We start from the raw sequence: 54,686 nt of genomic DNA on the forward strand, positions 1-54,686 counted from the left end.
AGTTGAGAGTGGGGTATATTTTATTTGCCATTATCATAAAGCAAACTAATCATTATGCATATTTTGTTACATTTTATGTTATCATATAACTTTTAAAATTTGTTAGTTTGTGGGTTTTGTATGACTTTAAAATTATTAAAATCATTTTTAAAATATATCACTATTTTTATCATCGCACTTATCGCCATTTTACTGTGCTTTTACTTATACCTTATTAGTGGGTCTACCAAACAAGGCGACATTACTTGGCATTCTTGCTATCGCCCTGCCTACTGGTCGTGGTTTAGCTTACCGCCGTCCGTGCGACTGCAATGTGCGACCGTCAATGTGCCTGTGGATTATACCAAGCCTTATGGCAAAACCTTTGCCATACCGCTTACCCGTTTGCCTACTAAGGGCAGTCCCATTGGCGAGTTGTTGCTCCTAAACGGCGGGCCGGGCGGTCATAGCCTTGATATGAGCATGACGTTGTTTGATGACTATGGGCAAACGGTTAAGGACAATTTTAACGTATTGGGCTATGCTCCCCGTGGGGTTGCCCCGTCTGCCCCTGCCATAGACTGCGGTGGCGTGGACGAGACGGACGAGCAGGGCAACACGAGTGCCAAAGCCTATATGGACGCTTGCATACAGCACACAGGGGCGGACATTTTGCCCTTTATCAGCTCAAAAGAAGTCGTCAAAGACCTAGACAGCATTCGCACTCAGCTTGGCGTGGACGTGTGGAGCATGGTGGGCTACTCATACGGCACAAAACTTGTCGCCAAATATGCCGAGCATTACCCCACGCACTTGCGAGCAGGCGTGGCGGACGGGGTGGTGGATACGAGCGAGAGCCTATTTACCATTTTAAAAAATCAGTACAAAGGCTCCCAAATCGCCTTTGATGCCTTTATCAAAAGCTGCCAAGACACTTGTATTTTTGACAACTCCCAAGACCCAAACACCGCATTTATCAACAAATTAGCCGACATCTCTGCCAAAAACTTAACCGACAAAAATGGCGACACCATAGACAGCCAAAGTATCCTAGCCATTATTAATGAGAACATCAACGACAGTGCCTATTGGGCGGACATGATGACAATGCTTGGCGAGCTTGACAGGGGCGAGACGGGCGAGTTTAACACTCAGCTACGATTGTCCGAATTTGGCGAAAAAGGGTTTAGTAAAGATGCCTTATCCCTTGTGAACTGTGCCGACTCCGCCCCCAAACTTAGCCGAGACGACTACATCAAACAAGCCAAAATCATCGATAGTGAGGTTCGTTATGATGATATTAAAGAGCGTTCTGATGATGATTATCTGGACGCTTGCTACTATTGGCAATGGCAAGCGACCGATGATTTAAATGAAAACCTTATCACAAACGACACGCCAAACCTGCTCTTTGTCGCCCAAAAATACGACCTTGCCACACCGCTTGCCAATGCGGTTAATATGGCAAAACGCTTTGACGATACGCTCATCTACACCCCTTATCACGGTCATACCGTGAGTTTATCGGGCATGAATGCGTGCGTAGACGGCTATGTGGTGCAGTACTTGCTTGACCCAAAAATACAGTTTGATAAAAAAGTGATACTGTGTGAGTGATAAATTTTTAAAAAATTATCTTGAAAAATTTGCCCCTAAACACCATTTTTACAAACAATCTGGTTTTGCCAGTATCCCTAACAAGTTAATGGAGAAATTTTATGCCAATCCGTCCTTTACACGATCGTATTGTCGTTCGCCGTACCGAAGAAGAGCAAAAAACCGCAGGCGGTATCCTGCTTCCAGGTTCTGCCCAAGAAAAACCCCAACAAGGCGAAGTGATTGCCGTGGGTAACGGTCAGCTTGTGGACAACGTTAGCCTATTTTCAAGTGGCGTACGTCCCCTAGATGTTAAAGTGGGCGACAAAGTGCTATTTGGTCAATATGCAGGTCAAACCGTCAAAGTGGACGGCGAAGAGCTTTTGATTATGAAAGAATCTGATGTTTTGGGCGTGCTTGAATAATTAGGTTTTCTGTTCGCCCTGAGTTTATCGAAGGGTGAAAGAAAACCTTTTCATGGTTCGACTTAGCTCACCACAAACAGTTTTCTTAATCCTTTCAAATTAATTCACAGCCGTAAGATGCGTAGTACGCACCGTTTTAGATTGATATTTTAAATGTGGTGCGTGGTACGCACCTTACCACCAAATAAGAGAGAATAAACATGGCAAAAGATGTAAAATTTGGCGTATCCGCCCGCGAAAAAATGATTGACGGTGTCAATATCCTAGCAGACGCAGTCAAAGTTACCCTAGGGCCAAAAGGTCGCAACGTGGTGATTGACAAGTCTTTTGGAGCTCCAACCATTACCAAAGACGGTGTGAGCGTGGCAAAAGAGATTGAGCTTGAAGACAAATTTGAAAACATGGGTGCTCAATTGGTTCGTGAAGTGGCTTCAAAAACCAATGACGTGGCAGGGGACGGCACAACGACTGCCACCGTACTTGCCCAAGCCATTCTAGTAGAGGGCATGAAAACTGTCGCTGCTGGCATGAATCCTATGGATTTAAAACGTGGCATTGACAAGGCAACCCGTGTTGCGGTTGAGCAAATCCACGCTCTATCCACCCCTGCCGATGACTTTAAAGCGATTGCTCAGGTGGGTTCAATTTCAGCCAACTCCGATACCAAGATTGGCGAGCTAATCAGTGAGGCCATGAAAACAGTCGGCAAGCAAGGCGTGATTACCGTAGAAGAGGGTTCAGGCTTTGAAGACACCCTAGAAGTGGTTGAGGGTATGCAGTTTGATCGTGGCTATATCAGCCCCTACTTTGCCAATAAACAAGACAGCTTGACTTGTGAATTTGACAATCCTTACATCCTGCTAGTGGACAAAAAGATTGCCAATATCCGTGAGATTGTGCCACTACTAGAACAAGTCATGCAAACCAGCCGTCCGCTACTTATCATCGCCGAAGACGTAGAAAATGAAGCGTTGGCGACACTTGTGGTAAACAACTTGCGTGGCGGTCTAAAAACCTGTGCCGTTAAAGCCCCTGGCTTTGGCGACAGACGTAAAGCCATGCTCCAAGACATTGCCATTTTGACAGGTGGTGTGGTGATTTCAGAAGAAGTGGGTCTGTCTCTTGAAACTGCCACACTTGAACACCTAGGCACAGCTAAGAAAACCACCGTTGGCAAAGAAAACACCGTGATTGTGGACGGAGCAGGCGACAAGGCTCAAATTGACAGCCGTGTTGAATCTATCAAACGTCAAATCGAAGAATCCACGTCTGATTACGACAAAGAAAAACTGCAAGAACGTGTTGCCAAACTCTCTGGCGGTGTGGCGGTCATCAAAGTCGGTGCTGCTACCGAAACCGAAATGAAAGAGAAAAAAGACCGTGTTGATGATGCTCTACACGCCACCCGTGCGGCGGTAGAAGAAGGTATCGTACCAGGGGGCGGTGTTGCCCTAGTACGTGCGTTGTCTGCATTGGCTGAGCTCAAAGGCGACAATGACGACCAAAACGCAGGTATCAATATTCTACGCCGTGCTATGGAAGCCCCACTTCGCCAAATCGTAACCAACGCTGGCGATGAAGCGTCTGTGATTGTCAATGAAGTCAAAAACGGCTCTGGCAACTACGGCTACAACGCTGCCACAGGTCAGTATGGCGATATGCTAGAAATGGGTATTCTTGACCCTGCCAAGGTAACTCGCTCTGCCCTAGAACACGCCGCCAGCGTGGCAGGTCTTATGCTCACTACCGAAGTGATGATTACCGACAAACCTGCCCCAGAAGCCCCTAATATGGGTGCTGGCATGGGCGGTATGGGTGGCATGGGCGGTATGATGTAATCGCCTAGCTGTCAGCTATTGACTACCCAATAAAAAATCCTGTCGTTATGGCAGGATTTTTTTGGTCAAATCTTTGGTAAATGTCAAAAATTCACACTTATCCACAGGGTGTTTTATTCTTAATGGTGCGTGAAACATTTTACGATAAATGTCCAATCTATCAGAATCTAAACAAATTCATACTTACAAGTTATTGATTTTAAATGGATTATTTTTTATAAAATTATGTATAAATTTCAATCAATTAACCGTCATCGCCCATCATTACAGCATTTTCACATAAAATTACAAAGTTATCCACAGGCTTATCCACAGCTTTTGGGGATAAATTTTTGGCAAATTTTAGCCATAAAAAATGACAAGTAAAAACAATCATTTGCCAATTTTTTGATGATATAGCCAAATAAATTTGAAATAAGACAAGGAAAACAAGCGAAGTTGTACAAGTAGTACTACGAGCGAGTTTGACGCAGTATTATTTCAAAGTTGGCAGACCATATTTGCTTTATCCTGTCTGTGAGACCTTGACTTTTTGTCTATTTTTCCCTGTCTGATTTCAAGCCATGTCGCCTGCCACGCCTGACATGTTGCACGCATGAATGCCAAACATCGCCCCGTCAGCAAGCCTATCGCCCATAAGAGCGTGCCACGCCACCACGTCATGCACACTCATATCCGCCCCAACAAGCATACCCGCCAGTACGTCCCCCATGCCTGCGGTTGCCATAAAGGCATTACCAAATGGGCAAACTTGCACCCTTGTACCATCAAAGCTTAGCGTATTTGCCCCTTTGATGACCCATTGCCCACCATACCGCTCATGCAAACGATACAGCGCACCCAGCTTGTCATTATCCACGTCCGCCACACTCACACCAAGCAGACGTGCCGACTCTGCCGAATGGGGCGTACAGATGACATGATCGGGCAGTTTGCATGGATTTTTTGCCAAAAAGTACAACGCATCAGCGTCCAGCACCACCCTATCAAAGGCGTGATGGGCTACCCCATCCATGACTTTATCAAAAATCATCTCTGCCCACGCATCACGCCCAAGCCCCATGCCAAACGCCACACGGTCAAACCCTACCAAGCCCCCTGCACTCATCTCGTCAATGTCCGCCACCATGACATTGGGCGAGCGTGTCAGCATGGCATTGTGGTGCGTGGTGTGGCAAACCGCCGTAACTCGCCCTGCCCCCATGCTCATCGCCATTTGGCTTGCCATGATGACCGCCCCGCCCATACACCGATGACCGCCCACGACCGCCACCGTGTCAAAGTCGCCTTTGTGGGCGGTACTTTGGCGTGTGGGTATTTTGGGTTTATCCGACAAATACGCCACCGCCAACAGCTCATCATCAGGCGGTATCAAGGGCAGATTGATGACTTTTCCAACAAAATCCTTTGCCACCCCGACAAACAACCCCATTTTTAGCCCCATGACACACAAGGTCATATCCACGTCCGCACACACAGGCATGGGAATACCCCTATCAGGGTGCAGACCGCTTGGCACGTCAAGAGCGATTTTGGTGCCTGTTTGAGCGTTAAAGGCGTGAATGATGTCTTGATATGCTTTGTCAAGCTCTCTGTCTGGTCCATTGCCAAACAACGCGTCCAGATGTATCACTTTTTCAAATTTGCGAATGACACCGCCCACATCATCACACATTGGCATGCCTGTACATGGCGACCTAGCACGGACAGCGTCCGCACTTTTTGGCGGATTTGGGGCGATGATTTGTACGTTAAAATGCTTATTATCCAGTCTCTCTGCCAGATATTTTGCCGTCAGATAGCCATCCCCACCATTGTTGCCCACGCCACACCATGCGATGATGTCAGCTTGGGCGATGTTGTTTTTATCGATAAAATCAATGATATGTAAACACAGTGCAAGACTTGCCTGTTTCATCAGACCAAACGAGCTGTTACCATCTTTAAACCAGCGATTCTCCCAGTCTTTGACGGCTTTGGCGGTATAAATAGGCGTGGTCATCGGCTCTTCCTATATTTTTAGTGATGCCAATCGGCGAAAATCCTGCTCTGACATCATGCGATGATGAATGGTTACTCGGTGCGTTATCTCAAACGGCACAACAACACGAAACGTCATCGTCACCCTTCGTCCCATCACCACCACATCCGACAGATACGCCTGCCATACCTGCCTATCCACCCCATCATACATGCCCAGATACCACACATCATCAGGGGCATGGGTGGACAGCTCATGTATCGGGATGGCACGCATTTTATCCATCCACAGGCACACCGCCCACACCACGCCCACCATGGCAGACTGCCACCACGGCATACCCATCACCGCCATCAGTAACAGCGTGATGATAAGCACACCAGCCTTGATGGGTAGGTCATGAGCGACTTGAGCGACAGCAGTATCAATAAACATCAAAGCAATTGGGTGTGTCTAAGTGCTTTTATCTTATCAATGAGTGAGCCTATCTCGGCATCATTAGGACTTGCCTGCCCCAAAAAAAACAGCAATAAATCAGGGTCTTCGTGTTCTAGTAGTCGCTCAAAGGCAAGCTGTTCTTGTTCACTGGCGGTCAGATAATGATTTTTGACATAGGGGTCAATATAAAAATCAAGCTCCTTTAAGCCACGGCGAGCTTGATAGATGATACGGCGTTGGTGCAGGGTTGGTTCTAAATCTGATGTGGTCATGAGTTGCCTTTTGGTGTCTTTTAGGTTGAAAACATCACAAATCAGCAAGATTTGCAAATCTGGTTATTTTTGCATAAAATAGGTAAATTTTCAATGAAAAACACACATGAACACCACGCCTGCCACCACCCTCATCGCCCCTAAAATCGTCTTTTTTGACATCGATGACACGCTCTACATCAAATACGAAAATCACATTTTAGACAGCACCAAAACCGCTCTGCACGCCCTAAAAGAGCGTGGTATCATAGTCGCCATAGCCACAGGGCGTGGTCTGTGTGTGTTTCCACCTTGTATTAATGAGCTTATCGACGAGATTGGCATTGACATTTTTGTGACGATTAACGGGCAGTATAACGAGTATCAGGGTAAATGCCTGACCCATTTTCCCTTAACGCACGCTCAGCTGACCCACACCACCGCCCATCTACAAAGCGAACGTATCGCCCATGGCTACATGACCCGTGATGAGATTGTCACAATCAGTCCCGATGAATACATGGCACAAGCCTTAACATCACTACACATCCCCTATCGTGTGGCAGAGTCGTTTGACATGAGTACACCCGTCTATCAAATGCTGGCATTTTATGAAAATAACCACACCACTCAGCTCTCATCCGCCCTAAGAGACGACCTAAAAACCGTACGCTGGCACATTTTTGGCGTGGACATCCTAGATGTCTACGGCTCAAAGGCTCGGGGCATTCGCTCGGTGCTGGACGCACTGGGTCTGTCCATGGCGGACGCTGTTGCTTTTGGTGATGGGCTAAATGACATCGAAATGCTCTCATCGATCGGCTTTGGCGTGGCGATGGGTAACGCCCACCCCGACCTAAAAGCCGTGGCGGACTATGTCTGCCCACGCCATGATGACGATGGGATATTTAAGGGACTTGTGGCTTTGGGATTGATTTAGGGTATACAGCCAACAAAATCGAATTTACCACAAAAACCGTTCATCCTAAGCTTGTTGAAGGTTGGCTTCCATCATGGGTAGGCATAACTCACCACGAACAAAAACCGTAGTCATTTTTCGTTTTGTAGAATGTATCTATCCTTGATGGGTTTTTATTATTGGTGGGATTTTTAAGCCTGGCAACCGTGTGGTGGTTTTATAAATTTTTTAAAACATCATTTTATTTAGGGCGTGTTAGACATTGATAACATTCTTATAAAATATGGTAAAATTTGACAATTTAAGTTAATTTTTGCACAAAAAATAGCTATCCGACCACTTAATCAGGCAAATTTTAAGATTTTTACTTAATCTTAAAAATTAAGTGGTCGGATTGTTTTTCTATGTCAAAATCCTTGTTGATACAGCCAACAAAATTGAATTTTACTACGGAAACCGTAGTACTCTTTCATTCTGTGGCGTGTACTTCAATATCAATGGCAGACTTTTCCTTGAAAGACATGCGATTTTTCTCATTTTTATTGCAAACATCAAAGGTAGGCACGCCCTAAAAATTTCTAGAGCAAATTAAGTTAATTCACCACCACCGCACTCACCCCGATTTTATCAGCAATGGGTTTTAACCCGCCCACGTTATCCGTGGTAAAAATCGGCAAACCACCCATGACATAATCCGCCTTTGGCTTATCCATAATCACAATCGCCTTTTGAATGCCGTCAAGGCTTACGATGATACGAGACTGCGAACCGTGTTTTATCATTAGGTCATGGTTAGGTAGTAGCCGACTAAGTTCTTTTTTAAAATCATCAATACTGGCAGGCTTTTTGGCAAAATAGGGGTTAGCTAAGGCGATGACAAACAGTCCGATAAAGAGCGTGATAAGTCCAATAAAAAGCTGTGTTGCGTTCATTTTAGCCTACCTTAAATACACCACATTATCAGGTAACTCATTACCACTTGTATCATCGCAAGGGAAATATTGATTCAAAAGTCGCCCAATCTCATCAACAAGCCACCCCAAGCCGTCCGCCATGTCGCCTTTTTTAAAATAATCTAGCGTATTTTGGCAAAGATTTTGCCAGTCATCGCAGGCATACGTATCAATGCCACGGTCGGCAATGATTTCAAGGTCATGCTCGCACAGATTGACATAAATCAGCACGCCTGTATTGTGAGCGGTGTCCCACACGCCATATTCGCCAAAAAGCTGTAAGGCACGCCCACGGCAGTCGTTGTCGTAGGCGATACCGACTGGCAGATGATTTTCAATGATAAGGCGTATCTCGCCCCGATGTCCTTTTTCGGCTCGGGCGATACGCTCGGCAAGGGCGATTTTAAGTTCGGCAGTTAGCCAGCGATTGTGCAAAAATGGCACAAAAACAATCTGGCGAAACAGGCGTGCTAGGCTTTTTTGGGGAATGTGTCTCATATTTTATCCTTGTTTTTCAATCAATTACCAAGAGCCACCTGCTCCGCCACCGCCAAATCCGCCACCGCCACCGCCAAAGCCACCTGAGCCAAACCCACCGCCCCCAAAGCCCCCGCCAGAGCCACCAAATCCGCCCCCACCGACATAAGTACCACCGCCACGGCGTCCGCCATTTAAAAACACGCCAAGAATGAGCAATATCCAAAGCAAAATGCCTGCTCCAATGGCGGTCAGTAGCCCCACGCCAAACAAAGTCGCCAGTAGCACAAAACCGCCTGTGGATACGCTCGCCCCCAAAAACCGCCCCAAAGCACCGCTTAACACCGTACCAAAAAACATGGCAAAAATAAAAAACGGCACCACGCTAATCTCTTCATCGGTACTGACCTGCCGTGCATCCGCTCGGGCAAGGGTCTCGGGGTCGGCTCGTAGCCGCTCGTCAATGCGTGCAATCCCTGCCGATATACCTTGGGCGTATGCCCCTGTCTTAAAACTGGGTGTGATGTCTTCACGGATAATGCGGTTCAAACTGGCATCGGGCAACACCCCTTCCACGCCATAACCTGTAACGATGTGCAACTTGCGGTCGTTAATCGCCACCGCCATTAAAATGCCTTCGTCAGTGTCTTTTTGCCCAAGTTGCCAACGATTCGCCACATTAATGGCATAATCAAAAATATCCATGCCGTCCGTGGTTGGCACAATCACCACCGCCATTTGAGCCAGACCGTCATCATAAATCCGTCTTAGCTGAGTCTCCAAATGAGCCTTTTCGCTGGCGGTCAAGATGTGGGCTTCATCAACAACGGGGTTATTTAAAATCAGCTTGTCATGAGAGACGGCAGGGGCGGTGGATTGGCGTGGTGTGGCTTGGTTTTGGCTGTCTGCTTGGGCTTGATTTTGGGATTGTTGATTTTGGGCTTGATTTTTGGCTTTATTTAATTCATTTAAAACAATCAAATTCTCCACCGCTTGCCCTTCGCTTTGGGCGCTGGCGGTTGCTGTGGCGGTGTTTTCAGAGCTAGGGGTGGTAGCGGTTGCCGTGTTATTGGCAAAAGCAGGTACACCGACCCCAAGCACCACACTCATGCCAAGCGTGGCAAATAATGAACGATAACGGGTTGTGATTGGGGTCATGGGTTGCCTTTTTATGATAATTTTAATGAATTTTTAACAATAGGGAATAAGGGCGAATGTAACTCGCCCTTACAAAACACGCAAGGTTATTGAGCAGTAGCCGTTGCCGAGCCTGTATTGGCATTATTGCTATTATTACCAAAATTCACGGTCGGTGCGGTGCTAATGGCTTGTTCATTTTCTACGCTAAAATTGGCTTTGGTCTGCATGCCAAACACCTTGGCGGTTAGGTTGGTTGGGAACTGGCGAACCGTTGTATTATAGCCTTGCACGCTTTGGATATAGTTATTACGAGCCACCGTAATGCGGTTTTCGGTGCCTTCTAGCTGGGCTTGCAAGTCTTGGAACATACCGTCTGCTTTAAGCTGTGGGTAGTTTTCGGTTACCATCATAAGCCTAGATAGGGCAGATGTCATGCCTGCCTGAGCGTCCGTATAGGCTTTCATGGCGTTAGGGTCGTTTAGGGTCTCAGGGGTCAGCTGAACGCTACCGACACGAGAGCGGGCTTGGGCGACTTCGGTCAAGACTTCTTTTTCGTGTTCGGCATAACGCTCCACCACCGCCACAAGGTTTGGTACAAGGTCGGCACGGCGTTGGTATTGGTTCACCACTTCCGACCATTTGGCGTTGGTGTCTTCGTCTAGGGCTTGTAAGTTGTTATAGCCACAACCTGATAGGGTCAAAGTGCTGGTAAGCAAGGCTGATGTGATGAGTTTTTTCATAAATTGCCTTTTGAATATAAAATAAAAGTCATGCTTATAATAAAGATTTGTCCGTCAAATGCAAGTAAAAAAATGTAGCTTGTCTTTGAATAATTGGCATTTACAAGATGAATAATTGGCATTGACAAGGTTTTTGCCATTGTCTTATATTAAATTTATCTTAAAAATATAAATAAAAAAACTTAATAAAACCAAAAAAATTGTAAAAAACATTAAAAAATTGTAGATTTTTTTAAAAAAGTATGCTACAAAGAAAACCGTTCGTAGCGAGCTTGGGAAGCCTAACGGTTTTCCTACCCGCAGGCAGGCTCAGGGCGAACGGAAAACCTAGTTTGGCATACTTTTTAGACTACTACCTTTTATTTAACGTATCTAGCTTAAAATACTCATTGATTGATGGCTTTGGATTTTTAGATATGGACAAATTGCTTGCGGTTTGTTTTGTCAAATCAATCGGCTAAGCTGAGCGTTAATTTTACTTTTTATTTGTCATGATTGCAAACGCATAGGGAGCGATGACTATGAATGAGATTATTAATTGGCTAAACGGGATTATTTGGAGTCCTGCCTTGATTTATCTATGTCTTGGGGCAGGACTATTTTATTCCATCATGACCCGTTTTGTGCAGTTACGTCTGTTTGGCGAGATGGTACGCCTTGTATTTAGTAAAACCAAAAGTGATGACGGGATTTCGTCCTTTCAGGCATTTGTGGTGGCACTTGCCAACCGTGTGGGCGTGGGTAACATTGCAGGGGTGGCGGCTGCCATCGGCTTTGGTGGCCCTTCGGCGGTGTTTTGGATGTGGGTGGTGGCATTTTTGGGAGCGTCCACCGCTTACGCTGAGAGTACATTATCGCAAATCTACAAGGAGCGAGACCCTATCACAGGTCAATACCGTGGTGGCCCTGCCTATTATTTTGAAAAAGGCTTGGGACAAAAATGGTACGCCATTCTCTTTGCGGTGGCGATGATTATCTCGTGTGGCGTGTTCCTACCAGGGGTGCAGGCTAACGGCGTTGCCAGTGCGGTAACTCGCATCACAGGCGAAGGCAACTTGGTCAATTTCTTAGGGCTAGAAGTCGGCACGCTACGCATCGCTGTCATGGCGGTTGTTGTGGTTGCGGTGGGCGTGATTATCCTAGGCGGTATCAAGCGTATTGCAAGCTTTGCTGAAATTGTCGTGCCATTTATGGCGGTCAGCTACATCATGCTTGCTCTACTTATCATGGTCATGAATCTTGACAAAATCCCTGCGGTCTTTGGGCTTATCATGGGCGACATATTCAACCCAATGGCAGGCTTTGGAGCGGCGATTGGCTGGGGTGTTAAGCGTGGCGTGTACTCAAACGAAGCAGGTCAAGGTACAGGTCCGCACCACTCAGGGGCTGCCGAAGTTGACCACCCATCTCAGCAAGGTCTTGTGCAGGCGTTTTCTGTTTATGTGGACACACTCGTGGTATGTACGGCAACGGCATTTATGATTTTGACCATGGGAACCTACAACGTTCAAAATGAAAAAACCAAAGAATTTATCTTGCTAAATGTGGACAAATCGGTAGAAATCGGCACACCTGCTTTTACTCAGATGGCACTTGAGACGACTTTTGGGGCGTTTGGTAATTACTTTATTGCTGTTGCCATCTTCTTCTTTGCCTTTACCACCATTTTGGCGTACTACCACATTGCTGAGATTAATGTGGTGTATCTGTCAAGATTTTTGGGCAAACAAGCCCAAAAAACAGGGCTAATGATTGCCAAAATTATCATTCTTATCATGGTAGGTTATGGAGCGTTGAACAGTGCTGGGGCTATCTGGGCATGGGGCGATGTGGGCGTGGGTATGACCGCATGGCTTAACATCATCGGCATCTTGATTATGTTCTTTATGGGGTCTCGGGTTACCATGCGAATGCTTGCCGACTATGAAGCACAGCGTAAGGCGGGTAGCAAGATTGTCTTTGACCCTACCAAATTTGGCATCAAAAACGCCACATTTTGGGAAGAGCGTCTGCGTCAAAATGACAAGCAAAACGGTCAATAATCACACAACAACACAAAAAAGGGCGAGATAATGCCCTTTTTTATTGCCATTATGTAGGGCGTGCCTGCCTTTTGTATTTGCAATAAAAAATACCCGTTTAAAAAAGTGGGGCGTCGCACGTTTTTCAAGGAAAACATTATATTCCCCATAAACACTCTAAATTTTAAGTTGCATTATAAAAGGCAGGCACGCCCTAATCATAATTGCGGTTAAAATATATTAAAATCACTGCATATAACGATTTTACAGAATTTTTCAATTTTAAAATCCTGGAAAATATCAGGGCGTGTAAGTATACATGTTTTATTTCGCAGTACGTCTATTTAATGCCAACACATCACCATTAAAAGGCAAAACCACAACGCAACGTTTTATGGTAAAATATGCTTTTTTGAAAAATTGCCATGCTCCTAAACCTAAACCGCCACAGTTTTGCTGATTATAAAAAAGAGTTCATCGCTCTCGCCACACTCGCCCTGCCCATGCTCTTATCCCAAATCGCCCAAGTTGGGACGGGTTTTGTGGATACGGTCATGGCAGGCAGTGTCAGCAAAGAAGACTTGTCTGCGATCGGATTGGGAAACAGTTTGTTTATTACCATCTACATCACTTTGCTTGGGGTGATGACCGTCCTAAATCCCTTGATTGCCCAGCAGTATGGTGCGGTCAATAAGGGCAATGCTAAGGCAGGCGACATTGGCGAGCTGGGACGGCAAGGGCTGTGGTATGGACTGCTCATGGGCGTGATTGGCATGGTGCTGATTTGGGCGGCGATACTGCCCTTTGAGCATTATTTTGGTCATCTAAGCACCAACACGCTTGCCGTTACCAAAGAGTATCTGTGGTTCATTGGACTTGCCATGCCTGCCGCCATGATACATCGCACCTTGCACGCTTATGCGTCCAGTCTTAACAAACCCAAAGTTATCATGATTGTCAGTTGGCTGTGCTTTTTTGCCAACATTCCCCTAAACTACGTCTTTGTCTATGGCAAATTTGGCATGCCCGCCCTAGGCGGTGCAGGTTGTGGACTGGCAACCGCCATCGTCTTTTGGCTCAACGCCATCGTGCTTGGCATATACATCGCCAAAGACAGATATTTTCATGAATTTGGCTTGATGGACAAATTTAGCCTGCCTGACATCAAGCTCTTTGGCGACATCACCAAACTTGGCATACCCGTCGGGCTGTCATTTTTTATTGAAGTGAGCCTATTTAGCTGTATCATGTTTTTGGTCGCAAGGCTGGACGGCAACACCGAAAACTACGTCGCCGCCCAACAAATCGCCATCAACATCACCTCACTCATCTTTATGATACCCCAAAGCCTAGGGGTTGCCAGCACCGTACGGGTCGGCATGGCGATGGGTCGGCGTGAACCTGAGTCTGCCCGTTATAGCAGTGGCGTGGCGTTATCAGGTGCGGTCGCCATCTCATTTTTGACCGCTGCCTTTTTGGTCATCGGGCGAGAACAGCTGGCAACACTCTACACCAAGGACACGGCAGTCATTGCCATCGCCTCCGCCATCATTTTCTATGCCGCCGCCTTTCAGCTGGTCGATGCGGTGCAATGCGTGGCAAGCTATGCCTTGCGTGGCTATAAAGTAACCACCGTGCCGATGATAATCCACATCATTGCATTTTGGGGTTGTGGGCTATTGCCTGGTATTGTGTTAGCGTTTTATATGGGCATGGGCATTTATGGTTTTTGGACGGCATTGGTCATCTCACTGGCAGTGGCGGCGGTGTTTTTGGGTTGGTATTTGGAGCGGTATAGCAAACGCATGGTAAGCATGATACATTGACAAATTTTTAAAAATCAGGCGTAAGGCATGCTCAGTATTGGTATTTGCAATTCAAGAATGATTGATTAAAAAAGCAGGCACGCCTTAAGTAAATGACTTTCTTTTATGCCTTGCCAATCCTAGCATTTGCCCTTAAAATATAGCTTTAAAAATAAAAAAGAGCAACAACGTGGACAACTCATCCCCCTACTTTGCCCCCCATTTAGACCCGACATCAGTCGGTATCGTAACGCCCCAAACCTTGCATTTTGATGAGCCATTAACCCTAGAATGCGAGCGGGTGTTGCCGTCATTTGACCTAGTCATCGAGACCTATGGCGAGCTAAATGCCGACAAAACCAACGCCATTTTAATCTGCCATGCCCTATCAGGCTCACACCATGCCGCAGGCTATCATAGCGAGCATGATACTAAGGCTGGCTGGTGGGATAATCTAATTGGCAATGGCAAAGCGATAGACACGAGCCGATTTTTTGTGGTGTGCCTAAACAACATCGGCTCCTGCCACGGTTCCACAGGCCCTACCACCATCAATCCTGCCACAGGCGAAATTTGGGGGGCGGATTTTCCACTCATCACGATAAAAGACTGGGTAAAAACCCAAGTCATGCTATCAGACCGCCTAGGGATTGCCAAATGGCACGCCATTGTCGGTGGGAGTATGGGCGGTATGCAGGCGTTGCAATGGTCGGTGGACTACCCCGACCGCTTAGAACGTGCCGTCATCATCGCAAGCACACCCAAGCTCTCCGCCCAAAACATCGCCTTTAACGAAGTCGCTCGCCAGTCTATCCTATCCGACCCCGATTTTCATGACGGCTGGTATCTCAAACACGGCACTTATCCCAGACGTGGGCTGATACTCGCTCGTATGGTTGGGCATATCACCTACATCACCGAAGAGGCGATGAAAGCCAAATTTGGGCGGGACTTAAAATCAGGCAAATTCATGTACCGCTATGATGTGGAATTTCAAGTAGAAAGCTATTTGCGTTATCAAGGCGAGCGATTTAGCAAAAATTTTGATGCCAATACTTACCTACTCATGACCAAAGCACTGGATTATTTTGACCCGACACGAGATTATACGAAAGATGAGCTGGGCGAAAAAGAAGCTCTCAAACAAACGCTTGCTCGCACCAAGTGCCAATTTCTCATCGTCTCGTTTACCACCGATTGGCGGTTCACGCCTGAGCGGTCGGTTGAGATTGTGGACGCTTTAATTGCAAACGACAAGCGAGTGAGCTTTGTCAATGTGGACGCACCGCACGGGCATGATTCGTTTTTGTTTAACATTCCCCGTTATACGACTGCCGTTCGGGGCTTTTTGAACGCTCCTGTCATCAAACGACAAACAGGCGACATCACGCCCCAAGAGATTTCACAATTGGCAAGACAATAAAATAAGGAAACTCATGAACAACATCGACCACCAACTTGCCGAAAAATGGATAAAACCCAACTCAAAAGTCCTAGATTTGGGCTGCGGGGACGGCACACTATTGGCTCATCTGCAAGAACGTCTGGGCGTGTTTGGCTATGGCATTGAGATTGACCCTAACAAAATCAATGAAGGCATTACCAAAGGGCTAAACATCGTAGAGCAAGACCTAAATGACGGCTTGGCTCGCTTTTCCGACAACAGTTTTGATACCGTGGTGATGGCTCGTGCCTTGCAAGCGGTCAAAAATCCTGAAACCTTGCTAAACGATATGCTAAGAGTAGCTAAATTTGGCATTGTAACTTTTCCAAACTTCGCCTATTGGCAAAACCGCATTTATCTTGGCATTAAAGGCATTATGCCGATGAGTGAGACCTTGCCCCACCAATGGTACAACACCCCCAACATTCATCTTTGCACCTTTAAGGATTTTGAACGACTGTGCCACGACAACAACATTCGCATTTTAGATACGGTCGCCCTATGGGACAACCCCAATCCCAAAATCCCTGCCTTTGTTCGTGATAAAATAGTCAAAAAAGCCCCCAACCTGTTGGCGGACGTGGCGGTGTTTCGGATTGCCAAAGGTTAATTAGGGCATGCCTACCATGGATAACATTTTTTATAAAATAAGATGAAAATTTGACAATCTTAATCAATTTTTGCATGAAAAACGGCTAAATCTTGTTTTTCATTGCAAATACCAAAGGCAGGCAGGCCCTACATTTTAAACCAGCAAACACCATCAAATAACTGATAACTGATAACTGATAAATGGTGTTACAAAATTTGACATGTTTAACCAATGAAAAATTGAGTTTATCACTCATTAATGGTATGATAAAGAATTAATTTGACATTTGTCATACATCTTAAATATAATCTCAACCACAGGTCGTCATCATGAAACGTTTAAAACTTAGCATTCTATCCACCCTACTTTTGGCAGGTGTTGCCAACGCTGAACTTATCTCAAATGTACCGCTTGATGTCTCTCGTTTTGAGATTATGGACATCTCAGCACTTGCCAGTCAAGCAAGCAGTGGCAACCATCATGCCCAATTTTTCCTAGCCAAACGCCTACAAAAAGGCGAAGGCGTTGCCAAAGACCCTGCCAAAGCCGTGCATTGGTACACCCAAGCTGCCCAAAAAGACATTGCCCCTGCTCAGCTAAACCTAGGACTCATGTATCTGCGTGGCGAAGGTGTCAAAGCCAGCATGAGTGAAGGTCGCAAATGGCTAGAACGTGCCGCTCATCTGGGCGACAACCGTGCCAGCTATGCACTTGCAATGATTGATGAAAAACAGCAACGCTATGTGGATGCCTACAAATGGTATGACCTATCTAGCCGTGACGGCATGCTTGATAACGGCATTCGTGATAAAGCCCAAGCCAAAATTGGTCAGCTTGCCCTAAACCTATCATCAAGCGACATCGAAAAAGCCAAAACCAGTGCCAATGATTGGTTTACCATCAAATAATCATTTACCCACTCACCAAAAAGCCCATGACATCATGCATGGGCTTTTTAAATACGATTTTGATTTAAACAAAAATCCAGTTCAGTTTTGGGCTACCGCCCTAAGTTTTAATCAAAAGACACTCACCATTTTATACATTTACCATTTTTGCCAAAATGCCTTATCATGAAAATTAGGCGCAGGGGCAGAACTGACAGCAAAGTAATGCAAATCACCTCTGATGTTTAGTATCGCACATGGGTTGATGAGTGTCTGCTCGGGCAACAAATCCGCCACGGCTGACACATCAAGACTGACATGACGCTCGTACACCAGCACGTTATCATTATCATCGGCACGCCATGACAGAGTTACTTTATCGGTCTGTATGGGCGTGGCGGGCGTACGATAATCGCTAAAATGATACAGGGCATAACGTCCATCAGGGGCGATGTTCATCTCAATATAACCGCCATCTGCCAGACCGATAAAGCATTCTAGGCAGGTCTCCTGCCACAGCCCATCGGCACGCTTGATGTTATCACCATGATAATTGGTAAAATGCAGTCCGTCCACCCTTTCAACCATAAAACTCATGTTAATCACATACTTACCCCCGTGCGTGTCTTCACTGATATAGGCATGAACTTTGGGGGCAGGCTTGTTTTTTTGGGCATTTTGCAGGTCTTGCAAGACAAACAACCGCTCTCTTTGCATGACCGAATTATCATCATAATAAAACTCGGTAAAGTGCGACAGCGACAGCAAGCTAAACAGTTTATCAATGGGATTTGCGGTAAAAAAATTCATGACATTCCCTTTTGCTGAATTCCTAAAACCCAAACCTTGCCAAATTAGACAGTTTATCGTTAGGTTCATCATTTTTACGAAACAACAAAACCATACGCCCGATATGGTGTACCACTTGGCTCTCGGTGGCATCAGCTAGGGCGGCGGCACATTCTTTGCGTTCATCTGCACTGCCTGCTGGGATTTTTACTTTGATGAGTTCGTGGTCACTTAAAGCACGGGCGGTCTCTTCGATGAGCGTGGGCGTCAAGCCATTACCACCCACCATGATGATGGGATTTAGGCGATGACCGATGCCCCGTAGTTCTTTTAGGGTGTCGTTAGATAAGTTTTTAAAATTGGGTTTTGCCATAAAATGTCTCAAAACAGGTTTTTAAATAAATTAATGTTCATTATAACAAAAATATACCAAATTTTCTCATAAAAATGTTAAACTAAGCAGTTATTTTAATTCATCAACACTGACCAATGGCAACTCGCATTACCAACAAAAAATTCTCCAAATCATCGAAAGCGTGGATGAAAGAGCATATTGACGACTATTACGTTCAACAAGCCCAAAAAGACGGCTATCGTGCCAGAGCAGCTTATAAGTTATTGGAGATTAACGAAAAAACTTCTCTTATCAAAAAAGGCATGACCGTGGTGGACTTAGGTTCTGCCCCTGGTAGCTGGTCGCAGGTGGCAGGACAGCTTGTGGGCGATGACGGGATTTTAATAGCATCTGATATTTTGCCCATGGATACTTTGGAGAATGTTACCTTTATTCAAGGCGATTTTAGAGAAGAAGAAGTCTTTAATAAAATCATGAATGAAGTGGGTGGACGACGTGTGGACGTGGTGTTATCCGATATGGCTCCCAACACGTCTGGCATGTCAGCAGTGGACATGCCACGCATGATGTATCTGTGTGAGTTGGCGGTGGATTTTGCCCTAAAAGTGTTGCCCGAAGGCGGTGCGTTAATCATGAAAGTATTCCAAGGCGAAGGTTCGCCCGAGCTTCGTGCTGACATGCAAAAAAAGTTTAGTAAAATCAAAAGTATAAAACCCAAGGCAAGCCGTCCCCGCTCCAAAGAGATGTTTTGGGTGGCGATAAAATAATCATCCAAATTTAGGGCTTGATTTATTGATAATAAGCCTTATTAAAAGCAATGTCTCTTTGTGTGAATAATTGCACGATTTGCCCCATTTTTCAATTTTTAAATTTTCAATCAAAGTTGTATCAAACGCCAAAAACAGGAAACCCTTTGTGAACGACATGGCAAAAAACATTCTATTATGGCTCGTGATTATCACCGTGGTAGTCATGGTATTTAGTAATCTCGACCGTGGTTCGGGCAAGGCTGATGACATGAAGTACTCAGCCTTTGTCACGGCAGTCGCCGAAGGTCAAATCCAAAAAATTGAGATTGATGGCGAAGAGATTACGGGCACAAAGGTTAATGGCTCAGAGTTTGAGACCATCCGCCCTGCCCTAGATGATACCGAGTTAATGCCATTACTTCGCAAGCATAACGTAGAAGTAGAAGGGGCAGCGCCACAGCGTCAAGGCGTGGGTACTCAGCTACTCATTGCAGCCTTTCCGATTTTGCTCATCATCGGTCTGTTTTGGCTGTTCATGCGTGGCATGAGTGGCGGTGCTGGCGGTGGCGGCATGGGTGGTCGTAACCCCATGAGCTTTGGCAAATCAAAAGCCAAAATGCTCTCCGAAGATGACATCAAAGTTACCTTTGCCGATGTGGCAGGGTGCGAAGAGTCCAAGCAAGAAGTTGTTGAAATTGTGGACTTTTTAAAAGACCCAGAAAAATTCACCAAACTTGGGGCGACCATTCCTCGTGGCGTGCTTATGGTGGGTCCTCCTGGGACAGGCAAAACACTGCTTGCCAAAGCCATTGCAGGCGAAGCCAAAGTGCCGTTTTTTAGCATCTCGGGTTCGGATTTTGTGGAGATGTTTGTCGGTGTGGGTGCAAGCCGTGTCCGTGATATGTTTGACCAAGCCAAAAAGAACGCCCCGTGTATCATCTTTATTGATGAGATTGATGCGGTGGGTCGTCATCGTGGCTCGGGCATGGGCGGTGGTCATGATGAGCGTGAACAAACGCTAAACCAACTTTTGGTGGAAATGGACGGCTTTGAAGGCAATGACGGCGTGATTGTGATTGCAGCGACCAATCGTGTGGATGTACTGGATAAAGCCCTACTTCGTCCTGGTCGTTTTGACCGTCAAGTGTCGGTTGGCTTGCCAGACATCAAAGGTCGTGAACAAATCCTAAATGTACACCTGAAAAAACTGCCCCAAACCATTGGTGTGGACGTCAATGCCCTAGCTCGTGGTACCCCAGGGTTTAGTGGAGCACAGCTTGCCAACCTTGTCAATGAAGCCGCCCTATTTGCCGCCCGTCGCAACAAGATGAGCGTGGACATGAACGACTTTGAAGATGCCAAAGACAAACTCTACATGGGGCCTGAACGTAAATCCATGGTGTTGCGTGAAGAAGAACGCCGTGCCACCGCTTATCACGAAGCAGGTCATGCCCTAGTCGCCCAACTACTTCCCTTTACTGACCCTGTACATAAGGTAACCATCATGCCCCGTGGCTGGGCACTCGGGGTAACGTGGCAGTTGCCCGAGCAAGATGCGGTGAGCAGTTATAGCGATAAAATGCTAAATGACATCTCTATCTTGTTTGGCGGGCGTATTGCCGAAGAGATTTTTATCAATCGCAAATTCACAGGAGCGTCCAACGACTTTGAACGTGCCACCAAACTTGCCCGTGCCATGGTTACCAAATATGGCATGAGCGACAAACTGGGCGTGATGGTCTATGAGGACGAAGAGCAAGGCGGATATTTTGGTGGGGCGAGCCGTACTATCAGTGAGGCTACCCAACAAAAAGTGGACGAAGAAGTCCGCCGTATCCTAGAAGAGCAGTACGATGTGGCGTATAAGCTCATTGATGACAATCACGACAAGATGCACGCCATGGTGGACGCACTGATGAAGTGGGAAACCATTGACCGTGAGCAGTTCTTGCAAATCATGAATGGCGAGACGCCACGAGAGCCAAAAGAATATCAGCATGAAGTGCCAACGGTGAATATCGTCAAAAATGACGAATTGCCACCGCCTTTGCCGAATGCTTGATTTACAGACCGTCTTAAACACTAAGGCGGTTTTTTGTGCATTAATGTGTACCAAAAACACTTGCAATTTTACTCAAACTCTTATACGATACGTCTTTTAATTGACAATGATAATCTTATGGCAAATTTTTTAAATAAACAACTAAAACGCACCAAAATCATCGCAGGCATGAGTAATACCTTGGTGGGGGGCTTTACTACCGCCAGACGTGTTGGGGCATTTAAAACACCACCCAGAGATGTTTTGCCAAAATATATCCAAACCTTTTGCCGTAAAATGGTCAATTCCTTTGGTGTGGAAGTCGTGCAAGTTGAGCCTGTACCACAGACACACGGACTTTGGGTATCTAACCATATTTCTTGGCTGGATATTCCTGTGGTGGGGTCGGTCGCTCCTGTATTCTTTTTATCAAAGGCGGAGATTGGCGAGTGGTTTATTTTTGGCAAACTTGCCAAAGCAGGCGGAACACTCTTTATCAAGCGTGGTTCGGGGGACGCTGACGGGGTGGCACGTCAGATTGCCGAATTTTTGCGTGGCGGTTCATCGGTGGTATTTTTCCCCGAAGCAACCACCACAGACGGCAAACAAATCAAAAAAATCCACGGAAAATTGCTACAAGCAAGCATGGATACAGGCTTGCCCATTTGTCCTATGGTGATTGCTTATGTCAATGCAGACGGTACATTGTCGGACGACTGTGCGTATTATGACAAACGCACGATGGCGGAGAGCCTAAGACGAGTGGCGGACAGCGATGGGGTTAAGGCGTATGTGTTACCCCTTGCACCGATTTTACCCGAAGATAAGACCCGTGCTGAGCTGACCGAACTATTACAAAAAGCGATGGAATGCGGCTTAGCAGAGCTACATAGACAGGTATTGAAGGTTTGATTCAGCGAATCAAACCAGTAGCCCACGCCCAAATCCTATCCCATAACCCACGCTTTGCTGTGGGTTCTTGATTGGGTGTTTGGTTGGGCGTGGCAAGTAGCCGACAGGATTCATCAGGAAACTCTGGGCTGCTAACCACTTGCCCTGCAAGGTCTTGCAAAAATAGTGTACACTGCTTACCGTCTATGCGTAGTTGCCATTCATGTCCATAGACATCGTTCCACATGGGATAGCGATGTGATGAGAGTTTGACAATAAGTATCCCACTTCTATCTACAAAGCCGATTTTACTCTTACCATTTACATCCAGATGAACCCTTGATATGCCTTGCTCATCAAAAGGCTCCATGTCGTCATAGTCTTGTGTAAATACGTTTTTATGGCGGTCTATCATCATGACTTGGCTATTTACACCTACCAAAAACCGTTCATCGCCTGCTTTATCATCCAGTAGCTTTACCCAATCATAACGCCCCGCCAAGATGATATTGCCTTGCGTGTCCATAAAGCCACTTTGCCCGTTCTCATCATCTTCAAAGCGTATCAAGACATCATTTTCAAAGTCCCATTCACCACGCCGATAATCCAAAATAATCCCACCGCCCACCCCATACACTGCCGAATATATGCCATCATCACGCTCATCGGTGATAATGACTTTATCCACGCCATTAAAATCCCAAGGCTGTCTGTCAAAAATAAAAGGCACTATCACACGCTGATGAGCGTCCACCAAACCCCATTTGCCTTGTTTTGATAAAGTGATATGACCAGTTAGGCACGCTCCGTCATCATATTCAAGCGGTAATAGTACTTTGCCTGTGCTGTCCGCCATGCCATATTTGCCGTGTTTTTTGACAACGCCGAATATGTCGCTGTTTTCTGCGGATGTTGAGCAAACCACGTTTTCATCATAGCGAAAATCGCCCCAATCGGCAGGCTTCATGGATAACGCCCACGCTTGCGGTAGTGTGAGCATGGCAAATAAGGCGATGAGTGGTTTTTTCATGGGTTGTCCTAGGTTGTCATTTGGGCTGTATGTCTGTCAAAATATGGGGATAGGTACGGGTCAAAACGGGCGATTTGGTGTACTTGACACAAATCACATCGCCTCCCTTGTACGGGCGAAAAACATCATCCCTATGCCAGTCATCAAGGCGGTCAAAACGATACGATTTTTGGCTTATTGGGTCATCAAGATACAGGCTTAGTACACTTTGTTTGCTCAAAGGGCGATGTTCGATTTTGTTAAGTTGCCCACAAACTTGATGAATATTGCCGTGGTTTGTCTAGGGCGTGCCTGCCCTTTATAACACAATTTAAAATTTAGAAATATGGCGAAAATAAAAGAATGTTTTTGCATGAAAAATGGCTAAATCTTGTTTTTCATCGTCAAAAACTTGCCTGATAGAAAACTCACAGCCTTTGTTTTTCCCTTGAAAAACGTGCGATTTTTCTCATTTTTCATTGCAAATACAAAAGGCAGACACGCCCTAATAACCAAAAATAAATAATAAAGCACAACGGCGGTCAACAACGCCCCGATACTTATCTTTATGATTAAATGTTTGCCTTGTGCAGTCGCCACACCCAAAAACACCATCGCCAAGATGATAAAAAATGCGTCGCCAACAAGTATTGAGATGATAACAGCTAAGGCGATAAGGGCGATAGCAAATGGCTGATGTTCTGGGTTAAAAAATGACATGACAAATATCCCTTTTGCTGTGGTTGATGTTATTTTTTATCATTCATAATTCGCACTTCTTTTAATACATGGGGCGAAAAAAGGGTAAATGCTGGCATGGGGATATAATCCACGCAAATCGACTCATTTTTATCATGACGATTTTTAAAAAAGTCGGTATGTTCGTGATAGCGATGAATGTGCATAAAGTCATAAACTTTTTGCTCATCTGTGGCATACATCAACAACATCAAATCCTACCTTTTAAATCCGCTCTTTTGATAAAACTCTTTGAATGTACCACAAACCGTTTTGGCAGGTGTACGAGAATAAGCATACAAGCCATAATTAAAATGATAAACAACAAACAGCCCCAATCACATCCCAAATACCAAATTTGACGGTGTCGGATTTGTCATGGGCAAAAAAACAAACTTGCCATCATCGCACCAATGCCAAGCGTCATCGCCTTGTCGTCTACAAAGAGTAAAAAGATGATGCCTGTATGGCAATGACACCATAACCGAGCTTTTTTGAGATTGGGGCGTTGTCGCTCATTTTAGCTCAATCGCCATTTGTTCCTTTGGTGTAACCTTAAAAATTTGCACCTTAAACAGCACATCTTGCCCTGCCAAAGGGTGATTAAAATCCACTTTGACTTCATTATCATCAACATGGCAAATTACCCCCGCCAAGGTATTTTGACCTTTATCGGCAAATTCCATCATCATGCCGACCACAGGATTTGGCTCAGATAAGCTAAATTTGGTGCGGGGAAAGGTCTGCACATTTTCGCCATTCCATTCGCCAAAGGCTTGTTCTGGCGGTAGATGAGCGGTGCGGGTGTCGCCTGCTTTTAGGTTGATGAGTACCTGCTCAAAGCCTGCCAGTAGGCTCTCATCGCCTACCGTCAAGGTTACAGGCTCGTCTCGCCCAAAGGTGCTATCGATGACCGTACCGTTTGGTAGGCTGACTTCAAAATGTAGCGAAACGGTGCTACCGTCTGTAATGCGAATCTCTTCGCTGGGTAAAATGTTCATGTTAAAATTCCAAAATAAAAGTGGGGCTAGTTTACCACAAGCCCCATGTATAGTAAAATTGCCAATACCTTTTGGCAATCAGTCTTCACCAAGTAGCCTTCTCGCCCAAGCAATCACGGGCAAATCCACCATCCGCCCATCAATGGCGAACACCGCCTGCCCTGTGACATGATGATGAGATAGCACTTTTTTGGCAAAGGCGACATCGCCATCACGCACTTTGTGTGCCTGTACCACACCCAACTGCTTGGGGTGTATGACAAGACAGCCACCAAAACCAAAATCACGAGCGTGCGTAAGCCATCTGGCAAAGCCGTCATCATCGCCAAAATCAGGATAAATCGTCTCAATCGGAGCATTTAGGCCATGTGCCTGCGAGTGTAACACCAGCTCGCACCGCACCTTATCAAGCATAACCGCCCCTGCCGATGTATGCCTACCAATCCCTAGCGATGTCAATAAATCCAAACAGCCATAGCTCAACGCCACAAGCCCCACCGCCCCTGCCATAGAAGCAACATTTAGCACGCCTTGCCCGCTCTCAATCATGGCAACCACAGGGCAAGCGGTCAGTTCATGAGCCAGACTGATCTGCTTGGCATTTTCGGCTTTGGGGAGTACCACCGTGCTGATGATGTCGTGGGACTGCACCCATTCACAATCCAAACGAAACTCGCCATGAGACGCCCCATGTATCCGCACCCACAGCTCTGGCGTGGTCTGTGTTTGCTCCATAGTGCCTAACAAATCATCAAGTTCAGCACGCACATCATTAGGCGAGCGGTCGGCGACGGCGTCTTCTAGGTCGATGATGATGGCATGGACATGGGCGGTTATGGCAGGGTCGGTTAGGGCTTTGATGATACGCTTGGGGTGCGTGGCAGGGACGAATAGATAGGCGAGCATGGTAAATTCCTTTTGAAAATTAAATGTATTGTCATTTATTATAGTGGGGATGATTTATTTTTGCAAATTGACGTAATGACAAAAAGTATGGCAAACATGGAATTTGCCTCATGTCATATTAATAGGGAATAATAAAGAATACGTAACCGAAAAAAATTTATAAAAGAAAACGACACGGGTGGATTAGAAACGCAATGAATTAATGGCAGATAAAAAACCCAATAACAAAATTGGGTTTTTATTTCAATATGATTTATTGACATTACAATCAGCGATATTTTATTAAATTTATCGGATAAATGATATTCTATCCGATAAACATCAATTTACTGAACTTGACTCACCATATAATCCACTGCCGCATATACCTCAGCTTCGGTAACATCCCCTGCCACCTGTGCTGGCATTTTACCAAAGCCTTTGGCAGAGTGTTTGTGCAGGGTGTCTATGCCCTTATCCAAGCGTCTTGCCCAGTCGGCTTTGGCGGTGAGTTTGGGGGCATCCAACAGCCCTTGCTCGTGGCAGATTTTGCAAGTTTTCTCATAGCGCGCCTTACCTTCGGCGATAGATAAAGCCTGTACTGGGGCGGGGGCGGTGTTCGCTTGCTCGGCATTGTCCACTTGAGCAGTCTCAACGGTACCCTTGTCGGTCTTATCAGATGTGGCAGAGTCGGTGGTTGCCACTTCATCAGCTTTGGAGTCGTCTGTCCCGACAGACTCAGTGGTCTCTGGTACGACTTCATCAGCTTTGGGGGCCGTGCTAGTCGGCTGGGCGGGGGCAGTTTGGGTATTAGGCTCGGCTTTTGGAGCGGGTTCGCTAGGCTTGTCGCCACCACAAGCAGTCAAAAATAAGGCACTTGCCAATAATAATGATAGGGTTTTGCTGGGATTTTTCATAAGATAACCTTGCAAGTTGGCTGATAATTATCCTACTAATATACCGAATTTTTATAAGGAATTAAAGCGGAAAATTGTAAAGATGAATTTTTGATGAATTTTATAAATGGGAATGAGAATTATAATAGAAAATTGTTAAAACTTATCATCAAATTTAATCGTATCATTCTTTTTATAAAACTGCCAAAAATAATACAAACTTTCCAACACCATATAAATGGCAACAAAAGCAATAATGGGATTATCATAATCCTTTTTAATAAAAACAAAATAACTCAAAATGACCGCACAAAATAGTATTGTTAATTTTGAAGTGGTTTTTCTGCTTATCTTTTTCATCATTATCCAGTTACCCAAAATAGTATCCTAATCTACCAAACTCCCCCCAAAAAAGTCAAATTTCACTCATTGTAACCTTTCTAAATTTAAGCATTTAAGGTATAATTACCCATTTTCCTTTATTTTTACGAGCCAATTATGACAGAACAAGTCCAAACCGACTACAAAAACACCCTAAACCTTGCCGATACGCCTTTTCCAATGCGGGGCGATTTGGCAAAACGAGAACCTGCTTGGCTTGCCAAATGGTACAAGGACGATGTTTATGGACAAATCCGAAAAGCCCGCGGGGGGCGTGAAAAATATGTCCTACACGATGGTCCCCCTTATGCCAACGGTCAAATTCATCTAGGACACGTTGTCAATAAAGTTCTAAAAGACATCATCGTCAAATACAAAACTTTGGACGGCTATGATGCTCCTTATGTGCCGGGGTGGGATTGCCACGGTTTGCCGATTGAACAAAAAGTAGAAAACGAGTTTGGCAAGGTCGGACACGCCCCCAAAGCGGATAAGAATGGCGAGCCGATTACTGCCACGCAATTTCGTAAGGCGTGCCGAGACTATGCGATGAGTCAAATTGAGCTACAAAAGGCAGATTTTAAACGCCTTGGCGTGCTGGGCGATTGGGACAATCCGTATTTGACGATGAATTTTAAAACCGAAGCCGACATCGTGCGGACGCTTGGCAAAATCTACAACAATGGGCATATTGTGCGTGGTATGAAGCCTGTGAATTGGTGCTTGGATTGTGGTTCTGCCCTTGCCGAAGCGGAAGTGGAATACGAAAACAAAACTTCCGATGCGATTTATGTTGGGTTTGATATTGTTAATCGTGGCGATTTGGGGGCGACCGCCAATTTGACAGGCAATTTGCAAGCCGTCATCTGGACAACGACCCCTTGGACATTGCCCGCCAACCAAGCCATTAGTGCCAATGCGGAATTTGATTATGCGATTATTAAAACTGAAAAAGGGCATTTTATTGTCGCCAAAGACTTAACCGAAGACTTTGCCAAAAATATCAATTTGGAAAATTATGAGATTGTGGCAAGTGTTAAGGGTTCAGAATTAACCGCTCTAAAAGCCCAGCACCCCCTAATCTCTGACCGTCAAGTTCCCTTTATCACAGGTGAGCACGTAACGGCGGACAGCGGTACAGGCTTGGTGCATACCGCCCCTGCTCACGGTGTGGACGACTATAATGTTGGGCGTGCCAACAACCTGCCAACCGAAAACCCTGTGGGCGGTAATGGCGTGTATTTGGAAACCGCAAAAGTCTTTGTTGGCGAGCATATTTATAAGGCACAGCCCAAGATTATCGCTTCGTTACAAGAAAGCGGACACCTGCTTGACCATAAAAAAATCACCCACAGCTATCCGCATTGCTGGCGACATAAGACGCCGATTATTTTTCGTGCCACGCCCCAATGGTTTATTTCTATGGAAACTAAGGGACTTCGTGAACAAGCGTTGCGTCATATTCCAAAGGTAATTTGGACACCTGCGTGGGGTCAAAACCGCATTGAATCAATGATGAACGGTCGCCCTGACTGGTGTATTAGCCGTCAGCGGACTTGGGGCGTGCCAATTGCCTTTTTTATACACAAAGACAGTGGCGAGTTGCACCCACAGACTTCCAAGCTGATTGAAAAAGTCGCTGGGGTCATTGAACAAGGGGGCCTTGAAGCGTGGTTTGATGCACCGATTAGCGACTTTTTAAATGAAGCCGATTGTGAAAACTATGTCAAATCCACCGACACGCTTGATGTGTGGTTTGACTCTGGTTCTACCAACTTTGCCGTTTTGGGTAGCCGTTCTGAGCTGACCAACCCTGCTGATTTGTACCTTGAAGGCTCTGACCAACATCGTGGCTGGTTTCAATCATCGCTTTTGGTGGCGGAAAGTGTGTACGGTCGTCCGCCTTACAAACAAGTGCTAACGCACGGCTTTACGGTGGACGCAAAGGGCTATAAATTATCAAAATCCAAAGGCAATACCAAAGGCTTTGAACCTGCCGAACTTGCCCAAAAATACGGCATTGATATTGTCCGTCTGTGGGTTGGGTCGTCTGATTACCGCTACGAAATGGCGGTCAGTAAAGAAGGCTTTGACCGTGTCAGCGATATGTACCGCCGTATCCGTAACACCATTCGCTTTTTGCTTGCCAATACCGATGACTTTGACCCAAGCAAAGACTTAGTGCCAGCAGGCGAACTTGTTAGCCTTGATAAATACATTATTCATAGAGCCACACAAATCCAAAACGACATTCGCACCGCCTACACCAATATGGACTTTCATCAGGTGTGCCAGTTGGTAACAGGCTTTTGTGGAGCGGATTTGGGCGGATTTTATTTGGACATCATCAAAGACCGCCAATACACTTCCAAGACGGACGGACACGCTCGCCGTTCGGCACAGACCGCCATTTATCACATCGCTCACGCCTTGCTCCGCTGGATTGCCCCAATTCTGTCGTTTACCGCCTTTGAAGCGTGGGAAATCCTAAAAGGCACAAACGGGCATATCTTTACCCAAGAATGGTATGCCCTGCCACAGGTGGAATTAAATGACATCACGGACAGCGATTGGCAAGCGATTTTGGCGGTCAAAGAACTTGCCAACAAAGCAATGGACGATGCCCGCACCGACAAAGTCATCAACAGCAGTTTGTCGGCAAGTTTGGAAATTATTGCCGATGACGCCACTTATCAAACGCTTGCCAAATTGGGCGATGAGTTAAGATTTGTCTTGATTACAAGTGCGGTAACCTTAACCAAAGGCGATGAAGTGGCAGTCAAAGTTGCCCCTGCGACTGGCGAAAAATGCGTGCGTTGCTGGCATATTTTACCAAGTGTGGGTAGCGTTGCCGAGCATAAGGACATTTGCCCAAGATGTGTGGAAAATGCGTTTGGTAATGGCGAAAATCGTAAATTTGCTTAATTTGTTTGGTAAAATTATAAGGGCGAATTGGCGTTCGTCCTTATAAATTACTTATTGGAGAACAACAATGCCCAAAAAATCCATTGCTTTATATTTGTTGTTGGCGGTTGTGATTGCGATTGTCTTAACTTTTTTAACTTTTGCGACACCGCTTGGGGTGGTTTTATATTATACTTCACTTGCTTTTATCGTGGATAAAATGACACAAGGCACAGGCGATACAGGCATTGGTATTGTGATTTATTGGACATTGTTTGCCAATTTTATTTGGGGGCTTGTGCCTTTGTTGTTGGCGTATAAGAAAAGTAAAGGTAAATTTTAATCTGTAAGGTGCGTATTACGCACCGTTTTAAGATAATACTTGTCAATGGTGCAATTATATTTGATAAATATGAAAAAATGTGTATTGATATTCTTGATAATTATTGCATTGATACTTGCAGGATTGGCTTTATTTGATGTTATCAGTCGTTATCAGTTGATTGTTGCTTTGGCAATCATTAAAATAATTATTATTGCTATTGGCGTATCAATGGGTGCATTTGACAAAGAGCCTGCTCAAATTAGCGATATTACAGTAGATACTCATAAGGATACTTATATTTATTGCGGGATTGGTGTTATTATTAGTTTGATGTTGTCCTTTATTTATTTTTTAACGCAAAATCAAATATTTTTGGGATTATCCATTGCGGTATTTATTGGTATTTTGGTAAAAATTTTTATGGCTTTACATTGGCAAGATAATCGGCAAGGTGCATATTACGCACCGTTTTAAAACAAATCAATTTTGGAGTAATTAAAATGCCAACCCATTATTATTTTATCATCATTCCGATTTTGATTTTTTTTGGTGTTGATATGTATTTAAGGTTTTTTAAAAAAGACATTTATCATAATATCGCCAAAAGAAAATTGATTAACGGGATTTTGCTTATTCCACTGTTTCCATTTATTATTTATGGCATAATGGTTCATAAACAAAATTTTGATAAAACTTTATGGATTGGCATATCGGCGTGTGCTATTTTATGTTGTTTTGGGGTAATTCACTCATCATTGAATAGGTTAAAAAATGATGAATGATTTGAAAAATAACCAATAAGCCGTAAGGTGCGTATTACGCACCATTATTGTCAATCAATTAGAGTTACTGAGGTAAATAAAAATGCTAACAAAAGTTGAATATCCTTGCCCAAATTGTCAAAATTTATTTAAGCCCAAAGCCTTAATTAAAAAACCCTTTAAGGGAGCATTAAAGCCTTATCAATTTACGCCAGAACCTGCCATTCATTGTCCGCATTGTGAGCAAAAATTAAAGGCAATTTTCCCTGTACAATACGCTTGGGGATTGGTTGGTTTGGTGCTTTTATTATGTTTAATGATGATTGTGCAATCCATTTTTGATTTTCAAGTCAATAAAATAATTGAAAATATTATTATATTTTGTTGTTTCTTGATTGCCTATTGGTTATCCACACAAATTGAAAAACAAACCTATTACGAAATTGATGATGATTGATATTTTATTTTAAACGGTGCGTACTGTTTTTTAAAAAGCAAGCACCTTACGCCCATTCAAAAACCCAACCAATATAAGGACAAATAATGCAAATCCGTTTTATGACCGAAAACGACATTCCCCAAACTTTTGAGCTGATGAAAGCATTGGCGGTTTTTGAACATTATATTGACAGTTTTGCCATTACGCCAGACATTGTTAAAGAAAAAAGCATTGATAAAAATCCGCCCGATTTTTATTTTTTGGTGGCCGATGATAATGGGACAATCGCAGGAATGCTCGTATATTATTTTTTGCCCTATACCGCCCAAAATCGCCCCGCCATTTATATGAAAGAATTGTTTGTTGATGAAAAATTTCGCAGTCAAAAAGTAGGCGAGCAGTTAATGTTAAAATTAAAACAAGTCGCCAAAGAAAACAACTGCCAAACCATTAAATGGACGGTTGCCCCTTGGAATGATAGGGGAATGAAATTTTATGAACGCTTAGGGGCAAAACAAAATACCGAATGGGTCAATTATGAATTGGCGGTGGAATGATTTGTTATTAAATAATTCGTAAAGTGCGTAATACGCACCGTTTAAAATATAAAGCCCAAAACTGGTGCGTAAGCACCTTACAATTTAAAAATGTTAAGAAATTGATTATGTCAGAAAATACCCAAAACAAAACCCCCAATTTAGCATTAAATGGCAAATCCGCCTTTGGTTATTATGTCCTTGCTCTTGCTGTTTTAATCATTGACCAAATGACCAAAATCGGTTTTCAAAAATGGCTTGTTACTGAATTTAATTCTGTGCCTGTCATTGAACCGTTTTTTAATTGGACTTTGGCGTATAATCGTGGGGCGGCGTTTAGTTTTCTTGCCAATCAAGGCGGTTGGCAAAAGTACTTTTTTGCCTTGCTTGGTATTGCCGTATCGGTATTTATCATCGTCTATCTCCGCCAAATTCCCAAATCTGCCCGTGTCCTGTCCTTTGGATTGGCACTTGTATTGGGCGGGGCGGTGGGTAATGTCATTGACCGTTTTTTATATGGTTATGTGATTGATTTTATTCATATTCATTGGGGAGATGCGTGGCACTATCCTGTGTTTAATGTGGCGGATATGGCGATTATGGGTGGTATGGCACTTGTGGTGTGGGATATGTTGTTTTTTGAAAGTAAACGCAAAAATGGCGTATCGTGACAAATCAAACAAACAGCTTATTTACCTTCTTTATTTTAAAAATGCCTTTATTTGACAAGCGTTTGATGAATAAATTTATCAGTACCATTATTTTATCTTTACTTGTTGTTGCTTATTTTCAATCAGATGGACAATGTTTATCTCACTGGTATAACAAAAACCACCGCTTGTCTAATTTTTTATAAAAAACGCACATTTTTTTACAAAACTGATTTAAAAATGTTACAATTTACCTGTGAACATCCATTTTATATTCATAGGTAATCGCATGAAACCCAACCATTCTTTTATCCTAAAACCCCTTGCTGTCTCTTGTTTTGTCGCAATGACCGCAACTGGCTGTGCCATCGATGACGACATTAACGCCACTCAGCACTCCAATCTCATCATTAATAATGCCGACCCAAGCATTATTCGTGCCGAAGAAGAAGCTAAACGCAAGGCTGAGGAAGAGGCTAAGCGTAAAGCAGAAGAGGAAGCCAAACGTAAAGAGGCAGAGCGTCTTGAAAAAAAACGTCAAGAAGCCGAAGCCAAACAAAAAGCTCAACAAGCTGCCCTTGATAAAATCAACAAGGCTCGCCAAACCGTTGGTAAGGCTAACAGCACCCTAACACAAGCTCAAAAAACAACCACCGAAGCACAGAGCCAAGCATCAAACCCTGCCACTGCTGACAACGCCATCAATCAAGCCAACGTTGCTTATCAGCAGGCTAACACCGCTCTAAATAACGCCGAAACCGCTCTTGTCGAAGCAGAGCAAGCCCTAAAAGATGCCAAAGCAATTGGTGCCAATCAAGACATCATCAACCAAGCTCAAAAAGCAGTAGAGGATGCCAAGCAGGCGATAAACACCGCTGAAAATGTTCGCACGCAAGCTCAAAATGCACGCAAGCAAGCCGAGCGAACTAAAAGCGACAATGCAAGTCAGCAGATTGCCAAGCAAATCGAAAAAGCCAACGCCCAAACCAATGAAGCGGTCGCTACCGCCAACACAGCAAAAGCCGAGCTAAATAATGCCGATAGCCAAGCTGAGCAAGCAAAAACTCAAGCAGGTAATCCTGACACTGCTCAGTCTGCCATTGACCAAGCCAAAAAAGCAGAGCAAACCGCCCAAAATGCTCTAGATAAAGCCCAAGAAGCGGTCAAACAAGCACAAACGGCACTTGATACCGCTAAAGCTACAGGCAATCAAGAAGCGATTAAAAAAGCCCAAGATGCATTAAATAATGCCAATGACACTGCCAAAAAAGCCACAGATGCCAAAGAAAAAGCAGAAGCTGTCATCGCTCAAGCCCAAAGCACACTTGACAAATATCAAGCCGAACAAGATAATCAAAATAATGCCAAAATCAAGCAAATCAAAGACACCGCAACTGGCATTGCCAATACCGCAAACACGCTAATAAGCAATCTTGACAACACCAAAAAAACTGCTGACAATGCCGCCAAGCAAGCAAATGCTTTGATCACCACCGATCAAGCACTAAAAGACGCTGATACTGCCAAAACACAAGCGGTAGATGCTGAACAAAAAGCTCAAAAAGCACTGACAGATGCCCAAAAAGCACTGATAGATGCCAAAGCCGTTAGTGCAAATAACGAAGCTGTAACCGCCACCCAAAATGCCATCAAAAAAGCCGAAGAAGCACTGGCATCTGCCCAAGCCATCAAAAAACAAACTGAAGCTGTCAGTAAACAGGTAGAGACGACAGAAGCAAAGGCTTATGTTGCTCCCATATCCGATGACACCATCAAAAAAGCCAAGCCTGACCATACTCGCAAGGTCAATGACTCATTGGTTAAAGCCCAGCCCACACCTGCCCAAGACACCATGGCAGGCTATAGTAGTATGGATAGGGTTAGCCCTGAAGGGGAGTTTGTTGAGAGTAAAACCAACGCGTTTTATGGTGTCAATCAAAATGAATATGCCAAAAAAATCACAGAGTTAAAAACATCCATTGACACCACCAAGCTCTCTGTCGGTGTCATTGATAGCGGCATCAGCCCTGACAACCCTGACTTGGCAGGAGCCAAACTCAGTGGCAATAATCTGGTTGCTTGCAGTAACTACGACTGCTTCATGAATTTACCTTATATGATGTCAAAACCCAAAGATTCTCACGGTTCTAACATGGCAGCGATTATTGCAGGTAACAATGGCATGACCAATGCCACCATTTATTCGTATACAGATGGTGATTTAGGTAATGGAGATGAATTTGTTGCCATGCATAAACTAAATAAGGATCAGGGGGTTAAAATCTTTAACAACTCATGGGGTTACATCCCTGAACCTGGTCAAAGTGACAATGGCTGGCTTGAAGATGCCATGACTGCCACACCCAATGGCGATACCAAAAACAGCCCATACAAGGAAGTTCAATCCATTCATGAACTCATCATCGAAAATGATGCCCTACTCATTCACGCCACGGGCAATGAAAACAAAAACAACACCTTTGGCGAGCGATTAATCCCCAAACTCAATCCTGACTTTAAAAAAGGATTTTTGGCGGTCTCCGCTCCTCGTGAAGACTTTGTCGAAGCCAACTACTGTGGCGATGCGGCCGAATGGTGTCTTTCTGCCACATCCACCACATCCCATCATGACAACGATGGTACAAAAGTCACATATCAAGGCACATCGCCTGCCACAGCTCGTGTTACGGGTGCCGCCCTACTCGTCAAAGGCGCTTATCCTTGGATGAAAAATGAAAATCTGGTGCAGACCCTGCTTAGCACCGCCCAAGATTTTGATGACCTAAAAGCGCGAAATGCCACATTCTTAACACTTGCAGAGGTCAAAGAGTCAGAAATCAATCCTGACCGACCAGCTTATGAAGCTTTAGATGACAAAGGCAATAAAATTATCGTTCAAGCAGTTGACACACCTTGGCAGAATCGCACCATCGTCAAAAACATCGGTGGCAAAAACATCACTCATGAAAGCGGTTGGGGTCTACTAGACACCATCGCTGCAACCCAAGGTTATGGTGGTTTTTACTGGGACGATGTCATGTTAGATGTCACAGGCAAAGACACCGTATCTGTCTTCTCCAACAACATCAAAGGCAATTACGGCTTCACCAAAGCAGGTGATGGTAAACTTGTCCTAACAGGTAATAACACTTACAAGGGCGACACCGTCATTACTGATGGCACCCTTGAAATTAATGGCGATAACGGCAACTCAGTCATCAATATCACAGGTGGCGAGCTAACAGGCTTTGGCACAACAGGCAATGTTAGACAAACTGGTGGGGCGGTCAATAACGAAGGCAACCTAACCATTCGTGGCACCTACACCATGAATAATGACAGTACCTTTAAAGCCAAATTTGGCAATCTTTTGACCGTCACCGAAAAAGCCACTCTGGATGGCACGCTTGACCTATATGATGAAGTTAAGCAAAGCGAACCACTCATCAAAGAGACAGGTTCAAAAACCACTGTACTACGAGCAGGTGAGCTAAGCGGTACTTTTGATACCGTCAAATCCAGCAATGCTCTATTTAGCATCATCAAGACCGAATATAGTGGCAAGGTTGGTACCGACGGCAAGACCACGCCTGATGCCACCACCAAAACTGATGTGGTGGTGAGTGCCAAACGTAACAAACTAAGCAATATGGGAAGTAGCAGCACTGCCAGTATCGGACGCACCAAAGTTGAGCAAAATTTAGATAAAGTACTAAGCGAGATAGATGCCAAAGACAGTGCAGGCACGCTGGCTGGTAGCGAGAAAGGCTTTGCCATCGGCTTTGCCAACAAAATGTCAATGGCAACCAACAAATCCTTGCTTAGCACATCTGGCACGCCTGCCATCATTGGCAATAAGTACAATGAAACTCTGTTTGGACTTGACCCTGCGTTTTATGCCAATAACGCCGTTCACGCCATCGAACAAAGTGGCACCCAAGCGACCAATTTTGCCAAAAACATGGCAAACACCGCCAACGGTGTATGGTTAGAGAGTACTTACCAAGAATATGAGCTAGACCTGCCAAGCAGTCAAAGCGAGCGTGAAGTCCGCAACCAAAGCATTGGCGTGGCAAAAACAGGTGAGCGTTTTGGCTTAGGCTTACAGCTTGACCTAGGTCGCCTTGAGTTGGACGAGCAAAACGGCAGTACCAACCACAACATCGAGACAGATGTCGCCACTCTAACCGTGGGTGTTAATAGTGATGTGGGCAACAACGCCAAAGGTACGCTATGGGCAAAAGCAGGCGTACTAAACAGTAACGCCAAAAACAACACTCATAACAAACAAAAGTATAATGGTCAGCTCTATGCTGGCGGTGTCCATCTTGGCACTTCATACGCCCTAAGCCCCAATGCCAGCATCAAGCCTTATATCGGGGTTAGCTACCATCAATATCAGCATGACAATGCCCACTTTGATGACGGTGTTGTGGCGGTCAAAGACATTGACGCCACTCGTTGGCAAGGCACCATTGGCGTGGATACCGAGTACCAAATCAACCCCCAATGGCAAGTCCAAGCAGGTCTGCAATACGACAACGCTTTTGAACAAGACGCAACGATTGCCAGTGCTTACTCAGGCACCAATACTGACGTCACCTTTGATGCATGGGAGACTGGTAAAGATAAAATCCAAGCCACTGTTGGTACCAGCTATCAGATTGACCCAAGAAACCGTGTCAGCCTAGATTATGATTATTTTAAAAGTGAAAAATCTGACGGCGACCGTGTACAGCTTACCCTAAGCAGTCGTTTCTAAGCCATTACAGCAAAACAAAAACGGTTCAAATTGAACCGTTTTTGTTTTAAAGATTTTATCACAAAATCCGAATCCCCTGCCACAGCGCATATACCCCAAGCACAAACAGCACGACCGAGATGACACAACCAAAGACTTCTTGAGAGAGTCTGTTACGCATCTTTGAACCCAAATAGACAAACAGCATAGAAATCACAATCACGATTCCAAGCATGGTCATCTGCTTTTGGCTAAATGCCATGATGAGCGGAGTCAAGGTAAATAGCTGAATGACTTTGGTAATCAAAATACTCATGTTATTGACAATCACCATCTCATGCTTGGTGCGGTCTGTGCCGATAAGATAAATCATCAAAAACGCCACAATGGCATTGGTAACACCGCCGATGACCCCAACCAAAAACCCCGCCACCGCCATTGTTTTTTTATCTCTTTTAAAGGTAATTCTAAACCTGCTGTATTGGGTAATGATATAGACAATGAGCGTCAGACCCAAAAAGATTTTTAGATAACCATCAGGAAACAGCAGAAGCAGTCGCACCCCAACCAAGCCACCCAAAAAACTCATCACAAACAGCCAAAAGTACTCTTTACTGTATTTGATAATGTTGGCAACAATACCTCCACCCGTGCGAAGCATGATGAGATTTAGGATGATACACGGCACAATAACCATCGCCACCGCAATTTTAAGTGGATAAAAATTGGCAATAATCGCGGTGCCAACAATGGGATAGCCAAATCCTGCCACACCATGCAACAACGCCCCAAGTACAAAAAAAACAATGATAATCCAATCATTATTATCAAATTGTGATAGCATGAACTGCCCTTATTCCAAATCATAAAAACGTGGGCAATTATCGCAAACTTTATCCAAAAAGTAATATGCACGATAAGTCATTGCTTATTCCAAAAACGAAAAACACCGCATAAAGCGGTGCTTTCAAGCCTTTTTGTATGAGTTTAGGCAGGTTTATTTTCTTCATGCAGTCTTGCATTTAGCTCATCAATAACAAGCGACCAAACTGCATCTAGCTTCCATTCTTCACGAATAAACATACTTTGTTGCTCATCTAAAAATGGGGCATCTGCCAATGTCACATTCTCAGGCAGTTGATTGTTTTTGATAAAAGCATCGATCTCGCTATCCGAGTTTGGCAAACCAAGCTGGGCAAATAGGTCATTCATGGTGTGTTCGGCATTGTCTAACATGGTATTCTCCAAAGTAAATAAATGAATGGTAAGTCCTTAAACTTGTTTTTAATTCTAACAAAATTTGGGCTTGATATTGTGTGTTTTATGTGCTGATTTTTATATAAATGTAAAAAGCAGAACTACACCAACGCCGACAAGATATTGCCGCCCACAATGCGAATGCCCATTTCCAAGAGTGCCAACGCCAAAATGGCAACCAACGTCGAAAAGTCAAGCATGCCCAGATTGGGCGTGATTTTGCGAAATGGGGCGACAATCGGCTCTGCCATCTGCATGATCAGCTCCATGAGTGGATGCATGACCTGAAACAGCATGATGACCCAGCTTAGAATGACCGACGCAAACACGATATACTGAAACATATCAATGAGCGAGAGTATCGCCGTCAAACTGCCACTAAAAAACAATACAAGCGGGGTCATGGGCTTACCCAAAATACTCGCCATGCCTGCAATCTTGATAAAGGTCAAAAGGAGCATCAGCACCACCGCCGATGTACTAAATCGCCCCTTACCCAAATCAGGAAAAATCCGCCCAAACAGCGTAACCACTGCCGAGAGCATGTAGGTAACTTTGGCATAAGGGTGCTTGGGGTCAATCTCAGCGAACTGAAACATAAACCTTAAGAAACAAATGATTAAGGCAAAATTGACAACGACATTAAAAATAATGGTAATCGGTTCATTCATAAGTGGTAGTTTCTATCATCGGTCATTGTTAAAATGATGTGGGTAAATCATTATGGGGTTAAGTTTTAGAGTAACTATTTTTAAAATTAGGTAGTAGTCTAAAAAGTATGCTGAACTAGTTTTCCGTTCGCTCTGAGCCTGCCTGCGGGTAGGAAAACCGTTATGGGCAGGCATAGCTCGCCACGAACGGTTTTCTTTGTAGCATACTTTTTGAACCAGAGCCTAAAATTAATATAAATTGTAAGGTGTGATACGCACTGTTTTGGTTAATTTATCAATAAATTTCAATCATTTATCATCAAATAACGCACCCAGCTCCACACTTCTGTCATAACACGCCACCATCGCTCGCCCAAACGCACCGCCCACGTCATCACGCTCCAACGAAGCCAATGCCTGTGCGGTCGTTCCGCCTTTTGATGTTACGCTCATACGCAGTGCCTGTGGGTCGCCATCTTTGGCAAGTAGTCCTGCCCCTATCATGCTCTGCACCGCCAAACGATGAGCATCATCGGCAACGAGTCCCATCTCTATCGCTTGGGCAGTCATGTGTTCTAGCACATAAAAAAAGTACGCAGGGGCAGAGCCCGCCACCGCCGTTACAGCGTGCAGTTTGGTCTCATCGTCCACCCATACCGCCAAGCCACAGCTTGTCATGACCGCTTCGCACACATCCTTATCGGACGGGCTTGCCGTCTTGTCGGCATACAGCCCTGTCGCCCCTGCACCCACCGCAGACGGTAGGTTTGGCATGGCACGCACCACACGCCCACAGCCTAAGGCTCGTTGGAGTGTCACGCATGGCACGCCTGCCAGCACCGACAAGACGAGCTTGTCCGCCAAATATGGGGCAAGGCTTGGGGCAACGTCCATCAGCACTTGGGGCTTGATAGCAAGCACTACCACGTCCGCCTTTGTTATCAACTCATGGGCGGTGTCAGGCGTGGTGGTTAATACGCCTTGACTGGCGAACCGCTCTCGCTTGTCGACATTTTTGTCTGATACACCAACGGTTAAGGTCAAATCATGGCAATCTTTGGCGGTCAATAACCCCCCAATCATCGCTCCTGCCATGTTACCGCCACCGATGAATATCACTGTTTTATTTTGTAATGCGTGAAAGTCCGTCATGTTGCCCTGCCACTGCCCTTTAAAATTCTAACCAATCCGCCATTTTACATGAAATGCCCTAATTGTGCAAAAATTTCATGTCCTATCCACCACAAGCAACGTCCGCCCCCACCGCCCATCATCAAACACCCCACGCAAGGCGTAAAACATAGCACTGTCAGTCAGCCACCACTTATCCATGCTCATCACAAGTACCATCTCATCATGAACATACAGCCCCCACAGATTGGCACGGTGCCATGTGGGAACGCTTAGGCACTGGTAGAGTTTTTTACCGCCAAGTTTGGTAAAGCCGATTTGGGTTTTGCCGTCCTTATCCACATACGGCTCATAAATCCGCAGCCGCTCATCACGGCTCACAGACTGAATATAAGCCGATTTATCCGCAAATAATTCACACAAACCATCATGAAAATCCATAAAAATGGCAAGTTTGGTATTTTGTTTTAGGATAATTTTAGATGAATTTAGGGCGATTTTGTCATCGCTCATCTCATCTTGTAATAACACAAACAGCTCATGATGATAGCGGTACAGGGTGTTTTTATAACGGCACAGCACCACCGCCCTGCCATTACCACCCACGTCATCGCCATCACCACCTTGCCAAAGAATCTGTGTACTATGGTCGCCATCAGTACGAGCGGTCAATGCTAGGGTATCGCTGACGGTCTGATAACTGGGCGGTAGGGGATTATCCGCTTGCACAAAAAACCGCACCACCGCCGACTGCTCATGTGCTGAGAGCAGGCGTAACGCATGAATGTCCAAACAGCCCACAAAAGGCGTGTGGGGCGTGGCAAGGATGCATTTTTTAACCAACTCAAACACCGTGTCACTGATGAGTGCGTGAGCGTCATTCATCAGATGAGCGGTGCGAGCGATGTTTTGGCGAACCTTTGCGTTTAGGGCGGTCAGGCGTGGCAAGATGTCGTTACGGATAAGACTACGAGCATTGTCGGTCGTCTCATTGGTCGGGTCGTCCACATAGGGCAAGGCGTGGGCGTGGGCAAATGCGGTAATCTCATGGCGAGACACGCCAAGCAAGGGGCGATGTAGGTTCATTGTCCGCCCTTGTACGGTTTTGGTGCTCCATGCTCTCATGCCTGATAAGCCCTGCACGCCTGCCCCGTTGATGAGTCGCATAAGTACCGTCTCGGCTTGGTCATCGGCATGGTGCGCCACCAATAGCACGCCATCGTCCACCATCGCCCCCATGAGTGCCTGATAACGGGCGGTGCGTGCCGATGTTTCGGTTTTTTTGGCAAGCGTTAAAGGCAAAATTTGCCAGTCAAATCCATGCTCGTCTGCCCACGCTCCCACCAGTCTCGCCCAGTCGTCATTTGCCTGTTGTATGCCGTGATGAACGTGCAGGAGCGTGGGTAGCCTGTCCAATCTGCCCTGCTGATACAACAGATAACAGCCATACGCCAGAGCGAGCGAGTCTCGCCCACCACTACACGCCACATATAAAGGATAAGGCACGTCATTTAGGGCGGACAAGGCGGACAAAATGGGGCAAGCGGTCATCTTACACCGCCAAATCCGCCAAATCACCCTTACTTTCTAGCCACGCCTTGCGGTCGGACGCTCGTTTCTTTGCCAAAAGCATGTCCATAACGCTACTTGTCGAAGTAAAATCATCAATGTCAAGCTGTACCAAACGGCGAGTATCAGGGTTCATGGTCGTCTCACGCAAATGGTCGGGGTTCATCTCGCCCAAGCCCTTAAAGCGGGTGATTTGCGGCTTGCCTTTGGACTTGGTTTTTTTCAAGATGGCGTTCAATTCATCATCGTCCAAGGCATAATGCACGTCCTTGCCAATGTCAATGCGATACAGTGGGGGCATGGCGACAAACAAATGCCCTGCTTCCACAAGCGAACGAAAATGCTTGACAAACAACGCACAAATTAGCGTGGCAATGTGCAGCCCATCACTGTCTGCGTCCGCTAGAATACAGATTTTGTCATAGCGTAATTCTGATAAGTCATCAGACGCTGGGTCTACCCCTATGGCAATGGCAATGTCGTGTATCTCTTGGCTGGATAATACGGTATCGTGTGAAACCTCCCATGTGTTTAGGATTTTGCCGCGCAGGGGCAGTATCGCCTGAAAATGGCGGTCTCGGGCTTGTTTGGCTGACCCGCCTGCACTGTCGCCCTCCACCAAAAACAGCTCCGCTCCGTCCTTAAATTCGCCCTTACAATCGGCTAGTTTCCCTGGTAAGGCAGGACCTTGGGTGATTTTTTTGCGGGCGACTTTTTGGGCGGATTTGAGCCGTTTGCCTGCTTTACTGATGGCAAGCTCGGCTATGGCTTTGGCGGTGTCGGGGTGGGCGTTTAGCCACAGACTAAATGCGTCTTTGGCAAGGGTCTGCACGAGTGGGGACGCTTCACGGCTGGATAGGCGTTCTTTGGTTTGACCGCTAAACTGTGGCTCGGCAAATTTTAAGGACAAAATATAATTGACCCCGTCCCACACGTCATCGGCAGTTAGGCGGACGTTTCTGGGCAGTAGGCTATGAATTTCACAAAACTCACGTAGTGCGTCCGTAATGCCCGTGCGTAGCCCATTGACGTGCGTACCGCCTTGTGCGGTAGGGATAAGGTTTACATAGCTTTCGCAAATGGGCGTGCCTGATTCGGGTAGCCACGCTATGGCAAAAGTCGCCCCACCACGTTCGCCCCCTGTTGGTTCTTGGCTAAAATAAAATGGCTTATCAGGGATAATGGCAAGCTCGCCAAGCTGCTCGGTCAAATACTGCACCGCGCCATCTGTGTATTGCCAGCTTTCGCTGTCGGACGGTTCGGGCTCACTCACAAAGTCAATTTTTAGCCCTGCCGACAGCACGGCTTTGGCTTTTAGGTTGTGTTTTAACGATTTAATTGAGAATTTGGGATTGTCAAAATACTGCTCATCTACCCAAAATCGCACCTGTGTGCCACGTTTTTTCTTATTAGGGGACGGCTCGTGAGTTAGGGGCGTTGTCGGTACGCCATTCTCAAAATTCATCTGATACTGCGTGCCGTCTCGCCACACGACCACGTCCACACGCTTGGATAAAGCATTGACCACGCTGATACCCACACCATGCAGACCGCCAGAGATGGCATAATTGTCCGTGCTAAATTTGCCCCCTGCGTGCAGGCGTGTCAAGATAAGCTCCACGCCCGACTGATTAAATTCAGGGTGAATGTCGGTAGGCATGCCCCGTCCGTCATCAAGTACCGACAGCGAGCCGTCAGCGTGCAGGGTAACAGTGATGTGCTTGGCGTGTCCTGCCAACGCTTCATCCACCGAGTTGTCAATGACTTCTGCCGCAAGGTGGTTGGGACGTGTGGTGTCAGTGTACATACCAGGGCGACGGCGGACGGGTTCTAGCCCTTCTAGGACTTCTAGGTTTTGGGTGGTGTAGTTGGTCATTGTGCTTTTATGAATGTTAAAAAGGGGTATTGTAACCGATTTTGGCAGATATTTAAATTTGATGATTAAAATTCTTACCAGTCAGCTAGCCCCCAAAACTCTTCCTAAAACTTTGCGGACTGACACCAAAACGAGCCTTAAACTGCATTCGCAAATTGCTTGCCGTGCCAAAACCTGTCTTATCTGCGATGATTTCAATCGACAAATCCGTGCTTTCCAAATAGTCTTGCACTTTTGCCAAACGCTTGGCGGTCAGCCACTGGCTCAAAGTCATTTGCGTGGCGGTTTTAAAATAGCGGTTAAAACTTCTTTTGGACAAATGCACCCTGTTTGCCAAATCGTCCAATTTATGATTGTCCGCCAAATTGTCGCTTAAAAATTGCAATAACTCATTGATTTCTTCGTCTTTGGCGTGGCTAATCGGGCTGATGGCATTAAATTGGGCTTGCCCGCCTTCACGGTGTGGTGCGGAAACCAAATGTTTGGCAAGTTCATTAGCAACCTTCACCCCATGCAGCGTACGAATAAAATACAAGCAACAATCCAAGCCCGCAAACGCCCCTGCCGAGGTCAAAATATTGCCGTCATCAATATAAAGCCGATTGCTATCTAGTTGAATATGCGGGAATTTTTCTTTAAATGCCCGCTCGCCTGCCCAATGGGTAACCACCGTTTTGCCCTGCAGAATATCAGCAAAAGCAAGCACAAAAGTGCCATAACACAGCCCGATGATTTTTTTGCCCTGTGCGTGGGCGATTTGCAGTTTTTGGCAGAGTTTGGCATTTGGCACATCGCCCACAAAGCCACTAATAACAATGATGTCCGCCGTGTCCAATAGCGACAAATCGCCAGTTACCGCAATTTTTGTCCCAAATTCACTTAAAATCGCCTTGCCATTGTCGCTACATACCGCAAAATCAAACAGCTTTTGCCCTTGATAAGTGGCTTGAAACAGCGAAAAGGGAATGTTAAAGACAAAATCGTTACAGCCGTTTTGGGCGTAAAGGACTAGGGTTGGGGGAGTACATTTATTCATTATCATTAACTTCTACTTGATTAACAATAAAAGCCATAAAAGTTTTGTATTTTGTTTCAGAGAAATCATTTTTAAAAATAAAATCAAAAAAATGAATTAACTATAAATCGCAATATATCAAATAGAAAAATTGTCATATAGAAAAATATAACAATAAAAATCATAAAAATAGAGATAAAATAAAAATTTATAATTAACTGTGCAAACACAACTTCTGGATTATCTGGTTTTAGTAAATTGATTAGCATAACAGCTGACATTGATAAAAATGCAACAATCAATCCAATAATTCTTGGTTTTGCATCAGTTTGATAAGTGAATTTCCTCCAATTAAATTTATAAATTGTTGGATAGCCATCTCTATATTTTTTCCAATCTTCAAATTTTTTTTAAAGTTTCAATAGTTGCATAATTTTTACCCAAATTTCTTATCATCCAGTCATTTCTCACTTCGTAAATTGAAGAGAACTCACAAGAATATTTTTTATTATGATGATTTATAATACTTTTCTCATTATATTTTAAAATTGAAAAATATAATATCATTGTTATAAAGTATATTATAATGGAATAAAAATTTATATTATTAAATTCTTGTGGTTTTTTATAAAAATCCAAAATTGATAAAACAATAAAAATAAAAAAATTGGTATCAAAAACCAATATTTCTTTTCTAAATTCCTTAAAGAAAATAAGTTTGCGTAAAAATCGTTAATTAACTGCAATGTTTTATTTTTATAATAATAAACAGCTTTCTTGGTCTGAGAATATTTTTTTGGCAAAAGCAATATTGACTGAGGTTGTTCGTATTTATTAAAAATCATATTTTTAAAATTTTTCATAAAAAACCTGCTTTAAAAGCTAAATTTTACCAGCATCAATCATAACATAAATTTTAAATTTTGGCAAAATCCTTGTGTTGATTGGCAATATTGCCTATTTTAGCATAAGGTAAAAATCATTAAAATACGCCCATTATTTAGCCAAACTAGGAAAACCCTATGAAAACCGCCCTACTTATCATTGATGTGCAAAACGAATATTTTGCATCCGCAGGCGGCAAATTTGACCAATTTAATGTGGACACCATCGCCCAAAACATCGCAGGTACGCCAAAACTGCCGAGCAAAACGGAGAGCTTGTCATTGGCGTTCAGCATTTAATGGCAAAAGATTATCCGCTGTTTGCCGAAGGCTCACACGGTGCAAAACTGCATTCATCGGTTGCGGGCATTTTGGCAGATAAGCCTTTGGTGCAAAAGAGACACGTCGACAGTTTTTTAAACACCAATTTGCTTGAAATCTTGCAAGAAAACGGCACCCAGAAAGTGGACATTTGTGGCATTATGACCCAAAACTGCGTAACCCACACCGCACTTTCTCCCCTTGCTAAAGAGTATAAAATCCGTGTGTTATCAAGCCTTTGTACCGCACCGACCGAGCTGATTCATCAAATCGCACTTGGGGCGTTGGCGGATAGAGCGTGGATTGAAGTGGTTTAAATTTGATAAAAAAACACCGTTTAATATTTGAAATTAAACGGTGTTTTTATATTCAGGCTGCCTGAATTTTCCCCAAAACAAACTCCACAAACACCCGCACAATCGCAGATGGATACCGCTTTGAAGCATAGAGCATAAACAGATCATAATTAGGCTTTTTAAGTTCTGGCAAAATTTCCACCACACGCTTATCTTTTATCCACTCATTTGCCGTACAATCAGAAATTTGCCCAATCGCCTGCCCCTCTAAAACCATATATTCCACCGCATAGGCATCATTGCTGGCAAACAAAAACGGCAAGGCGATTTTCTCTTTATTCATTTGAATGACGACTTCGTTTTCGCCATTTTTTGCCCAAGTGGCAATGGGGAAATTTTTCAGCTCTTTCAAGGTGCTTGGCGTACCAAAACGAGCCAATAACTCGGGGTGAGCTACCCATTTTGTGCCGAGCGTGGCGACTTTTTTGGCGATAAAATGCTCGCCGTGCAAATTGCCAATCCTAAACACCACGTCAATGCCATCAAGACTTAAATCCAAAATGCGTTCAGTCATCGTGGCGTGAATTTGCACATTGGGGAATTTTTGCCCAAATTCGCTAACCCACGCCAGCACAGGTTCGCATTTGGGTGGTGCGGAAATCCGCAAAATGCCTTTTAAATTTTGCTCATCATCAAACAACACTTGCTTGGCATTCAGCAAATTATCAATGGACAAATCCACTTCCTCATAGAGTTTTTGTGCCGCCATTGTTGGTTTAACGCCTGATTTTTGGCGGTCAAAGAGTTGATTTGTAAGGATTTTTCCAGCTCGGCAATTTGACGGCTAATGGTGGCAATCGGCACGCCCAATTTTTCAGCCGTTTTGGAGAGACTGCCGTGTTTAATCACGGAGACAAATAGGGATAAGGCGTTTAGGTTTATTGGTTTCGTAGAAATAGGTCTAAATTATGAGTCTGACTTTGCAAAACATATTGTACTGGCTTACCTTGTTTAACAATAATATTTTCATCAATCAAACGATTAAGCCAAGATTTAATTTGGGAGCTAGAAACATTTAATAATTCAGCCAGCTCTTTTTCTTTTTTGGGTTCTTGTAAATTTTGTTCAATCAGTTTTTTAACCAATAAAAATAACTCTTGTTCTGGAGATAAATCAAAATTCGTCTGTGTTATTGATTTTTCGTTAGGGGGTAAATGTATTTGTGGTTTTGGCGTATTTGTTGCAAAATTACCATTAAAAATATCTAAAAATAATTGTGTATTGCTTGGATTACTCCACCACAATGCCCCTTTATTCACCAAGGCATTTAACCCTGCATTTTCAGTACCAGTTGAACGGACATAAATCGGAATTTGCTTGTATTTGTCTAATTGTTCAACGGCACCTGCCCAAGTTCCCCCTTTATTTAAATCAGAATTAATAACCAAACCAATGTCCGAAAGTGCATAAATATATTTATTGCGTTGCATTGCATTGCCGACCATAAAACGAGATTTAGGGTCGCACGCAGAAATCAGTACCAAACGATTTTCTTGTAATGCGGAGCGATTTGTAGCATTCAAAGCCACCTTCTCCAAACTGTCTGCCAATACACCACAAACAACACCGCCAACCTGTAAAGCTCCTTGCATTGCCGTCAAATCCGCCCCTTTTGCTCCGCCAGAGATAACCATTTTGCCAGATTGTGCGGCTAAGTGAGCAATATTTTGCGTATAAGCAATCAATTCATTGTCAATATTGCGAGAGCCTACAATCGCTATCCCACCTAAATTGAGCAAATTAACATCGCCACAACCATATAATATCGGCGGAGCTTGCTCCCCTAAACGAGTTTTCAAACGACTTGGATAAGTTTTATCTGCACGACTGATGACCCAAATATTACGAGAATACCAATAATCAAGAGTTTGGCTTAATAAAAAACCTCTTTGTAATAATTGCTGGATTCGCTCATATTCTAATTTTCCATAATCAGCTAAAATATTACTTAACTCTTCACCCAGTAAATCCGCAGGCTGTTTATGATGATTTTTTAAATAAACAGCCAACTGATGATATTCTTTATTGCTTAATAATTTCACATCATTTTGACTTTTTCCCAATAATAGTGGTGCGGTTAAAAGCAAAATAGCCTTGGTATTATCTGAAACAAACATTTCTTATTCACCTTGATTGCTGGTTTGAGAAAGTACAAGTGGGAATACTGCACCACTACCATTAGATTTTAAAAGGTAGCTACATATGGTTAAAGTCCAGCGAGAATCCACCATATCATCAATCAACAAAACGGGTTCTGACAATGGATTATCACTCAACTGAAATACGCCATCTAAATTATGGGCTTGCATATGGCTATTTTGCATCATTTTTTGTGGCTCAGTTTCTTTGATTTTTTGGATTACTGGCATAAATGGCAACCCCAATTTCATTGCCAACCGCTCAGCAAAATCAGGCACCAATGCAGGGTGCCTCAAAGACGGTACGCAAGTTACCCAAGTTGGTTTTGGATTGGGTTGCCAACGTTCAATCATTTCACAACAGGCATTCACCAATTCATCTGAAAAATGATTGTCTTGATACTTTCCTTGTCTGACCAATTTACCCCAGCCAGCATCGCCCCAAATGGATAATGCACGCCCTTCTTCCGCTTGAAAATCTGGATTGATATTGCCTTTTTGCGAAAATTGTGTTGAACCGCCTGTTGCCCATTTCTTTCTAGGTTCAATAATCACATTGCTTCTGTGCAAAAAATAACTGGCTTGTTGAACGAAAGTTGGGTGAATAAAAGTTGGTAATGGCGGTAATTGAGGGGGTATAATTTGCTGTGTATCACCATCAAGTGCATTTACCAAAAATGCCATATGCTGACCAAATGGTAAATCAACATAATTTTTCATTTGTTGATGTTCATTTTTTCTTAATTCTGTAAGGCGATTAACCCTTTGCCAAAAATCACTAGATAATGTGGCGGAAGTTAATTGCCATTTCGTACCTTGGTTAACCAAAGGTGCTGGTGATTCTAATGATAAGATTTTTAATGCTTTGCTAATTCTACCTTGACTTAAATTGATTTTATTTTGCAATTCATTTAATGATAATCCATTTGGTGATTGTTGCAAGACATTTAATGATAATCCATTTGGTGATTGTTGCAAGACATTTAAAATTTGATCGACTTCATTTTGCTTTGGGAAAGCACTGTCAATAAAAAACGCACTGATTTCATCATCTTCTATACCGCTCAATAATACACCATAAGCGTGTGATAATGCTCTTCCTGCTCGTCCAACTTGTTGATAATAAGCAACAACAGAATTTGGCATTTGATAATGGATGACAAATCCCAAATCAGGTTTATCATACCCCATTCCCAAAGCAGTTGTGGCAACCAATGCTTTGACTTGATTGTTGAGTAACTTATCTTCCAGTTCAATCCTTTTATCGCCACCTTCGCCTGTATAGGCTTCTACATCAAAACCTTGTAATTTCAGCCAGTCAGTAACTTGATTGGCGTCTCTTACTGTTAAAGTATAAATAATGCCACTACCTTGTAAATGAGGGAGTTGTTCAGCCAGCCACGCCAAACGCTCAATTTGACTAGGCAATTTAATGGTCTGTAAGGTTAATGACGGACGATTTAAGTCTCCTCTTGAAACTTCAATATTGGGTCCTAAAATGGCAATAAGGTCGTCCATTACACGCTGATTGGCGGTTGCTGTGGTTGCTAAAACACGCAAATTGGGCGGTAAGTATTTAATAATTCGTTCAATTAGGCGATAATCAGGGCGAAAATCGTGCCCCCAATCTGAAATACAGTGTGCTTCATCAATAACCAATAAACCAATATTCCCAGCAATTTGACTCAAAACATTATTGATAAAGTTCTGATTTGCCAATCGTTCAGGTGAGATTAAGACGATATTCACCCGACCTGAAATAATCTCTTGTTCTATTTGCTTCCAATCATCGGTATTTTCCGAATTGATACTTACCGCTCTTAAGCCCATTCTTTTTGCTGCCGCAATTTGGTTACGCATTAACGCCAATAATGGCGAAATAAGTAGCGTAATGCCAGCACCTGATTCTCTTAATAATTTTGTTGCAATAAAATAGACAAAACTTTTTCCCCAACCTGTTTTTGTACCACTAACAGTCTTTGTGTATTGGTAACAAGATGAGCAATTGCCTCCTCTTGTCCATCACGAAATTGAGCATTTGGATTGTTTGAACCTTGTCTTAATAACTCAAGAGCACGACCTGGATTAAAATGTATCATATTTTATTCCTTGGTTGGGATTTTGAATATTATAGATTTTTTTTGACAATTTTTTCAAATGCCAACTTTCCATTTTTAAAAACCAACTTTCCAAAAACCGCCATGCTTTTATCAAGTCTAAAATTTTATAATATGCCCATTCCATTAAAACCAAAGAGAAATATTATGAAAAAATTCAAAACCACCACCATTGCCCTGACCTTTTCCGCTTTGGCATTGGCACTGTCTGCTTGCCAAATCACCCCATCAAGCCAAACCACCACCCAAAGTGCCAACACCGCCATAGACCAAGCCATCAGAGCCAACAGCAAGGCAAGCACCCAGCACACAAAGCAAATGGCAACTGCCAATAAACTCAATCACATCAGCTATGCCAATGTCGCTTATGACAACATCAACGAACGCCAAAAAAATGGACATTTATTTACCCAAAAATCATCGGGGTAATGTCCCTGTCGTGTTGTACCTTCACGGTGGCGGATTTATCACAGGCGACAAACTGGAAGTCATGGGCGGTTCGCACAAAAAATGTAGAAGAAATGATAAAACGCCTGCTTGACAATGGTTATGCGGTGGTGTCGGTGGGTTATCGCTTTTTGCCCGATGCCTTGCTTGACGAAATCAGCAATAATGTAACAAAAGCCTTTGAATTTGTGCGTAAAAATAGCAAACAATACGGCTTGGAAAGCAATCGCATTACGGTAATGGGCGAAAGTGCGGGCGGACATTTGGCACAATGGCTTGCCGTAACGCAGGGCAAACACATTAAGGCGAGCTTGCCCTATGATGGTTCTGCCGATTTTGTCAATATGACCGCCACCACCAAAGCCCAGCCCCAATGCGAAGCGACAAATTAGGCAAATGTGATACAAGCCGACATTCCCTAAGATTTTGATTTGAGTGCCTATGCCGTTGGCGAAAAATACGGCTCGCCTGCCTTTATCAAAAAAGCCACCGCATTAAGCCCCATTTATCGGGTTTCCAAAGACACGCCACCGACTTTAATGTTTCACGGCAACAATGATTGTGTGGTGGCTCACGAACAATCGGTTCGCTATTTGAAAAAATGCAAGCATATCAAATTCCTAGCGAACTGGTTATCCTAGAAGGCGAAGGACACGCCACGCCCAAATTTTGGACAACACCCGCCTATCAAGAAAAAGTGTTGGCGTTTTTAAAAACCTATTTGTGATGAATTGAAAGAGAAAGCACCCCAAAGGTTAGTGTGTGAGTGGCGAGCTTTGGGGTGGGGTTCAATTCTCACTTGGACGGCATTTTAAAAACACTTTTAAATACCACCTTAACGCAAACTATGCAAAAAGTGCATATGGCGATGATATTGGCTTACGATATCATTGATGACCCCTTCACTGCTCCACCCCATGATATCATAGTCTTGTCCGCCTTCGCCCAAATGCACTTCGGCACGGTAGTAGGTCTGGGTGTCGTCATCGTTTGTGGTACCTGTGTCGTCATCGCTATGGACAAAGTCAGGCTGTGCATGGCTTGACAGGCGTACCTTATAGACAAAGTCAATCTCACTGCCGTGATTGGCAAGTAGCACCACACTGCCTGATTTTTCATTTAAGACCTTAGCGTCCACGCCCAAGCCCCGTAGCTCTTTTGCCACATCTTCACACGCCTCTTTGACGGTGGTGTCAATAAAACGGCTCACCGCAGAGCGACTTGGGAAGTTCATGATGACGTGCAGTCTTTCACGCCATACGCCACCGCCTTGAGCAGGTAGTGGCACGCTTAGGTTTTGTTGTAGGATTTCTTGCTTTTGGGCGTCCACGTTCAGAGCCTTTAACAGCCCATACATCGCAATCATCAGCACTGTTACAAAGGGTAAGGCACTGGCGATTGCCATGGTTTGCAACGCCCCAAGACCGCCTGCCAGTAGCAAAGCAATCGCCACCACGCCTGACCCGACTGACCAAAACAGACGATAACGCACCCCACGACTGCCTTTGCCGTGCGAGCAAAGCATATCCATGACGAGTGCCCCAGAGTCGGCAGACGTGATAAAAAACACGATAATCATGGCAAGGGCAACATAGCTAAACAGCCCCGACATGGGAAACTCTTCTAAAAAGGCAAATAAGGACAGCGATACGTCTTTGTTAATAACTTCGCCGAGCATGGTGTTGCCTTGATTTAAAATCATGTCAATGGCGGAGTTGCCAAACACCGTCATCCACAAAAACGTAAAGCCAGCAGGGACAAATAGCACCCCAAGCACAAACTCACGAATGGTACGTCCACGAGACACACGAGCGATAAATAGACCGACAAACGGAGCCCAACTAAGCCACCAACCCCAATACAAAATCGTCCAACCGCCAAACCAATCGGTCTTGTCATAGGCATATAGGTTAAAGGTCAAGCCAACAATGTTTGAGATGTACGAGCCGACATTTTGCACGTACGCTTGGAGCAAAAATACGGTAGAGCCGCCCAATAGCACAAAGAGCAGTAGAACCACTGCCAAGCCTAGATTAAGCTCGGATAGCATTTTTACGCCCTTATCCAGTCCCGACATCACCGAGACAGTCGCCAACGCACAGATGATGGCAATCAGCACCACTTGGCTTGCTGTCCCCACAGGGATGAACGAGAATATATGATTAAGCCCCGTATTGACCTGCAACGCCCCATAACCTAGGGAAGTCGCCAAACCAAACAGCGTCCCCACCACCGCAAACACGTCCACCGCATGACCGATAGGGCCAAAAATCTTATCACCGATAAGCGGATATAATGCCGAACGCAACGTCAAGGGCAGGTTATGCCGATAGGCAAAAAACGCCAAAATCAGAGCCACCACCGCATACACCGCCCAAGCGTGCAAGCCCCAATGGAAAAAGGTCAGTCGCATGGCTTGGCGAGCAGCGTCCACCGTGCTACCGTCTCCGTGTGGCGGATTTAAAAAGTGCATGACAGGTTCTGCCACACCAAAGAACATCAGTCCAATGCCCATACCTGCCGAAAACAGCATGGCAAACCACGAAAAATTACTATAATCAGGGCGAGAATGGTCAGGGCCAAGCTTGATGTTACCGAGTTTGGATAAGCCCAAATACACGCTAAACAGCAAAATAATCGCCACCGTCAGCACATAGTACCAACTGGCATTATTCACAATCGCTGATTGCACCGCCTTAAAGGTCTTGTCTGCAAGTTCAGGCAATAAAATGGCAAACAAACTGATAAAGGCAATCAGCTCTGCCGATGTCAAGAACACAGGCGGATTTAGTCCGTGCTTGTGTTTTTTGGGTACAGGCGTACTCATATTACACTCCTATTGTCAATGGTAGTGCAATAAAATATGGATAAACGCCTAAATGATTAAAAACGATTGATAAACACACCAATCCTATTCATATTTGATTGCACCAATGGGGTTAATTTTGAGCAACATTTGCACAAATTTGTTAATATTCAAAGGATTGTAACATAATTTAGCCAAAAAATAAAATTTGGTTGGGGTTTTGCAGGCTTTTTATGGTGTCAATAAACATCTTTAAAAAGTGTGCTGGTATAGGTAGGTATTGTCAAGGGAAGGATGGCAAATGTGCGTCAAAAGCATACATGACAAGCCTGCCAAGCAGTTTGTAATTTAGGCAGGCTGTAAATACAAGAACTCCTGTTGCGAGCGGTTTATTTGGATTGGTGTGCTTGTACCCACCCCACAACACGTCCCACCTGCTCTTTATAATCACTCATTCTATGATCGCCCCCGTCTTGGGCGACAACGTCCGCCCCACAACTTTTAAAAAATGCTTGGGTGGCGTGAGCGTCTAATAGCTCATC

Annotated in this window: 57 protein-coding genes; 26 read left to right on the forward strand and 31 right to left on the reverse strand. The window is 44.5% G+C overall.

What is annotated here, in order from left to right; genetic code table 11:
* Positions 1 to 120: 120 nt before the first annotated feature.
* From B0182_RS02190 to groL, 3 genes are all read left to right on the forward strand, one after another.
* Positions 121 to 1,596 carry an alpha/beta fold hydrolase gene (locus B0182_RS02190; protein WP_078273381.1) on the forward strand — a complete coding sequence of 492 codons (1,476 nt, stop codon included), beginning with the start codon at positions 121 to 123 and terminating at the stop codon, positions 1,594 to 1,596.
* Positions 1,597 to 1,697: 101 nt separating this feature from the next.
* Positions 1,698 to 2,000, forward strand: coding sequence for a co-chaperone GroES (locus tag B0182_RS02195; RefSeq protein WP_078273382.1), 303 nt, complete (start codon positions 1,698 to 1,700; stop codon positions 1,998 to 2,000).
* Positions 2,001 to 2,200: 200 nt separating this feature from the next.
* Complete coding sequence (gene groL / locus B0182_RS02200) at positions 2,201 to 3,838, forward strand: chaperonin GroEL (RefSeq protein ID WP_078273383.1); 1,638 nt, start codon at positions 2,201 to 2,203, stop codon at positions 3,836 to 3,838.
* A gap of 556 nt (positions 3,839 to 4,394) precedes the next feature.
* On the opposite strand, the gene B0182_RS02205 is transcribed toward groL, so the two are convergent.
* Genes B0182_RS02205 through B0182_RS02215 form a run of 3 tightly spaced genes read right to left on the reverse strand, consistent with a single transcriptional unit; the run spans position 4,395 to position 6,529 of the window.
* Entirely contained in the window at positions 4,395 to 5,840 is a 1,446-nt protein-coding gene (locus B0182_RS02205; protein ID WP_078273384.1) for an NAD(P)H-hydrate dehydratase, read from the reverse strand.
* A 9-nt stretch (positions 5,841 to 5,849) separates the two neighbouring features.
* Positions 5,850 to 6,254, reverse strand: coding sequence for a hypothetical protein (locus tag B0182_RS02210; protein WP_078273385.1), 405 nt, complete (start codon positions 6,252 to 6,254; stop codon positions 5,850 to 5,852).
* Positions 6,254 to 6,529, reverse strand: coding sequence for an FAD assembly factor SdhE (locus B0182_RS02215; protein WP_078273386.1), 276 nt, complete (start codon positions 6,527 to 6,529; stop codon positions 6,254 to 6,256). The genes B0182_RS02210 and B0182_RS02215 overlap by 1 nt, the downstream gene beginning before the upstream one ends.
* Positions 6,530 to 6,635: 106 nt before the next feature.
* On the opposite strand from B0182_RS02215, the gene B0182_RS02220 reads away from it, so the two are divergent.
* On the forward strand, positions 6,636 to 7,448 hold the full coding sequence (locus tag B0182_RS02220; RefSeq protein ID WP_078273387.1) for a Cof-type HAD-IIB family hydrolase: 813 nt from the start codon (positions 6,636 to 6,638) through the stop codon (positions 7,446 to 7,448).
* Between the two features lie 572 nt (positions 7,449 to 8,020).
* Here B0182_RS02220 and B0182_RS02230 read toward each other — a convergent pair.
* The 4 genes from B0182_RS02230 to B0182_RS02245 form a co-directional block, all read right to left on the reverse strand.
* Positions 8,021 to 8,359 carry a hypothetical protein gene (locus B0182_RS02230; RefSeq protein ID WP_078273389.1) on the reverse strand — a complete coding sequence of 113 codons (339 nt, stop codon included), beginning with the start codon at positions 8,357 to 8,359 and terminating at the stop codon, positions 8,021 to 8,023.
* 6 nt (positions 8,360 to 8,365) lie between these two features.
* Positions 8,366 to 8,878, reverse strand: coding sequence for a TPM domain-containing protein (locus B0182_RS02235; protein ID WP_078273390.1), 513 nt, complete (start codon positions 8,876 to 8,878; stop codon positions 8,366 to 8,368).
* 24 nt (positions 8,879 to 8,902) lie between these two features.
* A complete protein-coding gene (locus B0182_RS02240) occupies positions 8,903 to 10,015 on the reverse strand; it encodes a TPM domain-containing protein (RefSeq protein WP_078273391.1) in 1,113 nt (370 codons plus the stop codon).
* A gap of 86 nt (positions 10,016 to 10,101) precedes the next feature.
* On the reverse strand, positions 10,102 to 10,737 hold the full coding sequence (locus tag B0182_RS02245) for a LemA family protein (protein ID WP_078273392.1): 636 nt from the start codon (positions 10,735 to 10,737) through the stop codon (positions 10,102 to 10,104).
* Between the two features lie 515 nt (positions 10,738 to 11,252).
* Here B0182_RS02245 and B0182_RS02250 point away from each other — a divergent pair.
* From B0182_RS02250 to B0182_RS02270, 5 genes are all read left to right on the forward strand, one after another.
* Entirely contained in the window at positions 11,253 to 12,779 is a 1,527-nt protein-coding gene (locus B0182_RS02250; protein WP_228157767.1) for an alanine/glycine:cation symporter family protein, read from the forward strand.
* 404 nt (positions 12,780 to 13,183) lie between these two features.
* The gene (locus tag B0182_RS02255) at positions 13,184 to 14,584 is read left to right on the forward strand and encodes an MATE family efflux transporter (RefSeq protein ID WP_078273394.1); all 1,401 of its coding nucleotides are present in this window, start codon (positions 13,184 to 13,186) and stop codon (positions 14,582 to 14,584) included.
* Positions 14,585 to 14,753: 169 nt separating this feature from the next.
* A complete protein-coding gene (gene metX, locus B0182_RS02260; RefSeq protein ID WP_078273395.1) occupies positions 14,754 to 15,986 on the forward strand; it encodes a homoserine O-succinyltransferase MetX in 1,233 nt (410 codons plus the stop codon).
* A gap of 13 nt (positions 15,987 to 15,999) precedes the next feature.
* The gene (metW, locus tag B0182_RS02265) at positions 16,000 to 16,617 is read left to right on the forward strand and encodes a methionine biosynthesis protein MetW (protein WP_078273396.1); all 618 of its coding nucleotides are present in this window, start codon (positions 16,000 to 16,002) and stop codon (positions 16,615 to 16,617) included.
* A 311-nt stretch (positions 16,618 to 16,928) separates the two neighbouring features.
* Entirely contained in the window at positions 16,929 to 17,507 is a 579-nt protein-coding gene (locus B0182_RS02270) for a tetratricopeptide repeat protein (RefSeq protein ID WP_078273397.1), read from the forward strand.
* A 138-nt stretch (positions 17,508 to 17,645) separates the two neighbouring features.
* Here the strand turns inward: B0182_RS02270 and B0182_RS02280 are convergent, their stop codons facing one another.
* Positions 17,646 to 18,296 carry a DOMON domain-containing protein gene (locus B0182_RS02280; protein WP_078273399.1) on the reverse strand — a complete coding sequence of 217 codons (651 nt, stop codon included), beginning with the start codon at positions 18,294 to 18,296 and terminating at the stop codon, positions 17,646 to 17,648.
* Between the two features lie 22 nt (positions 18,297 to 18,318).
* Positions 18,319 to 18,648, reverse strand: coding sequence for a YhbY family RNA-binding protein (locus tag B0182_RS02285; RefSeq protein ID WP_078273400.1), 330 nt, complete (start codon positions 18,646 to 18,648; stop codon positions 18,319 to 18,321).
* A gap of 116 nt (positions 18,649 to 18,764) precedes the next feature.
* Here B0182_RS02285 and B0182_RS02290 point away from each other — a divergent pair, with 116 nt between their 5' ends.
* The 3 genes from B0182_RS02290 to B0182_RS02300 all read left to right on the forward strand — a co-directional run bounded on the left by B0182_RS02290 (position 18,765) and on the right by B0182_RS02300 (position 22,332).
* Entirely contained in the window at positions 18,765 to 19,397 is a 633-nt protein-coding gene (locus B0182_RS02290) for an RlmE family RNA methyltransferase (protein ID WP_078273401.1), read from the forward strand.
* A 148-nt stretch (positions 19,398 to 19,545) separates the two neighbouring features.
* Complete coding sequence (ftsH, locus tag B0182_RS02295) at positions 19,546 to 21,441, forward strand: ATP-dependent zinc metalloprotease FtsH (RefSeq protein ID WP_208624073.1); 1,896 nt, start codon at positions 19,546 to 19,548, stop codon at positions 21,439 to 21,441.
* A 117-nt stretch (positions 21,442 to 21,558) separates the two neighbouring features.
* The gene (locus tag B0182_RS02300) at positions 21,559 to 22,332 is read left to right on the forward strand and encodes a lysophospholipid acyltransferase family protein (protein WP_078273403.1); all 774 of its coding nucleotides are present in this window, start codon (positions 21,559 to 21,561) and stop codon (positions 22,330 to 22,332) included.
* Between the two features lies 1 nt (position 22,333).
* On the opposite strand, the gene B0182_RS02305 is transcribed toward B0182_RS02300, so the two are convergent.
* The 8 genes from B0182_RS02305 to B0182_RS14170 form a co-directional block, all read right to left on the reverse strand.
* Positions 22,334 to 23,341 (reverse strand): WG repeat-containing protein, encoded by a 1,008-nt coding sequence (locus tag B0182_RS02305; RefSeq protein ID WP_078273404.1) that lies wholly within the window; start codon positions 23,339 to 23,341, stop codon positions 22,334 to 22,336.
* Positions 23,342 to 23,357: 16 nt separating this feature from the next.
* Entirely contained in the window at positions 23,358 to 23,561 is a 204-nt protein-coding gene (locus B0182_RS13790; RefSeq protein WP_143821643.1) for a hypothetical protein, read from the reverse strand.
* A 143-nt stretch (positions 23,562 to 23,704) separates the two neighbouring features.
* Complete coding sequence (locus tag B0182_RS14500) at positions 23,705 to 24,040, reverse strand: hypothetical protein (protein WP_078273406.1); 336 nt, start codon at positions 24,038 to 24,040, stop codon at positions 23,705 to 23,707.
* A gap of 29 nt (positions 24,041 to 24,069) precedes the next feature.
* The gene (locus B0182_RS02320) at positions 24,070 to 24,270 is read right to left on the reverse strand and encodes a hypothetical protein (RefSeq protein WP_078273407.1); all 201 of its coding nucleotides are present in this window, start codon (positions 24,268 to 24,270) and stop codon (positions 24,070 to 24,072) included.
* Between the two features lie 303 nt (positions 24,271 to 24,573).
* Complete coding sequence (locus B0182_RS02325) at positions 24,574 to 25,059, reverse strand: FKBP-type peptidyl-prolyl cis-trans isomerase (RefSeq protein WP_078273408.1); 486 nt, start codon at positions 25,057 to 25,059, stop codon at positions 24,574 to 24,576.
* Positions 25,060 to 25,137: 78 nt separating this feature from the next.
* Positions 25,138 to 25,965 carry an HpcH/HpaI aldolase/citrate lyase family protein gene (locus B0182_RS02330; protein ID WP_078273409.1) on the reverse strand — a complete coding sequence of 276 codons (828 nt, stop codon included), beginning with the start codon at positions 25,963 to 25,965 and terminating at the stop codon, positions 25,138 to 25,140.
* 326 nt (positions 25,966 to 26,291) lie between these two features.
* Positions 26,292 to 26,861, reverse strand: coding sequence for a c-type cytochrome (locus B0182_RS02335; protein ID WP_078273410.1), 570 nt, complete (start codon positions 26,859 to 26,861; stop codon positions 26,292 to 26,294).
* A gap of 135 nt (positions 26,862 to 26,996) precedes the next feature.
* Positions 26,997 to 27,200, reverse strand: coding sequence for a hypothetical protein (locus B0182_RS14170; RefSeq protein ID WP_078273411.1), 204 nt, complete (start codon positions 27,198 to 27,200; stop codon positions 26,997 to 26,999).
* 138 nt (positions 27,201 to 27,338) lie between these two features.
* Between B0182_RS14170 and ileS the strand changes: the two genes are divergently transcribed.
* From ileS to B0182_RS02385, 7 genes are all read left to right on the forward strand, one after another.
* On the forward strand, positions 27,339 to 30,146 hold the full coding sequence (gene ileS, locus B0182_RS02345; RefSeq protein WP_078273412.1) for an isoleucine--tRNA ligase: 2,808 nt from the start codon (positions 27,339 to 27,341) through the stop codon (positions 30,144 to 30,146).
* Between the two features lie 67 nt (positions 30,147 to 30,213).
* Entirely contained in the window at positions 30,214 to 30,468 is a 255-nt protein-coding gene (locus B0182_RS02350) for a hypothetical protein (RefSeq protein WP_078273413.1), read from the forward strand.
* 93 nt (positions 30,469 to 30,561) lie between these two features.
* Complete coding sequence (locus B0182_RS02355; RefSeq protein WP_143821644.1) at positions 30,562 to 30,924, forward strand: hypothetical protein; 363 nt, start codon at positions 30,562 to 30,564, stop codon at positions 30,922 to 30,924.
* Positions 30,925 to 31,314: 390 nt separating this feature from the next.
* Positions 31,315 to 31,668, forward strand: a complete 354-nt coding sequence (locus tag B0182_RS02365) for a hypothetical protein (RefSeq protein ID WP_078273416.1) — start codon at positions 31,315 to 31,317, stop codon at positions 31,666 to 31,668.
* A gap of 86 nt (positions 31,669 to 31,754) precedes the next feature.
* Positions 31,755 to 32,207 carry a GNAT family N-acetyltransferase gene (locus B0182_RS02370; protein WP_078273417.1) on the forward strand — a complete coding sequence of 151 codons (453 nt, stop codon included), beginning with the start codon at positions 31,755 to 31,757 and terminating at the stop codon, positions 32,205 to 32,207.
* A gap of 23 nt (positions 32,208 to 32,230) precedes the next feature.
* The gene (gene lspA, locus B0182_RS02375; protein ID WP_264688813.1) at positions 32,231 to 32,857 is read left to right on the forward strand and encodes a signal peptidase II; all 627 of its coding nucleotides are present in this window, start codon (positions 32,231 to 32,233) and stop codon (positions 32,855 to 32,857) included.
* 268 nt (positions 32,858 to 33,125) lie between these two features.
* Positions 33,126 to 37,598 carry a S8 family serine peptidase gene (locus B0182_RS02385; protein WP_078273419.1) on the forward strand — a complete coding sequence of 1,491 codons (4,473 nt, stop codon included), beginning with the start codon at positions 33,126 to 33,128 and terminating at the stop codon, positions 37,596 to 37,598.
* Between the two features lie 58 nt (positions 37,599 to 37,656).
* On the opposite strand, the gene B0182_RS02390 is transcribed toward B0182_RS02385, so the two are convergent.
* From B0182_RS02390 to B0182_RS02425, 8 genes are all read right to left on the reverse strand, one after another.
* A complete protein-coding gene (locus tag B0182_RS02390; protein WP_078273420.1) occupies positions 37,657 to 38,421 on the reverse strand; it encodes a sulfite exporter TauE/SafE family protein in 765 nt (254 codons plus the stop codon).
* A gap of 143 nt (positions 38,422 to 38,564) precedes the next feature.
* Positions 38,565 to 38,813 (reverse strand): DUF2789 family protein, encoded by a 249-nt coding sequence (locus tag B0182_RS02395; RefSeq protein ID WP_078273421.1) that lies wholly within the window; start codon positions 38,811 to 38,813, stop codon positions 38,565 to 38,567.
* 122 nt (positions 38,814 to 38,935) lie between these two features.
* Entirely contained in the window at positions 38,936 to 39,433 is a 498-nt protein-coding gene (locus B0182_RS02400) for a YggT family protein (RefSeq protein WP_228157765.1), read from the reverse strand.
* A gap of 360 nt (positions 39,434 to 39,793) precedes the next feature.
* Entirely contained in the window at positions 39,794 to 40,636 is an 843-nt protein-coding gene (gene proC / locus B0182_RS02405; RefSeq protein WP_078273423.1) for a pyrroline-5-carboxylate reductase, read from the reverse strand.
* Between the two features lie 75 nt (positions 40,637 to 40,711).
* Positions 40,712 to 42,166 (reverse strand): tRNA lysidine(34) synthetase TilS, encoded by a 1,455-nt coding sequence (gene tilS / locus B0182_RS02410; protein ID WP_078273424.1) that lies wholly within the window; start codon positions 42,164 to 42,166, stop codon positions 40,712 to 40,714.
* 1 nt (position 42,167) lies between these two features.
* Entirely contained in the window at positions 42,168 to 44,060 is a 1,893-nt protein-coding gene (gene parE / locus B0182_RS02415) for a DNA topoisomerase IV subunit B (protein ID WP_078273425.1), read from the reverse strand.
* An 85-nt stretch (positions 44,061 to 44,145) separates the two neighbouring features.
* Positions 44,146 to 45,102 carry a GlxA family transcriptional regulator gene (locus B0182_RS02420; protein WP_078273426.1) on the reverse strand — a complete coding sequence of 319 codons (957 nt, stop codon included), beginning with the start codon at positions 45,100 to 45,102 and terminating at the stop codon, positions 44,146 to 44,148.
* A gap of 572 nt (positions 45,103 to 45,674) precedes the next feature.
* Entirely contained in the window at positions 45,675 to 45,938 is a 264-nt protein-coding gene (locus tag B0182_RS02425) for a hypothetical protein (RefSeq protein ID WP_078273427.1), read from the reverse strand.
* 159 nt (positions 45,939 to 46,097) lie between these two features.
* Here B0182_RS02425 and B0182_RS14175 point away from each other — a divergent pair, with 159 nt between their 5' ends.
* Positions 46,098 to 46,259, forward strand: a complete 162-nt coding sequence (locus tag B0182_RS14175) for a hypothetical protein (RefSeq protein ID WP_158079600.1) — start codon at positions 46,098 to 46,100, stop codon at positions 46,257 to 46,259.
* Complete coding sequence (locus tag B0182_RS02430; protein ID WP_244893631.1) at positions 46,259 to 46,597, forward strand: isochorismatase family protein; 339 nt, start codon at positions 46,259 to 46,261, stop codon at positions 46,595 to 46,597. The genes B0182_RS14175 and B0182_RS02430 overlap by 1 nt, the downstream gene beginning before the upstream one ends.
* A gap of 52 nt (positions 46,598 to 46,649) precedes the next feature.
* Here B0182_RS02430 and B0182_RS02435 read toward each other — a convergent pair whose 3' ends face one another.
* The 5 genes from B0182_RS02435 to B0182_RS14745 are packed head-to-tail and all read right to left on the reverse strand — an operon-like array spanning position 46,650 to position 50,873.
* Positions 46,650 to 47,345, reverse strand: coding sequence for a substrate binding domain-containing protein (locus B0182_RS02435; protein WP_169836091.1), 696 nt, complete (start codon positions 47,343 to 47,345; stop codon positions 46,650 to 46,652).
* Positions 47,291 to 47,485: a helix-turn-helix domain-containing protein gene (locus B0182_RS14505; RefSeq protein WP_208624071.1), complete on the reverse strand. Its 195-nt coding sequence runs from the start codon at positions 47,483 to 47,485 to the stop codon at positions 47,291 to 47,293. Before B0182_RS14505 ends, B0182_RS02435 begins: the two co-directional genes overlap by 55 nt.
* A 29-nt stretch (positions 47,486 to 47,514) precedes the next feature.
* Complete coding sequence (locus B0182_RS02440; RefSeq protein WP_078273429.1) at positions 47,515 to 48,753, reverse strand: DNA-processing protein DprA; 1,239 nt, start codon at positions 48,751 to 48,753, stop codon at positions 47,515 to 47,517.
* Positions 48,754 to 48,756: 3 nt separating this feature from the next.
* A complete protein-coding gene (locus tag B0182_RS02445) occupies positions 48,757 to 50,703 on the reverse strand; it encodes a DEAD/DEAH box helicase (protein ID WP_244893633.1) in 1,947 nt (648 codons plus the stop codon).
* Positions 50,685 to 50,873, reverse strand: coding sequence for a hypothetical protein (locus B0182_RS14745; RefSeq protein WP_244893632.1), 189 nt, complete (start codon positions 50,871 to 50,873; stop codon positions 50,685 to 50,687). The genes B0182_RS02445 and B0182_RS14745 overlap by 19 nt, the downstream gene beginning before the upstream one ends.
* 165 nt (positions 50,874 to 51,038) lie before the next feature.
* Here B0182_RS14745 and B0182_RS02450 point away from each other — a divergent pair, with 165 nt between their 5' ends.
* From B0182_RS02450 to B0182_RS15080, 5 genes are read left to right on the forward strand one after another with little or no spacing between them, the layout of a single operon-like run.
* Entirely contained in the window at positions 51,039 to 51,320 is a 282-nt protein-coding gene (locus B0182_RS02450; protein ID WP_078273430.1) for a hypothetical protein, read from the forward strand.
* Positions 51,250 to 51,432 (forward strand): alpha/beta hydrolase, encoded by a 183-nt coding sequence (locus tag B0182_RS15305; RefSeq protein ID WP_420873727.1) that lies wholly within the window; start codon positions 51,250 to 51,252, stop codon positions 51,430 to 51,432. Before B0182_RS02450 ends, B0182_RS15305 begins: the two co-directional genes overlap by 71 nt.
* A complete protein-coding gene (locus B0182_RS02455; protein WP_420873728.1) occupies positions 51,347 to 51,730 on the forward strand; it encodes an alpha/beta hydrolase fold domain-containing protein in 384 nt (127 codons plus the stop codon). The genes B0182_RS15305 and B0182_RS02455 overlap by 86 nt, the downstream gene beginning before the upstream one ends.
* Before the next feature lie 39 nt (positions 51,731 to 51,769).
* On the forward strand, positions 51,770 to 51,979 hold the full coding sequence (locus B0182_RS13800; protein WP_112741823.1) for a hypothetical protein: 210 nt from the start codon (positions 51,770 to 51,772) through the stop codon (positions 51,977 to 51,979).
* On the forward strand, positions 51,940 to 52,065 hold the full coding sequence (locus tag B0182_RS15080) for a hypothetical protein (protein WP_264675969.1): 126 nt from the start codon (positions 51,940 to 51,942) through the stop codon (positions 52,063 to 52,065). The genes B0182_RS13800 and B0182_RS15080 overlap by 40 nt, the downstream gene beginning before the upstream one ends.
* 108 nt (positions 52,066 to 52,173) lie before the next feature.
* Here B0182_RS15080 and B0182_RS02460 read toward each other — a convergent pair whose 3' ends face one another.
* Positions 52,174 to 54,165 carry a BCCT family transporter gene (locus tag B0182_RS02460; RefSeq protein WP_078273432.1) on the reverse strand — a complete coding sequence of 664 codons (1,992 nt, stop codon included), beginning with the start codon at positions 54,163 to 54,165 and terminating at the stop codon, positions 52,174 to 52,176.
* Positions 54,166 to 54,686 lie beyond the last annotated feature (521 nt).

The sequence above is a fragment of the Moraxella bovis genome (assembly GCF_002014975.1).
Taxonomy (GTDB): Bacteria; Pseudomonadota; Gammaproteobacteria; order Pseudomonadales; family Moraxellaceae; genus Moraxella; species Moraxella bovis.

Excerpts from the sequence above, each read along its gene's own strand:
- B0182_RS02190 (WP_078273381.1), top strand. The coding sequence starts at position 121 with ATGACTTTAAAATTATTAAAATCATTTTTAAAATATATCACTATTTTT.
- B0182_RS02195 (WP_078273382.1), top strand. The coding sequence starts at position 1,698 with ATGCCAATCCGTCCTTTACACGATCGTATTGTCGTTCGCCGTACCGAA.
- groL (WP_078273383.1), top strand. The coding sequence starts at position 2,201 with ATGGCAAAAGATGTAAAATTTGGCGTATCCGCCCGCGAAAAAATGATT.
- B0182_RS02205 (WP_078273384.1), bottom strand. The coding sequence starts at position 5,840 with ATGACCACGCCTATTTATACCGCCAAAGCCGTCAAAGACTGGGAGAAT.
- B0182_RS02210 (WP_078273385.1), bottom strand. The coding sequence starts at position 6,254 with ATGTTTATTGATACTGCTGTCGCTCAAGTCGCTCATGACCTACCCATC.
- B0182_RS02215 (WP_078273386.1), bottom strand. The coding sequence starts at position 6,529 with ATGACCACATCAGATTTAGAACCAACCCTGCACCAACGCCGTATCATC.
- B0182_RS02220 (WP_078273387.1), top strand. The coding sequence starts at position 6,636 with ATGAACACCACGCCTGCCACCACCCTCATCGCCCCTAAAATCGTCTTT.
- B0182_RS02230 (WP_078273389.1), bottom strand. The coding sequence starts at position 8,359 with ATGAACGCAACACAGCTTTTTATTGGACTTATCACGCTCTTTATCGGA.
- B0182_RS02235 (WP_078273390.1), bottom strand. The coding sequence starts at position 8,878 with ATGAGACACATTCCCCAAAAAAGCCTAGCACGCCTGTTTCGCCAGATT.
- B0182_RS02240 (WP_078273391.1), bottom strand. The coding sequence starts at position 10,015 with ATGACCCCAATCACAACCCGTTATCGTTCATTATTTGCCACGCTTGGC.
- B0182_RS02245 (WP_078273392.1), bottom strand. The coding sequence starts at position 10,737 with ATGAAAAAACTCATCACATCAGCCTTGCTTACCAGCACTTTGACCCTA.
- B0182_RS02250 (WP_228157767.1), top strand. The coding sequence starts at position 11,253 with ATGACTATGAATGAGATTATTAATTGGCTAAACGGGATTATTTGGAGT.
- B0182_RS02255 (WP_078273394.1), top strand. The coding sequence starts at position 13,184 with ATGCTCCTAAACCTAAACCGCCACAGTTTTGCTGATTATAAAAAAGAG.
- metW (WP_078273396.1), top strand. The coding sequence starts at position 16,000 with ATGAACAACATCGACCACCAACTTGCCGAAAAATGGATAAAACCCAAC.
- B0182_RS02270 (WP_078273397.1), top strand. The coding sequence starts at position 16,929 with ATGAAACGTTTAAAACTTAGCATTCTATCCACCCTACTTTTGGCAGGT.
- B0182_RS02280 (WP_078273399.1), bottom strand. The coding sequence starts at position 18,296 with ATGAATTTTTTTACCGCAAATCCCATTGATAAACTGTTTAGCTTGCTG.
- B0182_RS02285 (WP_078273400.1), bottom strand. The coding sequence starts at position 18,648 with ATGGCAAAACCCAATTTTAAAAACTTATCTAACGACACCCTAAAAGAA.
- B0182_RS02290 (WP_078273401.1), top strand. The coding sequence starts at position 18,765 with ATGGCAACTCGCATTACCAACAAAAAATTCTCCAAATCATCGAAAGCG.
- B0182_RS02300 (WP_078273403.1), top strand. The coding sequence starts at position 21,559 with ATGGCAAATTTTTTAAATAAACAACTAAAACGCACCAAAATCATCGCA.
- B0182_RS02305 (WP_078273404.1), bottom strand. The coding sequence starts at position 23,341 with ATGAAAAAACCACTCATCGCCTTATTTGCCATGCTCACACTACCGCAA.
- B0182_RS14500 (WP_078273406.1), bottom strand. The coding sequence starts at position 24,040 with ATGTCATTTTTTAACCCAGAACATCAGCCATTTGCTATCGCCCTTATC.
- B0182_RS02320 (WP_078273407.1), bottom strand. The coding sequence starts at position 24,270 with ATGTTGTTGATGTATGCCACAGATGAGCAAAAAGTTTATGACTTTATG.
- B0182_RS02325 (WP_078273408.1), bottom strand. The coding sequence starts at position 25,059 with ATGAACATTTTACCCAGCGAAGAGATTCGCATTACAGACGGTAGCACC.
- B0182_RS02330 (WP_078273409.1), bottom strand. The coding sequence starts at position 25,965 with ATGCTCGCCTATCTATTCGTCCCTGCCACGCACCCCAAGCGTATCATC.
- B0182_RS02335 (WP_078273410.1), bottom strand. The coding sequence starts at position 26,861 with ATGAAAAATCCCAGCAAAACCCTATCATTATTATTGGCAAGTGCCTTA.
- B0182_RS14170 (WP_078273411.1), bottom strand. The coding sequence starts at position 27,200 with ATGAAAAAGATAAGCAGAAAAACCACTTCAAAATTAACAATACTATTT.
- ileS (WP_078273412.1), top strand. The coding sequence starts at position 27,339 with ATGACAGAACAAGTCCAAACCGACTACAAAAACACCCTAAACCTTGCC.
- B0182_RS02350 (WP_078273413.1), top strand. The coding sequence starts at position 30,214 with ATGCCCAAAAAATCCATTGCTTTATATTTGTTGTTGGCGGTTGTGATT.
- B0182_RS02365 (WP_078273416.1), top strand. The coding sequence starts at position 31,315 with ATGCTAACAAAAGTTGAATATCCTTGCCCAAATTGTCAAAATTTATTT.
- B0182_RS02370 (WP_078273417.1), top strand. The coding sequence starts at position 31,755 with ATGCAAATCCGTTTTATGACCGAAAACGACATTCCCCAAACTTTTGAG.
- B0182_RS02385 (WP_078273419.1), top strand. The coding sequence starts at position 33,126 with ATGAAACCCAACCATTCTTTTATCCTAAAACCCCTTGCTGTCTCTTGT.
- B0182_RS02390 (WP_078273420.1), bottom strand. The coding sequence starts at position 38,421 with ATGCTATCACAATTTGATAATAATGATTGGATTATCATTGTTTTTTTT.
- B0182_RS02395 (WP_078273421.1), bottom strand. The coding sequence starts at position 38,813 with ATGTTAGACAATGCCGAACACACCATGAATGACCTATTTGCCCAGCTT.
- B0182_RS02400 (WP_228157765.1), bottom strand. The coding sequence starts at position 39,433 with ATGTTTCAGTTCGCTGAGATTGACCCCAAGCACCCTTATGCCAAAGTT.
- proC (WP_078273423.1), bottom strand. The coding sequence starts at position 40,636 with ATGACGGACTTTCACGCATTACAAAATAAAACAGTGATATTCATCGGT.
- tilS (WP_078273424.1), bottom strand. The coding sequence starts at position 42,166 with ATGACCGCTTGCCCCATTTTGTCCGCCTTGTCCGCCCTAAATGACGTG.
- parE (WP_078273425.1), bottom strand. The coding sequence starts at position 44,060 with ATGACCAACTACACCACCCAAAACCTAGAAGTCCTAGAAGGGCTAGAA.
- B0182_RS02420 (WP_078273426.1), bottom strand. The coding sequence starts at position 45,102 with ATGATAATGAATAAATGTACTCCCCCAACCCTAGTCCTTTACGCCCAA.
- B0182_RS02425 (WP_078273427.1), bottom strand. The coding sequence starts at position 45,938 with ATGAAAAATTTTAAAAATATGATTTTTAATAAATACGAACAACCTCAG.
- B0182_RS14175 (WP_158079600.1), top strand. The coding sequence starts at position 46,098 with ATGAAAACCGCCCTACTTATCATTGATGTGCAAAACGAATATTTTGCA.
- B0182_RS02430 (WP_244893631.1), top strand. The coding sequence starts at position 46,259 with ATGGCAAAAGATTATCCGCTGTTTGCCGAAGGCTCACACGGTGCAAAA.
- B0182_RS02435 (WP_169836091.1), bottom strand. The coding sequence starts at position 47,345 with ATGGCGGCACAAAAACTCTATGAGGAAGTGGATTTGTCCATTGATAAT.
- B0182_RS02440 (WP_078273429.1), bottom strand. The coding sequence starts at position 48,753 with ATGTTTGTTTCAGATAATACCAAGGCTATTTTGCTTTTAACCGCACCA.
- B0182_RS14745 (WP_244893632.1), bottom strand. The coding sequence starts at position 50,873 with ATGATACATTTTAATCCAGGTCGTGCTCTTGAGTTATTAAGACAAGGT.
- B0182_RS02450 (WP_078273430.1), top strand. The coding sequence starts at position 51,039 with ATGAAAAAATTCAAAACCACCACCATTGCCCTGACCTTTTCCGCTTTG.
- B0182_RS15305 (WP_420873727.1), top strand. The coding sequence starts at position 51,250 with ATGTCGCTTATGACAACATCAACGAACGCCAAAAAAATGGACATTTAT.
- B0182_RS15080 (WP_264675969.1), top strand. The coding sequence starts at position 51,940 with ATGCAAGCATATCAAATTCCTAGCGAACTGGTTATCCTAGAAGGCGAA.
- B0182_RS02460 (WP_078273432.1), bottom strand. The coding sequence starts at position 54,165 with ATGAGTACGCCTGTACCCAAAAAACACAAGCACGGACTAAATCCGCCT.